This window comes from Vibrio sp. TAP-3B (assembly GCF_057784735.1).
Window position 1 is genome coordinate 2,422,028 of sequence record NZ_CM173495.1, and the last position, 57,671, is coordinate 2,479,698.

Annotated in this window: 46 protein-coding genes, 11 tRNA genes, 3 rRNA genes and 2 pseudogenes (2 of these 62 running past the window's edge); 33 read left to right on the forward strand and 29 right to left on the reverse strand. The window is 47.4% G+C overall.

Going from position 1 to position 57,671, the window contains the following annotated elements:
• From atpD to glmU, 3 genes are all read left to right on the forward strand, one after another.
• A protein-coding gene (atpD, locus tag AC3D28_RS11425; protein WP_488534806.1) for a F0F1 ATP synthase subunit beta crosses the window boundary here: on the forward strand, window positions 1–1,055 show its 3' portion. Its footprint begins 349 nt before the window's first position; the window shows 1,055 of its 1,404 coding nt (coding positions 350–1,404); its start codon lies beyond the left edge, outside the window; the stop codon is at window positions 1,053–1,055.
• 18 nt (window positions 1,056–1,073) lie between these two features.
• Window positions 1,074–1,496 carry a F0F1 ATP synthase subunit epsilon gene (locus tag AC3D28_RS11430; RefSeq protein WP_098417001.1) on the forward strand — a complete coding sequence of 141 codons (423 nt, stop codon included), beginning with the start codon at window positions 1,074–1,076 and terminating at the stop codon, window positions 1,494–1,496.
• Between the two features lie 148 nt (window positions 1,497–1,644).
• Window positions 1,645–3,006, forward strand: a complete 1,362-nt coding sequence (gene glmU, locus AC3D28_RS11435; protein WP_098416999.1) for a bifunctional UDP-N-acetylglucosamine diphosphorylase/glucosamine-1-phosphate N-acetyltransferase GlmU — start codon at window positions 1,645–1,647, stop codon at window positions 3,004–3,006.
• An 89-nt stretch (window positions 3,007–3,095) separates the two neighbouring features.
• On the opposite strand, the pseudogene AC3D28_RS11440 reads toward glmU, so the two are convergent.
• Both AC3D28_RS11440 and punC read right to left on the reverse strand, forming a co-directional pair.
• Window positions 3,096–3,427 (reverse strand): annotated as a pseudogene (locus AC3D28_RS11440) (amino acid ABC transporter permease); the annotation flags it as partial.
• A gap of 51 nt (window positions 3,428–3,478) precedes the next feature.
• A complete protein-coding gene (gene punC / locus AC3D28_RS11445; protein WP_098416997.1) occupies window positions 3,479–4,684 on the reverse strand; it encodes a purine nucleoside transporter PunC in 1,206 nt (401 codons plus the stop codon).
• Between the two features lie 153 nt (window positions 4,685–4,837).
• Here punC and punR point away from each other — a divergent pair, with 153 nt between their 5' ends.
• A complete protein-coding gene (gene punR / locus AC3D28_RS11450) occupies window positions 4,838–5,740 on the forward strand; it encodes a DNA-binding transcriptional activator PunR (protein WP_488534807.1) in 903 nt (300 codons plus the stop codon).
• A 31-nt stretch (window positions 5,741–5,771) separates the two neighbouring features.
• On the opposite strand, the gene ilvA is transcribed toward punR, so the two are convergent.
• Genes ilvA through ilvG form a run of 5 tightly spaced genes read right to left on the reverse strand, consistent with a single transcriptional unit; the run spans window position 5,772 to window position 12,071 of the window.
• Window positions 5,772–7,316 (reverse strand): threonine ammonia-lyase, biosynthetic, encoded by a 1,545-nt coding sequence (ilvA, locus tag AC3D28_RS11455; protein WP_098416994.1) that lies wholly within the window; start codon window positions 7,314–7,316, stop codon window positions 5,772–5,774.
• 5 nt (window positions 7,317–7,321) lie between these two features.
• On the reverse strand, window positions 7,322–9,163 hold the full coding sequence (gene ilvD / locus AC3D28_RS11460; protein WP_488534808.1) for a dihydroxy-acid dehydratase: 1,842 nt from the start codon (window positions 9,161–9,163) through the stop codon (window positions 7,322–7,324).
• Between the two features lie 14 nt (window positions 9,164–9,177).
• Window positions 9,178–10,116 carry a branched-chain-amino-acid transaminase gene (gene ilvE / locus AC3D28_RS11465; protein ID WP_488534809.1) on the reverse strand — a complete coding sequence of 313 codons (939 nt, stop codon included), beginning with the start codon at window positions 10,114–10,116 and terminating at the stop codon, window positions 9,178–9,180.
• A 12-nt stretch (window positions 10,117–10,128) separates the two neighbouring features.
• The gene (gene ilvM / locus AC3D28_RS11470; RefSeq protein ID WP_098416990.1) at window positions 10,129–10,413 is read right to left on the reverse strand and encodes an acetolactate synthase 2 small subunit; all 285 of its coding nucleotides are present in this window, start codon (window positions 10,411–10,413) and stop codon (window positions 10,129–10,131) included.
• Window positions 10,414–10,424: 11 nt separating this feature from the next.
• A complete protein-coding gene (gene ilvG / locus AC3D28_RS11475) occupies window positions 10,425–12,071 on the reverse strand; it encodes an acetolactate synthase 2 catalytic subunit (RefSeq protein WP_488534810.1) in 1,647 nt (548 codons plus the stop codon).
• 464 nt (window positions 12,072–12,535) lie between these two features.
• On the opposite strand from ilvG, the gene AC3D28_RS11480 reads away from it, so the two are divergent.
• On the forward strand, window positions 12,536–14,059 hold the full coding sequence (locus AC3D28_RS11480; protein ID WP_488534811.1) for a YifB family Mg chelatase-like AAA ATPase: 1,524 nt from the start codon (window positions 12,536–12,538) through the stop codon (window positions 14,057–14,059).
• 58 nt (window positions 14,060–14,117) lie between these two features.
• Here AC3D28_RS11480 and AC3D28_RS11485 read toward each other — a convergent pair whose 3' ends face one another.
• The 6 genes from AC3D28_RS11485 to AC3D28_RS11510 form a co-directional block, all read right to left on the reverse strand.
• Window positions 14,118–15,074: a DUF2860 domain-containing protein gene (locus tag AC3D28_RS11485; protein ID WP_488534812.1), complete on the reverse strand. Its 957-nt coding sequence runs from the start codon at window positions 15,072–15,074 to the stop codon at window positions 14,118–14,120.
• Window positions 15,075–15,440: 366 nt separating this feature from the next.
• Window positions 15,441–16,043 carry a thiol:disulfide interchange protein DsbA/DsbL gene (locus AC3D28_RS11490; RefSeq protein ID WP_098416983.1) on the reverse strand — a complete coding sequence of 201 codons (603 nt, stop codon included), beginning with the start codon at window positions 16,041–16,043 and terminating at the stop codon, window positions 15,441–15,443.
• Window positions 16,044–16,093: 50 nt separating this feature from the next.
• Window positions 16,094–17,080: a serine/threonine protein kinase gene (locus AC3D28_RS11495; protein WP_488536083.1), complete on the reverse strand. Its 987-nt coding sequence runs from the start codon at window positions 17,078–17,080 to the stop codon at window positions 16,094–16,096.
• Window positions 17,081–17,135: 55 nt separating this feature from the next.
• On the reverse strand, window positions 17,136–18,557 hold the full coding sequence (gene ccoG, locus AC3D28_RS11500) for a cytochrome c oxidase accessory protein CcoG (RefSeq protein ID WP_488534813.1): 1,422 nt from the start codon (window positions 18,555–18,557) through the stop codon (window positions 17,136–17,138).
• Window positions 18,558–18,821: 264 nt separating this feature from the next.
• Window positions 18,822–19,088 carry a YihD family protein gene (locus AC3D28_RS11505; protein WP_098416980.1) on the reverse strand — a complete coding sequence of 89 codons (267 nt, stop codon included), beginning with the start codon at window positions 19,086–19,088 and terminating at the stop codon, window positions 18,822–18,824.
• Window positions 19,089–19,230: 142 nt separating this feature from the next.
• Window positions 19,231–19,398: a hypothetical protein gene (locus AC3D28_RS11510; RefSeq protein ID WP_098416978.1), complete on the reverse strand. Its 168-nt coding sequence runs from the start codon at window positions 19,396–19,398 to the stop codon at window positions 19,231–19,233.
• A gap of 296 nt (window positions 19,399–19,694) precedes the next feature.
• Here AC3D28_RS11510 and AC3D28_RS11515 point away from each other — a divergent pair, with 296 nt between their 5' ends.
• Together AC3D28_RS11515 and trhA are read left to right on the forward strand one after the other, a co-directional pair.
• Window positions 19,695–20,501, forward strand: a complete 807-nt coding sequence (locus tag AC3D28_RS11515) for a sporulation protein (protein ID WP_488534814.1) — start codon at window positions 19,695–19,697, stop codon at window positions 20,499–20,501.
• 72 nt (window positions 20,502–20,573) lie between these two features.
• On the forward strand, window positions 20,574–21,227 hold the full coding sequence (trhA, locus tag AC3D28_RS11520; RefSeq protein WP_488534815.1) for a PAQR family membrane homeostasis protein TrhA: 654 nt from the start codon (window positions 20,574–20,576) through the stop codon (window positions 21,225–21,227).
• A gap of 74 nt (window positions 21,228–21,301) precedes the next feature.
• On the opposite strand, the gene AC3D28_RS11525 is transcribed toward trhA, so the two are convergent.
• From AC3D28_RS11525 to def, 6 genes are all read right to left on the reverse strand, one after another.
• Window positions 21,302–21,886, reverse strand: coding sequence for a DUF3157 family protein (locus AC3D28_RS11525; protein WP_488534816.1), 585 nt, complete (start codon window positions 21,884–21,886; stop codon window positions 21,302–21,304).
• 26 nt (window positions 21,887–21,912) lie between these two features.
• Complete coding sequence (locus AC3D28_RS11530; RefSeq protein ID WP_488534817.1) at window positions 21,913–23,358, reverse strand: TrkH family potassium uptake protein; 1,446 nt, start codon at window positions 23,356–23,358, stop codon at window positions 21,913–21,915.
• Between the two features lie 9 nt (window positions 23,359–23,367).
• Complete coding sequence (trkA, locus tag AC3D28_RS11535) at window positions 23,368–24,747, reverse strand: Trk system potassium transporter TrkA (protein ID WP_488534818.1); 1,380 nt, start codon at window positions 24,745–24,747, stop codon at window positions 23,368–23,370.
• A 64-nt stretch (window positions 24,748–24,811) separates the two neighbouring features.
• A complete protein-coding gene (gene rsmB, locus AC3D28_RS11540) occupies window positions 24,812–26,095 on the reverse strand; it encodes a 16S rRNA (cytosine(967)-C(5))-methyltransferase RsmB (RefSeq protein ID WP_488534819.1) in 1,284 nt (427 codons plus the stop codon).
• Between the two features lie 80 nt (window positions 26,096–26,175).
• Complete coding sequence (gene fmt / locus AC3D28_RS11545) at window positions 26,176–27,123, reverse strand: methionyl-tRNA formyltransferase (protein ID WP_488534820.1); 948 nt, start codon at window positions 27,121–27,123, stop codon at window positions 26,176–26,178.
• Window positions 27,124–27,159: 36 nt separating this feature from the next.
• Window positions 27,160–27,678: a peptide deformylase gene (def, locus tag AC3D28_RS11550; RefSeq protein WP_098416965.1), complete on the reverse strand. Its 519-nt coding sequence runs from the start codon at window positions 27,676–27,678 to the stop codon at window positions 27,160–27,162.
• Between the two features lie 137 nt (window positions 27,679–27,815).
• Between def and AC3D28_RS11555 the strand changes: the two genes are divergently transcribed.
• The 4 genes from AC3D28_RS11555 to AC3D28_RS11570 all read left to right on the forward strand — a co-directional run bounded on the left by AC3D28_RS11555 (window position 27,816) and on the right by AC3D28_RS11570 (window position 31,136).
• Window positions 27,816–28,910 (forward strand): LysM peptidoglycan-binding domain-containing protein, encoded by a 1,095-nt coding sequence (locus tag AC3D28_RS11555; RefSeq protein WP_488534821.1) that lies wholly within the window; start codon window positions 27,816–27,818, stop codon window positions 28,908–28,910.
• Window positions 28,894–30,003 carry a DNA-processing protein DprA gene (gene dprA / locus AC3D28_RS11560; protein ID WP_488534822.1) on the forward strand — a complete coding sequence of 370 codons (1,110 nt, stop codon included), beginning with the start codon at window positions 28,894–28,896 and terminating at the stop codon, window positions 30,001–30,003. The genes AC3D28_RS11555 and dprA overlap by 17 nt, the downstream gene beginning before the upstream one ends.
• Window positions 30,004–30,005: 2 nt before the next feature.
• Window positions 30,006–30,485: a DUF494 family protein gene (locus AC3D28_RS11565; RefSeq protein WP_098416960.1), complete on the forward strand. Its 480-nt coding sequence runs from the start codon at window positions 30,006–30,008 to the stop codon at window positions 30,483–30,485.
• Between the two features lie 81 nt (window positions 30,486–30,566).
• Window positions 30,567–31,136 (forward strand): DNA topoisomerase family protein, encoded by a 570-nt coding sequence (locus AC3D28_RS11570; protein ID WP_488534823.1) that lies wholly within the window; start codon window positions 30,567–30,569, stop codon window positions 31,134–31,136.
• A 72-nt stretch (window positions 31,137–31,208) separates the two neighbouring features.
• Here the strand turns inward: AC3D28_RS11570 and AC3D28_RS11575 are convergent, their stop codons facing one another.
• Together AC3D28_RS11575 and purE are read right to left on the reverse strand one after the other, a co-directional pair.
• The gene (locus AC3D28_RS11575; RefSeq protein WP_488534824.1) at window positions 31,209–32,330 is read right to left on the reverse strand and encodes a 5-(carboxyamino)imidazole ribonucleotide synthase; all 1,122 of its coding nucleotides are present in this window, start codon (window positions 32,328–32,330) and stop codon (window positions 31,209–31,211) included.
• A gap of 4 nt (window positions 32,331–32,334) precedes the next feature.
• Complete coding sequence (purE, locus tag AC3D28_RS11580) at window positions 32,335–32,820, reverse strand: 5-(carboxyamino)imidazole ribonucleotide mutase (RefSeq protein ID WP_488534825.1); 486 nt, start codon at window positions 32,818–32,820, stop codon at window positions 32,335–32,337.
• Window positions 32,821–33,019: 199 nt separating this feature from the next.
• Between purE and tsaC the strand changes: the two genes are divergently transcribed.
• From tsaC to AC3D28_RS11600, 4 genes are all read left to right on the forward strand, one after another.
• Window positions 33,020–33,577 carry an L-threonylcarbamoyladenylate synthase type 1 TsaC gene (gene tsaC, locus AC3D28_RS11585; protein ID WP_488534826.1) on the forward strand — a complete coding sequence of 186 codons (558 nt, stop codon included), beginning with the start codon at window positions 33,020–33,022 and terminating at the stop codon, window positions 33,575–33,577.
• Window positions 33,578–33,624: 47 nt separating this feature from the next.
• A complete protein-coding gene (gene hemF / locus AC3D28_RS11590; protein WP_488534827.1) occupies window positions 33,625–34,542 on the forward strand; it encodes an oxygen-dependent coproporphyrinogen oxidase in 918 nt (305 codons plus the stop codon).
• A gap of 87 nt (window positions 34,543–34,629) precedes the next feature.
• Window positions 34,630–35,463 (forward strand): shikimate dehydrogenase, encoded by an 834-nt coding sequence (aroE, locus tag AC3D28_RS11595; protein ID WP_488534828.1) that lies wholly within the window; start codon window positions 34,630–34,632, stop codon window positions 35,461–35,463.
• Between the two features lie 3 nt (window positions 35,464–35,466).
• On the forward strand, window positions 35,467–35,730 hold the full coding sequence (locus tag AC3D28_RS11600) for a DUF1488 family protein (protein ID WP_098416949.1): 264 nt from the start codon (window positions 35,467–35,469) through the stop codon (window positions 35,728–35,730).
• A gap of 16 nt (window positions 35,731–35,746) precedes the next feature.
• Here AC3D28_RS11600 and AC3D28_RS11605 read toward each other — a convergent pair whose 3' ends face one another.
• Entirely contained in the window at window positions 35,747–36,295 is a 549-nt protein-coding gene (locus AC3D28_RS11605) for a gamma carbonic anhydrase family protein (RefSeq protein ID WP_488534829.1), read from the reverse strand.
• Window positions 36,296–36,831: 536 nt separating this feature from the next.
• On the opposite strand from AC3D28_RS11605, the gene AC3D28_RS11610 reads away from it, so the two are divergent.
• The 9 genes from AC3D28_RS11610 (at window position 36,832) to AC3D28_RS11650 (ending at window position 42,506) form a co-directional block, all read left to right on the forward strand.
• Window positions 36,832–38,384: ribosomal RNA gene (locus AC3D28_RS11610) — 16S ribosomal RNA — on the forward strand.
• A gap of 88 nt (window positions 38,385–38,472) precedes the next feature.
• Window positions 38,473–38,548, forward strand: a tRNA-Glu gene (locus AC3D28_RS11615).
• A 2-nt stretch (window positions 38,549–38,550) separates the two neighbouring features.
• Window positions 38,551–38,626, forward strand: a tRNA-Lys gene (locus AC3D28_RS11620).
• 13 nt (window positions 38,627–38,639) lie between these two features.
• Window positions 38,640–38,715, forward strand: a tRNA-Ala gene (locus tag AC3D28_RS11625).
• A 35-nt stretch (window positions 38,716–38,750) separates the two neighbouring features.
• A tRNA-Val gene (locus AC3D28_RS11630) sits at window positions 38,751–38,826 on the forward strand.
• 293 nt (window positions 38,827–39,119) lie between these two features.
• A 23S ribosomal RNA gene (locus AC3D28_RS11635) occupies window positions 39,120–42,009 on the forward strand.
• Between the two features lie 114 nt (window positions 42,010–42,123).
• Window positions 42,124–42,240 (forward strand): 5S ribosomal RNA (gene rrf, locus AC3D28_RS11640).
• Together the 16S, 23S and 5S rRNA genes with 6 tRNA genes alongside form the textbook arrangement of a ribosomal RNA operon.
• A 44-nt stretch (window positions 42,241–42,284) precedes the next feature.
• A tRNA-Asp gene (locus AC3D28_RS11645) sits at window positions 42,285–42,361 on the forward strand.
• Between the two features lie 68 nt (window positions 42,362–42,429).
• A tRNA-Trp gene (locus tag AC3D28_RS11650) sits at window positions 42,430–42,506 on the forward strand.
• Between the two features lie 757 nt (window positions 42,507–43,263).
• Here the strand turns inward: AC3D28_RS11650 and ilvY are convergent.
• Window positions 43,264–44,154: an HTH-type transcriptional activator IlvY gene (gene ilvY / locus AC3D28_RS11655; RefSeq protein WP_098416946.1), complete on the reverse strand. Its 891-nt coding sequence runs from the start codon at window positions 44,152–44,154 to the stop codon at window positions 43,264–43,266.
• Between the two features lie 143 nt (window positions 44,155–44,297).
• Between ilvY and ilvC the strand changes: the two genes are divergently transcribed.
• Complete coding sequence (gene ilvC / locus AC3D28_RS11660) at window positions 44,298–45,782, forward strand: ketol-acid reductoisomerase (RefSeq protein WP_488534830.1); 1,485 nt, start codon at window positions 44,298–44,300, stop codon at window positions 45,780–45,782.
• 203 nt (window positions 45,783–45,985) lie between these two features.
• Here ilvC and ubiK read toward each other — a convergent pair whose 3' ends face one another.
• The 4 genes from ubiK to AC3D28_RS11680 all read right to left on the reverse strand — a co-directional run bounded on the left by ubiK (window position 45,986) and on the right by AC3D28_RS11680 (window position 51,209).
• Entirely contained in the window at window positions 45,986–46,237 is a 252-nt protein-coding gene (ubiK, locus tag AC3D28_RS11665) for a ubiquinone biosynthesis accessory factor UbiK (RefSeq protein ID WP_098416942.1), read from the reverse strand.
• A gap of 131 nt (window positions 46,238–46,368) precedes the next feature.
• Window positions 46,369–49,491 carry a multidrug efflux RND transporter permease subunit VmeD gene (gene vmeD, locus AC3D28_RS11670; RefSeq protein ID WP_488534831.1) on the reverse strand — a complete coding sequence of 1,041 codons (3,123 nt, stop codon included), beginning with the start codon at window positions 49,489–49,491 and terminating at the stop codon, window positions 46,369–46,371.
• A gap of 11 nt (window positions 49,492–49,502) precedes the next feature.
• Window positions 49,503–50,609, reverse strand: a complete 1,107-nt coding sequence (gene vmeC / locus AC3D28_RS11675; protein ID WP_098416938.1) for a multidrug efflux RND transporter periplasmic adaptor subunit VmeC — start codon at window positions 50,607–50,609, stop codon at window positions 49,503–49,505.
• Window positions 50,610–50,627: 18 nt separating this feature from the next.
• Window positions 50,628–51,209, reverse strand: a complete 582-nt coding sequence (locus tag AC3D28_RS11680; protein ID WP_488536084.1) for a TetR/AcrR family transcriptional regulator — start codon at window positions 51,207–51,209, stop codon at window positions 50,628–50,630.
• A 169-nt stretch (window positions 51,210–51,378) separates the two neighbouring features.
• Between AC3D28_RS11680 and rep the strand changes: the two genes are divergently transcribed.
• Window positions 51,379–53,394 carry a DNA helicase Rep gene (rep, locus tag AC3D28_RS11685; protein ID WP_488534832.1) on the forward strand — a complete coding sequence of 672 codons (2,016 nt, stop codon included), beginning with the start codon at window positions 51,379–51,381 and terminating at the stop codon, window positions 53,392–53,394.
• A gap of 93 nt (window positions 53,395–53,487) precedes the next feature.
• On the opposite strand, the gene AC3D28_RS11690 is transcribed toward rep, so the two are convergent.
• A complete protein-coding gene (locus tag AC3D28_RS11690; RefSeq protein WP_098416932.1) occupies window positions 53,488–53,901 on the reverse strand; it encodes a c-type cytochrome in 414 nt (137 codons plus the stop codon).
• Window positions 53,902–54,238: 337 nt separating this feature from the next.
• Here AC3D28_RS11690 and AC3D28_RS11695 point away from each other — a divergent pair.
• From AC3D28_RS11695 to AC3D28_RS11715, 5 genes are all read left to right on the forward strand, one after another.
• Window positions 54,239–54,315 (forward strand) — tRNA-Arg (locus AC3D28_RS11695).
• Window positions 54,316–54,347: 32 nt separating this feature from the next.
• A tRNA-His gene (locus AC3D28_RS11700) sits at window positions 54,348–54,423 on the forward strand.
• Window positions 54,424–54,493: 70 nt separating this feature from the next.
• A tRNA-Pro gene (locus AC3D28_RS11705) sits at window positions 54,494–54,570 on the forward strand.
• Between the two features lie 50 nt (window positions 54,571–54,620).
• Window positions 54,621–54,696, forward strand: a tRNA-His gene (locus tag AC3D28_RS11710).
• A 23-nt stretch (window positions 54,697–54,719) separates the two neighbouring features.
• Window positions 54,720–54,796 (forward strand) — tRNA-Pro (locus tag AC3D28_RS11715).
• A 183-nt stretch (window positions 54,797–54,979) separates the two neighbouring features.
• On the opposite strand, the gene AC3D28_RS11720 is transcribed toward AC3D28_RS11715, so the two are convergent.
• On the reverse strand, window positions 54,980–55,705 hold the full coding sequence (locus AC3D28_RS11720; RefSeq protein WP_488534833.1) for an HAD family hydrolase: 726 nt from the start codon (window positions 55,703–55,705) through the stop codon (window positions 54,980–54,982).
• Window positions 55,706–56,140: 435 nt separating this feature from the next.
• Here AC3D28_RS11720 and AC3D28_RS11725 point away from each other — a divergent pair.
• Together AC3D28_RS11725 and AC3D28_RS11730 are read left to right on the forward strand one after the other, a co-directional pair.
• Window positions 56,141–56,383: pseudogene (locus AC3D28_RS11725) on the forward strand (hypothetical protein).
• Window positions 56,371–57,671, forward strand: partial view of a dipeptide ABC transporter ATP-binding protein gene (locus AC3D28_RS11730; RefSeq protein ID WP_488534834.1) — the 5' portion only. 415 nt of this gene lie beyond the right edge of the window; only the first 1,301 of its 1,716 coding nucleotides appear in the window; its start codon is at window positions 56,371–56,373; its stop codon lies off the right edge, out of view. The pseudogene AC3D28_RS11725 and the gene AC3D28_RS11730 overlap by 13 nt, the downstream one beginning before the upstream one ends.

A 57,671-nucleotide genomic window follows, 5' to 3' on the forward strand; every position in this document is an offset into this window, starting at 1 on the left:
ACGAAGAACAGTCAAACGAAACAACGCTTCTAGAAACGGGTGTTAAAGTAATCGACCTAATTTGTCCATTCGCTAAGGGTGGTAAAATCGGTCTATTCGGTGGTGCAGGTGTAGGTAAGACCGTTAACATGATGGAACTTATCAACAACATCGCACTTCAGCACTCAGGTCTATCAGTATTTGCTGGTGTTGGTGAACGTACTCGTGAAGGTAACGATTTCTACTACGAGATGCAGGAAGCGGGCGTTGTAAACGTTGAGAAGCCTGAAGAATCGAAAGTAGCAATGGTTTACGGTCAGATGAACGAGCCACCAGGCAACCGTCTACGTGTTGCACTGACTGGTCTAACAATGGCAGAGCGTTTCCGTGACGAAGGTCGTGACGTACTACTGTTCATTGATAACATCTACCGTTACACGCTAGCAGGTACAGAGGTTTCAGCACTACTAGGGCGTATGCCTTCAGCGGTAGGTTACCAGCCAACTCTTGCAGAAGAGATGGGTGTACTTCAGGAACGTATCACGTCAACGAAAACGGGTTCTATCACGTCTGTACAGGCGGTATACGTACCTGCGGATGACTTGACTGACCCGTCTCCGGCTACGACGTTCGCGCACTTGGATGCAACGGTTGTACTTAACCGTAATATCGCGGCGATGGGCTTATATCCGGCGATCGACCCACTAGATTCAACATCTCGTATGCTTGATCCCCTAGTTGTTGGTCAAGATCACTACGATGTGGCTCGTGGCGTTCAGCAAACTCTTCAGCGCTATAAAGAGCTGAAAGATATCATTGCGATTCTAGGTATGGACGAGCTATCTGAAGAAGATAAGCAAGTTGTATCTCGTGCACGTAAGATTGAGCGTTTCCTAACTCAGCCTTACCACGTAGCGGAAGTATTTACAGGCGACCCTGGTGTTTACGTATCTCTGAAAGAGACTCTACGTGGCTTTAAAGGTCTATTAGCTGGTGAATACGACGACATTCCTGAGCAGGCATTTATGTACTGCGGTAGCATCGACGATGCTATTGAGAATGCGAAGAAGCTATAAGGCTAACTAGGAGGCGATATGGCAGCAATAACCTTTCACCTAGACGTAGTAAGCGCCGAGAGGAAAATCTTTTCTGGACGTGTTGAAACGTTTCAGGTGACCGGTAGCGAAGGTGAACTTGGTATTTTCCATGGTCACACACCGCTGCTGACCGCTATCAAGCCTGGTATGGTGCGTATTGTGAAACAGCACGGCCACGAAGAAATTATTTATGTTTCTGGTGGTATGGTTGAGATCCAGCCTGGTACAGCGACTGTACTAGCGGATACAGCTATCCGTGGTGAAGAGCTAGACGCAGCGAAGGCAGAAGAAGCCAAACGTCGCGCTGAGGAGGAAATCCAAAATCAGCATGGTGACATGGACTTCGCACAAGCGGCCAGTGAACTGGCTAAAGCCATGGCTCAGCTACGAGTTATCGAGCTGACAAAAAAGCGTCGCTAAGCTCAATTAGCAACGTTGCATGAAAAAAGGCGGCCAATTGGTCGCCTTTTTGATTAATTTTAGTTGGAAATTTACCTTACTCCATTAACTATTTAAAAAGAGCTGTTTAAAATAACGGCCAATTAACATAAACGTCCATAGGTTCTCAATGAAATTCAGTGCTGTGATTCTTGCTGCGGGTAAAGGCACCCGTATGCATTCGAATATGCCTAAAGTGCTACACCCTTTAGCCGGGAAGCCAATGGCAAAACATGTGATTGATACATGTATCTGCCTTGGCGCACAAAATATTCACTTAGTGTTTGGTCATGGTGGCGACCAAATGCAAACCACTCTTATTAATGAGCCTGTTAATTGGGTGCTTCAGGCAGATCAGCTAGGTACCGGTCATGCGGTTGATCAAGCGTCACCGCGCTTTGAAGACGATGAAAAAATCTTAGTACTGTATGGCGATGTTCCACTCATTTCCGCTGAAACAATAGAAAACTTACTTGATGCTCAACCAACTGGTGGTATTGCGCTGTTAACCGTGATGTTGGATAACCCAGCGGGTTATGGACGTATTATTCGTAAAAATGGCCCTGTGGTCGCGATCGTTGAGCAAAAAGATGCGACGGAAGAGCAAAAGCAGATTAAAGAGATTAATACGGGCGTTATGGTGGCGACGGGGGGCGATCTTAAACGTTGGTTGTCTGGTTTAAACAACAATAATTCGCAAGGCGAATACTACCTGACCGACGTTATTGCGGCGGCGCACGATGAAGGCCGCGCCGTGGAAGCGGTACACCCTGTCAATGCGATTGAAGTTGAAGGGGTTAACGACCGTGCTCAATTGGCACGTCTAGAGCGTGCGTTCCAAGCCATGCAAGCTCAGAAGCTATTAGAACAAGGCGTAATGCTACGCGACCCAGCACGCTTTGACCTACGCGGGGAACTGCAGTGCGGCATGGATTGTGAAATCGATGTAAACGTGGTCATTGAAGGTAACGTATCACTAGGCGATAACGTCATTATCGGTGCCGGCTGTGTGTTGAAAGACTGTGAAATCGATGACAATACCATTGTTCGCCCTTACAGCGTGATCGAAGGTGCGACAGTCGGTGAAGAGTGTACGGTGGGACCATTTACTCGTCTTCGTCCTGGAGCAGAGATGCGCAACGATTCTCACGTCGGCAACTTTGTTGAAGTGAAAAACACGCGTCTTGGTGAAGGGTCGAAAGCGAATCACCTTACTTATCTAGGTGATGCCGAAATTGGCCAGCGCACTAACATTGGTGCGGGCACGATCACTTGCAACTATGACGGCGCAAACAAGTTTAAAACCGTGATCGGCGATGACGTATTTATTGGTTCTGACAGCCAGTTAGTGGCACCCGTCACTATTGCTGATGGTGCGACTATCGGCGCGGGTACAACGTTGACCAAAGATGTTGAAAAAGGTGAGTTAGTGATTACTCGCGTTAAAGAGCGCAAAATTACTGGCTGGAAACGTCCAGTGAAACAGAAATAACGCTTCTTACACAGCATTCCTAAATAGGTGAAATCAAGCCGCTTACAATGAGCGGCTTGATTGTTTTTAGCGTGTGCTGAACAATTAGTGGCTGGGTATGACGATGCATTTTTTAGCCACCGAACCGTTTGAGAAACGAATAGGATGAGTAACAAGTACTCCAGAACGAGAAAGGTATAAATCTCCAAGAGTAAGTACTCATTCACCACCAGCTTATTCGCTCGCCGCGTGAGAACGCTTAAACCGAGTGTCATGGCAAAGAGCATACTACTTGGATTGTATCGCTGAACCCTGCCATGAGAAATTTAAAGTTTATCAAGCCTTGTTCAGTAGACGGATCGAGCACATACCAACCCCACTGATCATTAGAGCACCCCGTTAGCAACAATAAAGAAATCAGCCATAGATATCGATAGGTCACATTTGATCATACAGAGCCGCATCAGCATGCGGCTCTGTATGGTCAGAACGATTAAAGCTCGTCTTCACTCACCACACGTGAGTTATCAGGCGTGGTGAAGTGCTTGGACAGATCGCGATTGGATAAAACATACCCCATCCACAAACCACCCATACAAATCATGATGGCGACGCCGGTTACGGTTTGAGCTTGACTCGCCATGGCTGCAACGAGCGCACTTGCAAGGCTGCTCACACAAATTTGTAAACTGTTTTGTAACCCAGCTGCAGTGGCAGGGCTCTGTTTTGCACTGGCTAAGGCGCGGTTGACCACGATAGGGTACAGCGCCCCGTTTGCCACGGCAATCAAACAAAATGGTGCGAGAATTGGCCAGATAGACGACAACGCCCATTGCGATGCGATAAAAATCATCAGTGATGCCACACTGAATAAGCCAATCAACTGACGCAGCACTTTTTCGTCCCCAAATTTACGCACACCCACTTTACCGAGGTAGCCGCCGACCATAAACGCAATTGTTTGTGGGATAAAGCTGAGGCCGATGTCTTTTGCTTCGTAGCCGAGCTGAGCCATGATTTCTGGCATACCGGTTAGGTAAGCGAAGAATGCCGCTGAAGCCGTAGCAAACATAAATACGTTTCCGAGGTACTTCTTAGACCCAAGAAGTGCTTTGATGTCGGCAGACACACTGGTTTGTTTGACTTCTGCTTTTTCATCTTTCTGAAGCATGGTAGCGATGATAAGCAACACTCCGACCAGTGTTAGCGCGAAAAAAATACTGTGCCAACCAAAATTGTCAGCCAGTAAAACACCGAACTGAGGAGCCAACGCCGGCGATAACGCAACCAGTGGCATAATCGTTGCGAATATTTGCTGACTACTGCTGGAGTGACGCTGGATGACCATCGCTTGCCAGATAACCGCTGGAGCGCATACACCAATCGCTTGAATAAAGCGCAGGGTTAACAATTGCCACACTTGGTCACAGAAAGCTAAACCAAATGATGCAATGGTAAACAGCACCAAGCCTACGGCCAGTGTATTACGATGACCAAACTTATCGGATGCCAGTCCCCACATAAGTTGACCAATCGCCATCCCTCCCAAAAAGACAGTTAAAGAGAGTGCGATTTGTTCTGGTCCAGTGGCAAAGTCAATTTCCATCGCTTTGAAGGCTGGAAGGTACATATCGGTGGCCACAAAGCCGAGCATCGAAAGAGCTATGAGATATACGAGTTGTAGTTTTGATATTTTCATTTTCAACCAATCAAATTATTTAATTAATTATTAGTGAAAATCAGTCGGAAATAGCCCTGATTTACTTACTTAACCATTCTATTTTTAGATTTTAAGAAAATAAAACGTTAAAATTTTTAGTTATCAATCAAATTTTTTGAAAGGTAGAATGACATGTTCTCCAAATCATCATTGGAAATGCTGGATACTGTGGCTCGATTAGGCAGTTTTACCGCAGCAGCCGAGGTCTTGCACAAAGTCCCTTCGGCGATTAGCTATGGTGTTCGCCAAGTGGAGCAAGATCTGGATGTGGTGCTGTTTCGTCGTCTTCCGCGTAAAGTGGAATTGACCGCAGCTGGTGAACTGTTTATTACCGAAGCACGCATGTTGCTCCGGCAAATGGCCGAGATTAAGGCGCAAACACGCCGCGCAGCACACGGTTGGAAATCAACGTTAAAACTGACGTTAGATAACGTAGTGAAACTCGATAAACTTAAACCTCTGATTGAAGATTTTTATCGAGAGTTTGAGTTTGCAGAGCTGCAGATCAATATGGAAGTCTTTAATGGCTCTTGGGAGGCGATCGCCCAAGAGCGTGCGGATATTGTCATTGGTGCCACTTCGGCGGTTCCGGTTGGAGGTGATTTTGAAGTTCGAGACATGGGATCGTTAGATTGGGCATTGGTGATGTCACCCGCCCATCCTTGTGTGAGGCTGCAAACGTTGACGGAAGCGGCAGTCAGCCAATTTCCGGCCATCTGTTTGGATGATACATCAAATGTATTGCCTAAACGTCATACAGGCCACTATCCACAGCAACGCCGCTTGTTATTACCGAACTGGTACGCGGCGATTGAGTGTCTAAAAAATGGAATAGGGGTAGGGTATATGCCCCGCCATATTGCGATGCCGTTGATCAATGATGGTACGCTGGTGGAGAAAATATTGCCAGATGATAAACCGCTCAGCCACTGTTGTCTGGTATGGCGTAAAGATGATAATCATAAGTTAATCCAATGGATGGTGGACTATTTAGGATCGTCCACGCAATTGCATCAAGATTGGCTACAGTCTTAAAAAAACCTCGCTAAGGCGAGGTTTTTTTCGGTTACGATAAGAAGAATTTATAGGATGGATTCTCCGTTTCGTCCTTGCATTGGTAACCTAGTTCACGCAAATGCGCGGAAAACTGAGCCAAATCGCTTTCATCTAATTCGAAACCACACAAAACGCGTCCGTAGTCTGCACCGTGGTTACGGTAGTTGAATAAGCTGATGTTCCAATGCGTACCAAGCGTGCTTAAGAACTTCAACAGTGCACCGGGGTATTCAGGAAATTCAAAGCTATACAGACGCTCTTTCAGCGGTTTCGAGGGTTTACCACCGATCATGTAGCGAACGTGCAGCTTGGCCATTTCATCGTCAGATAAGTCCACCACTGGGTAGCCACCTGCTCGTAGGTCGTGAATGATCTGTTTAAGCTCTTCTTGGCCACCTAGCAGGCGTACACCCACAAAGATATTGGCCAGTTCGTCGTCGTTGTAGCGGTAATTAAACTCCGTCACCGCACGACCACCAATCAAATGACAGAATTCAAAGAAAGCGCCTTGGCGCTCAGGAATCGTAACTGCGAGTAAGCCTTCTCGTTTTTCACCCAACTCACAACGTTCTGATACATACCGTAATCCATGGAAGTTGGTGTTAGCCCCAGAGAGTACGGTGCCAAGGCTCTTGTTCTTGAGTTTGTTTTGCTCGGCAAATTTCTTCAAACCTGCCAGCGCCAATGCTCCAGAAGGCTCCGCAATCGCACGAGTGTCTTCAAAAATGTCTTTTACTGCCGCGCAGATTTCATCACTTGAGACGGCGACATGACCATCAATGTATTTCTGACATAAACGGAAGGTTTCTTCCCCAATGCGTTTAACCGCTACACCATCAGCAAACATGCTGACCTGATCCAAGACAACGGGTTCGCCAGCATCGAGAGCCGCTTTTAAACAGGAAGAGTCTTCTGGTTCAACCGCGATGACTTTGATTTCTGGCATCAGCTGTTTGACCAGTACCGCGACGCCCGCCGCTAAGCCCCCGCCGCCAACTGGAACAAAAATGTAATCAAGGTGGCCATTTTGCTGCAGCATTTCCATGCCAATCGTACCTTGGCCCGCAATCACTAATGGGTGGTCGAAAGGGGGAACAAACGTGTAGCCATGTTCCGCTGACAAACGCTCTGCCTCGGCTTTGGCTTCATCAAAGTTGTTGCCATGCAGAACCACATTGCCGCCAAAACTGCGTACGGCGTCGACTTTGATATCTGGAGTCGTCTTTGGCATCACAATGGTGGTTTTAATGCCCAGTTTTGTGCCAGAGAGCGCCATTCCCTGAGCGTGGTTACCTGCTGAAGCGGCAATCACCCCTGACGATTTTTGCTCTTCGGTTAAGCTTGCCACCATGTTGTAAGCACCGCGCAACTTAAATGAATGCACGGGTTGGCGGTCTTCACGTTTGATTTGGACATGATTACCAATTCGCGCCGACAAGCGAGGCATATCTTGCAGAGGTGTGACGGTTGCTACCTCATAAATCGGTGCACGGAGGATTTGGCGCAGATAGTCTGCGCCTGTTTGAGCCACTTTCTTTTCGGGTTGAGAATCCATCAGTGCTAACCCTCTAGCTTTGATTTGTCTCGCACAGCCCCTTTATCTGCACTGGTTGCCATACTGGCGTACGCTTTGAGTGCAAAAGAAACTTCACGTTGACGGGCGGCTGGCTTCCAGCCCTGTTTATCTTGCTTTGCTCGGCGCTCAGCGATCTCATCTTCTCTCACATCAAGGGTGATAGCACGGCTAGGGATATCAATAGTGATGATATCGCCATCTTGAACCAAACCGATAGTACCGCCACTGGCGGCCTCTGGAGACACATGACCAATCGACAGGCCCGAGGTACCACCGGAAAAGCGACCATCAGTGAGTAAGGCACAAGACTTACCCAGTCCCATCGATTTTAAGTAAGTGGTAGGGTAGAGCATTTCCTGCATGCCAGGGCCGCCTTTCGGACCTTCGTAACGGATCACGACCACTTCTCCCGCTTTCACCTTACCACCTAAGATGCCATCAACCGCAGAATCTTGGCTTTCGAAGACAATCGCAGGGCCTTGGAAGGTAAGATTTTCCTCATCCACACCTGCGGTTTTTACAATACAACCATCGACGGCAATATTCCCAGACAGCACCGCTAGGCCACCTTCTTGGCTGAATGCGTTTTCTTTTGAGCGAATACAGCCATCAACGCGATCATCATCAAGACGATCCCAGCGGCAGTCTTGTGAGAAGGCTTGGGTCGTACGGATGCCTGCTGGGCCTGCGCGGAAGAATGTTAGAATCTCTTGGTTTTCTGTTTGCATGATGTCGTACTCAGCAAGCTGCTGCTGCATGGTCATGCCGAGTACCGTGTGCGTACTGCCGTTTAACAACCCCGCACGGTCGAGCTCACCCAAGATAGCCATGACGCCACCAGCACGGTGCACATCTTCCATGTGATACTTTTGAGTCGAGGGGGCCACTTTACAAAGATGTGGAACACGGCGAGACATCTCATCAATATCGTTCATATCGAAATCTACTTCACCTTCTTGTGCGGCAGCTAAAAGGTGCAGAACGGTATTGCTCGATCCGCCCATTGCGATGTCCAGCGCCATGGCGTTTTCAAAGGCGGCGCGGTTAGCGATGTTGCGAGGTAGCGCGGACTCATCATCTTGCTCGTAGTAACGTCGCGTTAGCTCAACGACACGTTTACCGGCGTTAATGAATAACTGTTCACGGTCGGCGTGTGTCGCCAGCATCGAACCATTACCCGGCTGAGAGAGTCCTAGCGCTTCGGTTAAACAGTTCATTGAGTTGGCGGTAAACATGCCTGAGCACGATCCGCAGGTTGGACACGCACTGCGTTCGATCTGCTCGCTTTGTTGATCCGAGACGGTAGGATCCGCGCCTTGGATCATGGCGTCAACCAGATCGAGCTTAATGATCTGATCAGAGAGTTTGGTTTTCCCGGCTTCCATTGGGCCACCTGAAACAAAAATAACCGGAATATTGAGGCGCATCGCGGCCATCATCATTCCCGGTGTGATTTTGTCACAGTTAGAGATGCATACCATGGCATCGACACAGTGCGCATTGACCATGTATTCTACAGAGTCGGCAATTAATTCACGTGATGGTAGCGAATACAGCATGCCGCCGTGGCCCATGGCGATGCCATCATCGACTGCGATAGTATTGAATTCTTTGGCGATACCGCCTGCTTTTTCGATTTCACCCGCAACTAACTGACCCATGTCTTTCAAGTGCACGTGACCTGGAACAAATTGAGTAAAGGAGTTCACCACTGCAATAATGGGCTTGCCGAAGTCTTCATCTTTTACCCCTGTTGCACGCCAGAGCGCACGAGCACCGGCCATGTTACGTCCATGTGTGGTGGTTGCTGATCTATATTTTGGCATTTCCTAATTCCTTCTTACTTCTGCTCTGGGTACACATAGTCTAACCAGCCCCATTTATCTTCCGTGGTGCCGTTAAAGAGGCCAAAGTAGGCGTGTTGCAACTCTTTGGTGATTGGACCGCGCTTACCGCTGCCCACCTCAATTTTGTCGATGGTTGCCACAGGCACGACTTCCGCTGCGGTACCGGTCATAAATACTTCGTCAGCAAGGTAAAGCGCTTCACGAGCAATGGTCGTTTCGCGGACGTCGTAACCTTGGTCACGTGCAATGGTCATGATTGAGTCACGCGTGATACCTGGCAGGATTGCACTGGTTGCTGGTGGCGTTGTGATCACGCCGTCTTTAACCACAAAAATATTTTCACCGGCGCCTTCCGATAGGTAACCATCCACGCTAAGTGCGATGCCTTCGTCATACCCATTACGACGCGCTTCACCACCCACCAGTAGTGAGGACAGGTAGTTACCACCTGCTTTTGCGGCGGTTGGGATGGTATTAGGTGCCGCGCGGTTCCAACTAGAAATCATCGCATCTACCCCTTTTTCTAGCGCTTCTTCACCCAGATAAGAACCCCAAGGGAAGGCCGCAATGATCAGGTCCATTTCTGTGCCCACTGGTGGGCAAACGCCCAGACCCACGTTGCCGACAAAGCCTAGTGGGCGGATGTAAGCACTATCCAACTTGTTTTGGCGCAGTGTTTCGCGGGTGGCTTCCATGATTTCTTCTACAGAAAAAGGGATCGGGAAGCGGTAAATCTTGGCGGAATCTTTTAAACGTTTTGCGTGCTCATGGTGGCGGAAGACAATGGGTCCTTTTGGCGTGTTGTAACAACGTACCCCTTCAAATACCGAGGTACCGTAGTGCATGGCGTGCGTCAATACGTGGACGTTTGCTTCTGCCCATGGAACCATCTTGCCATTAAACCAAATGAAATCTGCAGTTTTTGTTGCCATTTATTGCCTTCCTTATGCACTGACATGTTGTTGTAAGTTGTGATTTGGCAGTTCATCGTTGCGGATTTTCAGTACCTCAACGTTACGAACGTCCCACAACTTCTCTATTTGATTGATCAAAAACGAGATTGGCCGATCGCTGTCGACGATGATCTCAACGCTGGCGACTTTACTTGCGTGGTTTTGTGTGGCGGCGACTTGTTTGATCACGAAACCTCGGTGACGAATCACACGGAGAACGCGCTCCAACAATACCGGTTTGTCATCGGCTTTGATGTCGAGTAAATATCTGTCCATGCGATGGTCTCCTATGTATTTTCCAACATATCACTGTTTGATGCGCCTGGTGGCACCAATGGCCACACGTTTTCTTCTTCATCAATCAAAACGTGAAGCATGTAAGAAGTTTCGCTTGCCAGCATCGCTTTCAGCGCTGGCTCCACTTCTTCTTTTTTGGTGATGGTTTTGCCCGGAATATCGAAGGCTTTTGCCAACATCACGAAATCTGGGTTGTCATCAAGAATGGTTTCACTATGGCGACCGTCGAAAAACAGCGATTGCCACTGGCGCACCATGCCAAGACGTTGGTTGTTGAGGAGAACAATCTTCACTGGAATTTGGCGGCGTTTCAGCGTGCCCAATTCCTGAACATTCATCATGAATGACCCGTCACCTGTAATCAGGATAGACTGATCATCCGGCCGTGCAACGGCGGCGCCCATCGCGGCAGGTAAGCCAAACCCCATGGTGCCAAGCCCCGCTGAAGTGATGAAGTTTTGTGGATCGCGTGGTTGGATATGTTGCGCGGCCCACATTTGGTGCTGACCGACATCAGTCGACACAATTGAGCTATCCGGCATCATGTCTGAAAGCTGCTTAAGCAGAAGCGGTGCGTAGATTAACTCTCCCGGGTGATCGTAACGCCACTTAAAACCGCTGCGCAGGCTCTCACTGTGATGCACCCACGGTGAGATATCTTGAGACAGCTCTAGCTGAGGAAGAATGGTGTTGATGTCGCCACGCAGTGGGGCGTTGGCGTGGCGAAGCTTATGGATTTCAGCGGCATCAATGTCGATATGGATGACTTTGGCATGCGGCGCAAAGGTATCCAGTTTACCTGTTACTCGGTCATCAAAACGTGCACCGACCACAATCAATAAATCCGCTTCTTGAACCACCAAGTTGGCGGCTTTGGTGCCATGCATACCAAGCATGCCTAAATAGTGAGGATCATGACGTTCTATGCTGCCTAGGCCTTTTAGTGTACTGACTGTTGGCATTGGATTTAGGCGTAAAAACTCACGCACGGCATCGGTTGCTTTTGCGATCTGCACGCCGCCGCCAACATACAATACCGGACGAGTTGAGGCTGCCAGTACGTCTTGCGCGCGTTTGATGTCTTCAGCGCTGACATCTTCAATGGCAGGCGCTACGTAGGGAGGTAACAAATCTGTTGGGGCTTGAGCAAGCTGAACGTCTTTGGCGATATCCACAAGCACTGGACCCGGACGACCCGTTTTAGCGACCTCAAAGGCTTCGGCGAGTGTTGGAGCAAGGTCGTCGATGTCAGTGACTAAGTAGCTGTGTTTCGTACAGGCGAGAGACATACCAATCACATCCATCTCTTGGAATGCATCGGTACCGATATGAGAGCTAGCGACCTGGCCTGTGATGGCGACAAGAGGAACGGAATCAAGAAAAGCGTCAGCAAGGCCAGTCACGAGGTTGGTGGCGCCGGGTCCGGAAGTGGCCATACAAACGGCAACATCTTGCGTTGCTCTTGCCATTCCGATGGCGGCCATGGCGGCCCCTTGTTCGTGTCGACATAAAATGTGTTCGACACCTCCGTCGTACAAGGCATCATAAATTGGCATGATGGCTCCACCAGGGTAACCAAAAATGGTTTCGATGCCTTGCTGTCTTAAAGCGGCTACGACAAGTTGTGCACCAGTCATCGTAAACCTCCTTTGCTACGTTGTGGCTCGTAGCGATTGCCATATTGTGTGCACTTCATGTGCGCTCCCATTCTTCCCGTTAAACTGTCCAAGGGTTAGACAGATGACAACTCGTAGTTGTAAAAAAACCCCCGGACCTTTCAGTGCGGGGGTTTTTTCTAATTTGTGGTTACCTATCGCCCACAATCCCCCGCGCGGTGCCAATAATGACCACGATAATCAGGGCTAGCAGAGTGTTGATATGAGCGAGTAGGTTCATCTGTCTGTCTTTTTGTTGTCGTTAAATTTTATTGTGTCATGTTCTACGAAATTGTTTGCGTTATTAGTGGTATCACACAAATCCGCTGCATGACAAGCAAAAAGTCATTCTTTTTTCACATTAACTCTCAATTTGGACGCGGTATATAACATAACCACATAGATAAAACATTTGCTTATAGAGTGTTCAATAATTTGGGGAGCGTATGGGCCTAGCAATCATTTACAGTCGAGCAAGTGTCGGGGTGCAAGCACCATCGGTGAGTGTAGAAGTTCATATCAGTAACGGCATGCCGGGTTTTACGTTGGTTGGCCTGCCAGAAACTACCGTAAAAGAAGCCAAAGACCGTGTGCGTAGTGCGATCATCAATTCTAATTTTCAATTTCCAGCGAAGCGGATCACCGTCAACTTAGCCCCGGCAGATTTGCCGAAAGAGGGGGGGCGTTTTGATTTGCCTATTGCATTAGGCATTTTGGCTGCTTCAGATCAAATCGCGACAGATAGGCTAAAAAATTACGAATTTATTGGTGAATTGGCATTATCTGGAGGTTTAAGACCGGTGAAAGGTGTGCTGCCTGCAGCATTAGAAGCGAGCAAGATCCCGCGCCATTTGGTCGTTCCTCATGTTAATGGTGATCAGGCGGCGTTGGTGGGCAAAGAGCAACATAAATCGGCGCAGTCGTTACTGGAAGTATGTGCCGAGTTGTGTGGTCAACATCGACTGAATCTTTTTCAAACGCCGAAGCGAAAAACGGTCGAAAAGCATGGTCGAGATTTGCAAGATATTATTGGCCAGCAACAGGGTAAGCGTGCATTGGAGATAGCGGCAGCGGGAAACCATAATTTATTGTTTTTAGGCCCTCCCGGTACCGGTAAGACGATGCTGGCGTCGCGGCTGTGTGATTTATTACCGGAGATGAGTGACGAAGAAGCGATGGAAACTGCTTCGGTTGCATCGCTGACCCAGAGCGAAATTAACGAACACAATTGGAAGTCACGACCGTTTCGTTCTCCGCATCATTCCAGTTCAATGGCGGCGTTAGTTGGTGGAGGCTCGATACCTCGACCTGGGGAGATTTCACTCGCTCATAATGGGTTACTGTTTTTAGATGAGATGGCAGAGTTTGATCGCAAGGTACTGGATTCTTTGCGAGAACCACTCGAATCTGGCCAAATCATCATCTCACGTGCGCAAGGTAAAACCCGTTTTCCCGCACGTTTTCAGCTGGTAGGGGCGCTCAACCCCAGTCCGACAGGGTTTTACGAGGGCAACCAAACCCGCACCAATCCGCAAGCGATCTTGCGCTACCTTGGTCGTTTATCGGGCCCGTTGCTTGATCGCTTTGATATGTCATTAGAAATTCCAGCGTTGCCCAAAGGAACGTTGGCTGAAGGTGGTGAGCGAGGAGAGTCGACCTTTGTGGTCAAAGAGCGTGTGAATCATGCACGCAACCATATGCTTAACCGCAGTGGCAAAGTGAATGCGCTGTTGGGCAGTCGAGAAATAGAGGCGTTTTGCCCTTTGCACAAAAGTGATGCGGAATTTCTTGAGACTGCGTTGCATCGACTGGGGCTGTCGATCCGTGCTTATCATCGAATCATTAAAGTGGCGCGCACTATCGCTGATCTTGAAGGTGCTGAGCAAATAGGTCGAGCTCATTTAGCGGAAGCGCTTGGGTATCGTGCGATGGATAGATTATTGAAACAACTCACGGCACAAGCGGTTTAGAGAAAGAGACCAATCCCATCGCAACAAGTCAGTAAGCGACTTGTTGCGATGAAGGGCGCTAGAAGGTGTAGTTTAAACCGAGTGACACTAGATACTCTTTTTCATCATAGAACATGATATTCGAGTCTGTGTGGCTGTAACCGGCTAAAGAGATGAATGACCAGTTTTGCCAGTCAAATACGTTTTGATATTCATAGGCCGCAAATAGGCTGATGGTGTCGTCATTTCGTGTTTTAGCAAAAGTTTGGCTAGCGGCTTGATAGTCTTTCCATGCATAACCTGCAGTGAGGGCCAACCGATGGCGATGGATAAATTTAAACCAGCTGATGTCAAATCCGTACGAATTAAATGATTCCGCCTTACCGTCGGCATTTTGATTAATATAGGTAAACGCCGGTTGCAACATGGATGTTTGATTAAGTGAAATCCGATAGTCACCTTTAACGTAGTAAAGGCTCGCATCGCGAGCGAGTGAACGGTCGGTTACTTCTTCTTGCTCAATGTCTTTATCAGCATAAGCGAGATCAAGGTTAAAGTTTTTATCAATCAAACCTTTGATTTGAAACCGATAGGCATTGCCGTCCACATCCGTTTCTTGACGGGCGGTTCCGATTTGATAGGGGTTGCGCCAGGTTTCGCCCTTGAGCACGGTCGGTAGATAAGAAATATCGAGTACGGTGCCGGACGGCAACTCGTGTTGATAGCCCAACTGAAAAGCGAGTGTACCGACCGCGACATCCGAACGTGTGGTACCCGCGTAAAGTTGGTGGTTGAGTCGGTTACCAAAGGTGTATGTCACGCTTCCTAGCGGCGCAGCGATAACAGAGCTGTCACTATCGGCCCGCTTATTGGGAGAGTCGATGGTGTTACTATTTTCTGTATTGAAGTTGGATTCTGATGAGACAAATCCGGCATTCAGCGAAATTTCACCGCCAAAACCTGCGGTTTCAGCGAGTTGAGCCTGAGCAGCACTGACGATAAAGGCCAAAGACAAAAGAGTTAGCCTTGGTTTCATTCGTTATCTCCTTATTGTGACATGAATGGTGCGAGGGGTGAGGTAACAAATCTGACCATTCTCATACACAGTCTAGTGGCGCAGTATAATTACACGCAGTTTTATTGTTCATGTATTACCACGGTTTTAAAGTGTTGTTTCTAAGCGTGAAAGCGATCACAACAACAGCCAATAAGATGATGTGGCTGCGGGCAACGACTCATGCTGGTATTTCAGCGATTTCCAACCGAGTAGAGTCGGGTGCTTAAGGTGATGAGGGGCTTTTTAGCAAGATAGCTGGGAGGAGCAAGATAAAGTACAGCGATTAAATAAGAGAGATAAATAAAAAGGGAGCGATGCGCTCCCTTTTTGATGAAGTTGTTTGGCTTATTTTAGTGCTAGCAAGTGATTCACTAGAGAAAAGTACTCATCCATCGTTTTAATACTTTGTGCTTGAATCAAATATTTATTGTTGACGATAACCGCAGGTACGCCAGTTAGGCCGCTGTTTTCAAACTGCTTATCCATGCGACGAACCATAGAGTCGACGGCAAAGCCTTTGAAAGCCGCGTCGAATTTTTTCGCTTCTACTCCTTCGTCGAGGAAGATCTGGCGAAGTTCTGCATCATCACGTGGTGCTTTACTCATATTGTGAATGCGGTTAAACATCACTGGCACCATTTTATCTTCAATCTTCAGTGCAACCATCGTCGCGTATGCCTTACTCATTGAAGGACCCATGTTACCCCCCATGAACGAGACATGGTTCTTTTGTAGCTTGGTGCCTTCAGGTAGTTGCTTCTTCAGTTGCTGAATCACTGGCTCAAAACTACTACAGTGTGGGCAGTAAAAAGAGAAAAACTCAGTAACCAGAGGTCTTTTTGATGCCTCAAGATCCAATACTTTGTAATGTTCACCTGCTTGGAATTGTGCTGCATGTGCTGACAGGCTAAGCATCAGCATAGAAAATAGTACAAACAGCTTTTTCATTTTAATATCTCCATTTTCGAATTGTTCGGCCTGACTTATTTAGGTTGTTATTACCAGTGAGGCATTAAAGATAGTGGGGCTTCTTCTAGAGTGGCAATTTGCTCTTTAAATGCGAGAACCTGACCTTCCCAGTATTTTGGCTCATTAAACCATGGAAAAGCGAGTGGAAACGCAGGGTCATGCCAACGTTTTGCTAGCCATGCCATATAGTGCACCATTCGTAGACCGCGAAGAGGTTCGATTAGTTTCAATTCTGCCGAGTTAAAATCGCAAAACTCTTGATAAGCTTCCAAAACAATATCCAGTTGCATCAATTTTTCTTGGCGTTCGCCACTCAGCAGCATCCACAAATCTTGCACCGCAGGGCCGTTACGTGAGTCATCTAAATCGACGAACATTGGTCCATCACGCCACAAAATATTGCCTGGATGACAATCCCCATGCAGGCGAATGGTGTTAAAACCTTGTTGCCAACGGTTTTCGATGGATTTGATCAGCATGTCCAGATCATTGAAGAAGCTGTTCTCTAAATGCATAGGAATCATGTTTGAGCGCTGCAGCGTTTCACGCGGTTGGTAAAGGTACTCTTGCAAACCAATGGTTGGGCGATGTCGGAATACTTGTCGACTGCCGACGTTATGGATACGACCAAGGAAGCGACCAACCCCTTCCAATTGGTTTAAGTTATCCACTTCAAATTGACGCCCACCGACACTATCAAATAACGCAAAGCTGTAACCTTGATAGTGGTGAAGAGTGTGGCCGTTAATGCGTACTGGTGGCGCAACCGGGATTTCGTTCTCGATCAGTTCCAAGGTGAAGTTGTGCTCTTCTTGGATTTGTTCGTTGCTCCAACGTTCTGGACGGTAGAATTTGACGACGTAGCGACGGCGCTCTTCGTCGATGAATTGATAAACACGATTTTCATAACTGTTCAGAGGAAGAAAACCAGATTCCGCGCGAACACCAATACTTTCTAACGCGTACCACATGAGATCTGGGGTAAGGGCGTTAAAGTTAAACATACTGTGGGACATATAAACAAAAAGGCTCATTACTGAGCCTTTTTCCATTAGTCATCGAAGTTTGCCGTTATAACTTCTTAATAAAGCGGCTTTCTACTTCGATGGTGAATTCGTTGCTCTTATCGGTGAGTATAAACTGAATTGTCGTGATCGCAGAGTTTAGCGTGTCAGGATCAACGGCAAGACTCATGGGCAAGTTCAATACCTCACCCGGTTGAACCTGGATAGTTTGCTTACCGTACCAGTTTACATCCGGCAATCCCTCAACATCTAGCGAGTATTGTTGTACTTGTTGTGTTTTGTTGATCACTTTCAGTGTGTAGGTATTTTCTATTTCACCCGAGCTATTGACGCGGAACAGTTGGTTACGGTCGCGAATTACGCTCATGCCGGCTGGATCTACCGCAGCGACCTGAGCGAAGAATAAGCCTAGCATTACCAATAGTACTGCGCCATAGCCGAGTAGTTTAGGGCGCATCACTTTCGTCGTTTTCCCTGATAAGCGATGTTCAGTGGTGTAGCTGATCAGCCCTTTTTCATAGCCCATACGTTCCATGGTATGGTCACATGCATCAATACACGCACCGCAGTTGATGCATTCATACTGTAAGCCATCACGAATGTCGATGCCCGTAGGGCACACCTGGACACATAAATTACAATCAATACAATCACCCAAGCCGAGCTGTTTTGGGTCTGCTTTACGCGGGCGAGGACCACGCTTTTCACCGCGTTTTACATCGTACCCGACGATAAAGGTGTCTTTATCAAACATGGCAGATTGGAATCGTGCATAAGGACACATGTGAATACACATAATCGAGCGCATCCACCCAGCATTGCCATAGGTACAGAGCGCAAAGAACATCACCCAAAACACAGGCCAGAAGCTGGCGTTAATCGTGAAGAAATCAATGACTAATTGCTGCATCGGCACGAAGTAACCAACGAAGGTGAAGCCGGTAGCGAGTGCAATAGCAAACCACGCGATGTGTTTCAGTGTTTTGCGCATGGCTAAGTTTGCCGTCATCTTGTTGGAGTCTTGCTTGCGGCGTTTATTGGCACTGCCCTCGAGCTTTTCTTCAAACCAGATGTACATGAACGTCCACACGGTTTGCGGGCACAAATAGCCACACCAAACTCGACCCAAAAAGGTGGTGATAAAAAACAACGCGAAGGCGGCGATCACAAACAGTAGCGCGAGTAGGGTGAGGTCTTGTGGGTAAAGGGTCGTGCCGAAAAAGTTGAATTGTTGATTACCGATATCGAGCAATATCGCTTGGCGTTCACCGTAAGGGATCCACGGTACCAGTGCAAACAGTAACAATAAAAACCACCCACCGTAGCGACGCAGTTTTTGGTAAGTCCCTTTACTCTCGCGTACGTAGATGCGGTTGCTTGGGTTGAACCGATCTCCGTTTCCTTTGTGAGTTTTGGGGTTAAAGGTTTTAGGAGTCACATCTTTGATATCGATCTTATCTTGACTCATGCACTCATCCTTCTTAGGCTTTTTATAATGTACGGCGTCATTTCTATTGATGTCGCTCGATGACATTGCTGTTTTTATATTTTAGTAAATACTGATGGACGGCGATTATACAATCAATAACAATTTCTTTTCTTTAACGCAGTCAACCTTTAACAACAAAAGTCAGTACAGTTAACCCAATAATTGGCTGATCAGTTACAACCGTCGTGGTGCTGAAAGTGTTTGGTTCTAAAAAATCGCCGCAAAAAGTCGTTATTGGCCGGTTTATTTGATGATGCCGCGAGCGCGTAAGATGGCGGTTTTGAAATCTTCTTCTTGGTCTTTCTTTAGACCTGGGATCATGTCATCTTTGTGGCTGTTACGCATTTTAAGATGGTAGATCAGCACGTCGTCAGTGAGATCTTCCAACCTTCCTTCGTAACCTGCTTCTTGGGTTAATTTCACGATGAACGCTAATAGGTTCATGTCTTGATCTTTGTGCCACTCGGGTTCTAGCAGCTCAAGCAACTCTTCAATACGATGACACTTCATTTCTTTCTCCACAGAGTGTATTGGTGTAATTGAGCCTAAAGGTATCAAATTGCTTGGTGAAGACCAAACAAGAATAGGATTCATACCCAGTCATTCTCGTAGCGGATAGACAAAAAAAGCGCAGCTTGCGCTGCGCTTTTGATTAAGCTGCTTTGATAACTTTGGTCGGAACACTCGACATCATTGCCGTCTTCTCAACCAATGTCATTGCTGGCGCAACTTGCTTTGCCTTTGGTGCAGTAGTAAAGCCACTGCGGCGGCGCATTGCACTAGTATTAGTGTGTGCGAACCTGACTGTTGTTGGGCGCATTAAATTACCTAACTGTCAGGCATCTCCATTGCCGATGTTATGGCCTGAATCATTATGAGCTAGGCTCCAACAAGATTGAAGAATCACTCTTTTGGCTCTCGCCAATCCAGTTAATGAGTCAGGAATACTGATATGCATGCATATCAATTGTAAGGTTAGCATTCTTGTAATAATTGGTCGATAGTTGAACAGTTGAATTGTTTGGTTTTTGTCATTTTATGACAAATAACGAGGTGAATTTTGTTTGATCCCATGATCAGCAGGAGTAGTATGAAATCTGGACAAAGGAGGTGGCTATGTCATTTTTAAAGAAGACACTGGCAAGCTTTGGGATTGGGAGCGCGAAGGTTGACTCAATTCTAAACCAAGACGTGCTATACCCTGGTCAAAGTGTGAATGTGTCTATCCATGTTTATGGTGGTGCAACCGAACAGGCGATCGATAACATTGATTTAAAGCTTTGTTGTCGTTACATCGCGGAAGCGCCAGATGACCGAGGGGCGCAAGAAGGACACAGCATGCGCCGAGTCCCACAAACTCATGTGCTTGCGAAGTGGAGCCTCCCTTATGCGTTTACTATCCATTCCGGTGAAGAGCGTACCTTCGATGTGACGCTCGAGGTGCCTTGGAATACACCGGTCACGATTGGAGATGCCAAAGTGTGGCTTGAAACCGGTTTAGACGTCGCCGCAGCTCTGGATCCGACCGATAAAGATACCCTCACCGTTCGACCTGACCCACTGATGGATGCGGTATTATCGGCATTTGAAGCGCATGGTTTGCGCCTTCGCCAAGTGGAGTGTGAGGAAGTAAAAGGGTTCGACCTACCATTTGTGCAAGAATTTGAGATGGTGCCGACTGATGGGCCATACCATGGTGTGTGGCGTGAGTTAGAATTTGTCGCTCACCGTAACGAGCAAGAACTCAAGTTATGGTTTGAAGTCGATCGTACACGCAAGGGCGAGGGTGGCATGCTCGCAAGTTTACTTGGGAGAGGAAAACTCAAGCGAGAATTGAGCATTCCCGTGAGCACGAACCTAGATGAGGTTGGTGAGCTTGTTCTCACTTATCTCGACCAAACGACAGTTACGCACGAGTCTTAATTTAAGCTTACACGTGTAAGCTTTTAATGTGCGATACTAGGACGAATTTAAAACTCTCGAACAGGCACATTGATGTCCTTACCGCAGAAGTCTCAATACAGTCAAAGTGAAGAACTGGCCAATACCCTCACTCACGGGATTGGAATGATTTTTGGCATTGTTGGTCTGATTCTATTGTTAAGCAAAGCCATAGATCAGCAAGCCGATACACTGACCTTGACCAGCATGGCCGTGTACGGCGCCAGTATTATTGTGCTGTTTTTGGCGTCTACGCTGTATCATGCGATCCCTCATCCTCGGACCAAACGTTGGCTGAAAACCTTCGATCACTGTGCTATTTATCTGCTCATTGCTGGCAGCTATACGCCCTTTTTACTGGTGAGTTTGCGTACCCCCTTAGCCATCGGGCTGATGATTTTCATTTGGAGTGTTGCGCTGATTGGCATCATGATGAAAGTGGCGTTTGTTTATCGCTTTAAAAAGCTATCACTGATGACCTATTTGCTGATGGGTTGGTCGTCGTTGATTGTCATTTACCAACTCGCGATTAATCTTGATATCGGTGGACTGACATTGTTGGCGGCTGGTGGGATCATATATTCGCTCGGGGTGGTTTTCTATGTCGCTAAGCGTATTCCGTTTAATCATGCGATCTGGCATGGTTTTGTCTTAGCGGGATGCGTGTGTCACTTCTTCGCGATTTATTACTTTGTCGAGCCTATCTAAGCCAGCGAGACAGAGATTGGTCCGACAAAGCATGTTCTGTTCGCGAGGTGCTATGTCTATCAAAGTTTAATAGATTAACGCGTTTTGATGTCTAACACTTTCGCGGAAAATTGGTATTGCTGAGCTTTCGGCACAGCCAGTTTGATGGCTTTCCCTTGCTTCGCTTGCTGTGGACGCAGGTAAGTATCCGCCATTCGCTTGATGGATTGCCAAACCGTCACGTTTTCCTTGGTTAGTTGCTTGCCAGACATATCAAATACCTGCACTTCCACATCAATTTGAATCACCGACTGTGAGCTTTGGTTGGTAATGGACGTTGGCAGTACGAGCTCACCACCTTCATAGCTCGCGGAGCCAATCAGTACGTCGACACCAGAGTCAGACAGTTGCATGGTTGTTTTTTTTGCGTTTACCATCACGGTAGTACCGATAGTTTTCGTTACGACTGGAATCGTCGCAATCGCAGAAGTTGCGACCGTTTCAACCGCGCTGGTTGTCGCTTGAGTCTCTGCCGCTTGTGGCGCAGGACTGTTCATCACGTATTCCCAAGTAAAGTCATCGTTCAACTTCACTTCTCGTCCATCCGCTAAAGTGACAACCTCAGCGGCGTAAGTGGATGAGGTGGCGAGGAGGGTCGCCAGAGTGATCCATGTTTTCATTATTATACCTTTGGAGTGAAGAGAGGTTAACGGCGCCAAAACGCCGGGAAGAACAGGACAAGAATGGTCAGAATTTCCAAGCGTCCCATTAACATGCCAAAACTTAATAGCCATTTCGCAGTATCGGGCAATGGGGCAAAGTTACCTGTTGGACCAATAACCGCGCCTATACCTGGGCCGACGTTTGCCACGGCGGTAATTGCGCCAGAAATGCTAGTGATAGGACCTAACCCCAGAATACTTAAACAGCCTGCGATAAAAATGATGGTGATCAAGAACATCAAACCAAACGCGACCAGTGAACGAACAATATCGTCATTCACTGGGCGTTGGTTGTAACGTTGAACAAACACACCGGAAGGGTGAACCAGTTTCATCATTTGTTTATTCAGCAATGTCATCGCAATTTGAAAGCGGAAGACTTTGATCCCGCCAGACGTTGAGCCTGAACATGCGCCTGCCATCATCAAGAAGACGAATAGCGTTGTGGGCAATGTGCCCCATGCCGTAAAGTCCTCTAAGCCAAAACCTGTTGTTGTGACGACAGAAACGATATTAAACATCGATACTCGTAGCGCATCCCAAATAGTGTACCCATCTCGAATCACTAACCAGGCAGAAATCACTAAGCTTGAGAAAAGGCACAGGTAAGCAAACCCTCGTACTTGAGCGTCTTTGACCAATGCATTGAGGCGGCGTTTGCGTAAAGCCGCGATGAAGAGCAAGAACGGCAAGCCACCCAAGAACATAAAGCCCGTCGCGACCCAATGTGCGCCGTTGGAGAAGGTGTTCATTGAATTATCAGACGTTGAGTATCCGCCCGTAGACAGTGTGGTCAGTGCGTGGTTGGTGGCTTCAAACAGGTTCATTCCGGTGAGTAGGTATCCGATAATGCACAAACCCGTCAGCATCAGGTAGACAATCACGATGTTTTTGGCGACCGTTTTGGCCCTCGGGCTGCTTTTATCTGACCAATCGGACGATTCGGTTTGGAACAGTCTCATACCGCCGACATTGAGCATAGGGAGTACAGCAACCGCCATCACAATAAAGCCGATACCGCCTAACCATTGCAAAATCGAACGCCAGAGCAAGATACTCGGCGCCATGTTGTCTAAGTCAGTCAGTACGGTAGAGCCTGTCGTGGTGATGCCTGACATGGTTTCAAAGTAGGCGTCAGTAAAGCTGATATGGTTGATAAACACAAATGGCAGCGCAGCGAAGGCGCTGGCGATGGTCCACACCAAGCTGGTAATGAGGAACATGTCGCGCACACTGAGTTTGAATTTGGCGGTTCGGCCAATCGTCAAACAGATAAAGGCAACGAGGTGCGTGATCACAACGGCTTGAGCGAAATCGAGGAATCCACCCGTACCAGTGAAGAAAGCGACCAAAGTCGGCACGTACATAAACAGGGCCAGTTTGGATAAAACCAGCCCAATGACCAAGAGTACGGGACGTAAGTTGACCATAGGGAAATCCTAAAGGAAGAATGGACTCGGTTGGAATAGCGCTTCGACGTCTGATACGTATTTTTTGTTGACCAAGAACATCACCACATGGTCATCTTGCTCAATGACGGTACGGTCGTGGGCGATGAGTACTTCTTCACCACGAACGATAGCACCAATGGTGGTCCCGGGCGGGAGTTTGATATCGCCAATTGCACGGCCAACCACTTTCGATGTGCTCTCATCACCGTGGGCGACGGCTTCAATGGCTTCTGCCGCCCCACGGCGTAGAGAAGAGACGTTCACAATGTCGGCACGACGAACGTGCGTCAGGAGGGCAGAGATGGTGGCTTGTTGTGGTGAGATCGCCACATCAATCACGCCGCCTTGTACTAAGTCTACGTACGCGCCACGCTGGATCAATACCATGACTTTTTTCGCACCCATGCGTTTTGCCAGCATGGCTGACATGATGTTGGTTTCATCTTCGTTGGTCAGTGCGATAAAAACGTCTACTTGGTCGATGTTTTCTTCAGACAGGAGCTCTTGATCGGCCGCATCGCCACAGAATACGATGGTGTTTTCTAACTGTTCAGAAAGCTGCTCTGCGCGTTGATAGTTACGCTCGATCAGCTTTACACTTTTGTAGTTTTGTTCGAGGCGTTTCGCTAAGCTCGCCCCAATGTTACCGCCACCGACAATCATGATGCGGCGATAAGGCTTCTCAAGGCGTTGCAGTTCACTCATCACCGACCGAATGTGGTTACTTGCCGCGACAAAAAATACTTCATCATCGGCTTCGATAATGGTGGTGCCTTGTGGACGAATTGGACGACCTTGACGGAATATGGCCGCCACGCGGGTATCGATATGTGGCATGTGCTCGCGTAGGGCAGACAGCGCATTGCCGACCAGCGGGCCGCCATAGTAGGCTTTTACCGCCACGAGGCTGACTTTCTGCTCGGCAAAGCTCACGACTTGCAGTGCGCCTGGGTATTGGATCAGACGCTCGATGTAGCTCGTGACCAGCTCTTCGGGGGCGATAAGGTGATCGACAGGAATGGCCCCCGATTTAAATAGGGCTTCTTTTTCTGCCAGATATTCGGGCGAACGAATACGAGCAACGCGATTTGGCGTATTGAACAGAGTAAATGCCACCTGACAGGCCGCCATGTTGGTTTCGTCGGTATTGGTTACCGCGACGAGCATGTCAGCATCTTGCGCGCCGGCCTCATGCAGCACGTCTGGGTGACTCGCATGGCCGTTCACAACCCGCAGGTCGTACTTGTCCTGCAGTTCACGCAGTCGGTCGGTGTTATTGTCAACGACGGTGATATCATTGTTCTCACCGACTAAGTTTTCCGCCAATGTGCCGCCAACCTGACCTGCACCAAGAATAATGATCTTCATACTCTTTTCTCGTTATCTGAAAAAGGCGATTGAATTCATCCCAATCGCCCTATTTAGTATGCTATTACGCGTGTGTTTTGGTGAGCACCGCGTAGTAGAAACCGTCCATATTTTCCTCGCCTGGTAGAATTTGATGGCCAGGCTGAGTGGGATCAGAATCCATCAATTGTGCATCCGTGGTGCGTGCTAAAAACGCTTTCACTTGCTCGACGTTTTCTTGCGGTGTGATAGAACACGTCGCGTAAACCATGGTACCGCCCGGTTTCAGCTGCGTCCACATCGCGTCAAAAATCTCACGTTGCAGTTCGGCTAAAGCTGCAATATCGTCTGCACGACGTAACCATTTGATGTCTGGATGGCGACGAATCACGCCCGTCGCAGAACATGGTGCATCGAGTAAAATGCGATCAAATTGCTCACCTTGCCACCATTGTTGTGGATTACGCGCATCACCGCAAACCACTTTTGCCTGAAGGTTGAGACGCTTCAGGTTTTCATGCACGCGTTTTAAGCGTGTTTCGTCGCAGTCGATCGCGATCACTTCACTGCCCGACGTGCGCTCTAGAATGTGCGCCGTCTTGCCACCTGGCGCTGCACAGCAATCTAAAATCAGTTCGCCGTCTTGTGGTTTTAGGTAGTTGATAGCCAGCTGAGCCGCCGCATCTTGTACCGATACCCACCCTTTATCAAAGCCAGGTAAATGAGTCACATCACAGGGCGCGGCCAATTGTAGGGCGTCCATTGCTTGGGAGTGTGGTGTGCTATCAATGTTTTCATTTTTGAGTAGCGCAAGGTATTCATCACGAGTGTGGTGTTGGTGGTTCACCCGCAACCACATTGGTGCTTTTTGGTTGTTTGCTGCAACAATACCTTCCCATTGTTCTGGGTACGCTTCTTGTAACAGCTTGAGCAACCAGCTTGGATGAGCGTATTTACCAGCGTTGTGGCTGACGGCAATTTGGTCGAGTTCTTCTTGGCTGCGTTGATAGTTACGCAATACGGCGTTGATCAGACCACGTAGGCGAGGGCCTTTTAGTTCTTTCGTGCCTTCCACCGTTTCACCAACCGCCGCGTGCGCGGGAATGCGCATAAAGCTTAATTGGTAAATGCCCACCAGAATGAGGTGATGGAACACTCGCTGCTTGCCTTTCAGAGGCTTGTCCATCAGTTGGCTAGCGATCGTTTCTAAGCGAGGTAGGTAACGCAGCGTACCGTAACAGATCTCTTGTAAAAGCGCATGATCACGAGGTCTTACATTTTGTTGCGCCGCTGGAAGAGCGCTTGAAAGTGAGTGGCCCTTGTCAACGACAAGATACAAGACGTTAGCAGCTGCAGCGCGAACATTCATGATGAGTACCTTAAAGTAAAGGAGGGCATCTCTGCCCTCTAAAAGTTCGTATTATTGGGGATGATAACCCCTAGTATGGTTTAAACCAGCAGAGTGCCGACTTCAAACCAAGCCGCTCGTGAGTTCAGAATATCCTGAACTGACATGGCTTTTTTGCCAGGAACTTGCAGTTGTTCCAATATCAGTACGCCGTTGCCTGTGGCCACGTAAATGCCGGTTTTATCTGCCTGAATGATAGTACCGGCAGGCTTATCGCTAGTTTGCTCTGCCACACGGCTTTGCCACACTTTAATGCTGTTTTCAGCCGCGATAAAGTGGCTCATTGGCCATGGGTTAAATGCACGAACGCAGCGCTCGATGTGCGCCGCATCGTCGTTCCAGTTGATGCGTGCTTCTTCTTTGCTGAGTTTCTTTGCGTAGTTCGCTAGCTCATCGTCTTGCTTCACTGGCACTGCTTTACCCGCCGCAATGTCGTCTAGGCAATCAATCAATGCTTCTGGGCCAAGCTCTGCCAGCTTTTCGTACATTGAAGCGCTGGTATCCGTCGCTTCGATTGGCAAGGTCGCAATCTTCAGCATATCACCGGTATCGAGACCGATGTCCATCTGCATGATGGTCACGCCTGTTTCGGTATCGCCCGCCCAAATAGAGCGTTGGATAGGCGCGGCACCACGCCAACGAGGTAAGATGGAGCCATGTACGTTGATACAACCCAGTTTAGGGGTATCAAGAACCGCTTGTGGCAGTAGCATACCGTACGCCACGACAACCATTAGATCGGCGTTCAGATCGGCAAGTTCTTGCTTCGCTTCGTCGGACTTAAAGCTTTCAGGTTGGTAAACCGGGATGTTGTGTTCCAGCGCCAGTTGTTTTACCGGTGGCGCAGCCAATTTCTTGCCACGACCCGCTGGACGATCTGGGTTTGTGTAAACCGCGATGACTTCGTGCTCCGAAGACAACAACGCCGCCAAGTGACGGGCGGCGAAATCTGGAGTACCTGCAAAGACAATACGTAAAGACTGACTCAAGGTAGGCTTCCTTCTGATTAATTTGTAGTAACTAGATTAAGCGCTGTGCTGTTTCTCGTTAAAGCGTTTGATTTTTGCTAGCTTGTCTTGAATACGCTTACGCTTGAGTGGCGATAAGTAGTCAACGAACAGTTTACCTTGTAGGTGGTCCAGTTCGTGTTGAATACAAATTGCGAGCAGATCGTCCGCGTCAAAGGTGAGCTCTTTGCCTTCGCGATCGAGAGCTTTAACCGTCACTTCCGCAGCGCGAGGCACAAGTGCGCGTGCGCCGGGTACCGACAGACAGCCTTCTTCAATGCCATCTTCGCCACGCTTTTCCAGAATCTCAGGGTTGATCAGCACCATCGGCTCATCACGAGTTTCTGAAATATCAATCACTACGATACGTTGGTGGATATCAACCTGTGTTGCTGCTAGGCCAATACCTTCTTCGTCGTACATGGTTTCGATCATGTCATCGACGATTTTTTGGATCTCAGGAGTCACCGCTTCCACAGGCTTCGCGACTGTGCGCAGGCGATCATCTGGAAATGTTAATACTTGTAATACAGACATATTCACTCGAAATATTGAACTGTGCCGAAACAGCACAAACCTTGTTGGCTCAATTCTAGACATTTTATAGCCTAAATGACAGCATCCTTGCACCAATTTCCATTCCGATTACTGCTAATAGACCAAGGACGAAGGTCATGAATCGAATTTTCCGTAACGTAGCGAGTGTTACGTTGCCGTTACTTTTCTCTTTCAATACCGTAGCAAATACAGCCGCGAAACCACTGACCGTAAAAGATGATGCCCCCCAGACGTATGTTGTGGTTAAGGGCGATACGTTATGGGACATTTCGGCGATGTACCTCGACAGCCCTTGGTTGTGGCCTCGTTTGTGGCAAGTGAATCCCGAGATTGATAATCCGCACTTAATATACCCTGGAGATAAGCTGTCTTTAGTGTGGATTAACGGTCAACCGGTATTGAGCTTAAAGCCAGTCAAAAAATTGAGCCCTAAAGCGCGCATCACGGAAAAGAAAGCCGTGCCAACGGTATCAGAAGGGTTAGTTACCCCTTACTTAAAATCGGACCGGTTGGTCGATGATGCTACTTTAGAAAATGCGGCTAAAGTAATGGGCAGTAATAAGGGCAGTAAATACCTGACGGCAGAAGATACGTTGTACATCAGTGGTGAGCAAACAGCGACAGGCTGGGCTATTTATCGTCCTGTCGAAACCTTTTCTCGTGATGATGTGTCGCATCAGATCACCGCACTGCGTTTGATTGCGAAAGGTGAGTTGGTAGAAGCTACGAGGGATTATTCTGGGTTACAAATTACGTCACAGCTGCAAGAGATCTTACGTAACGACATCGCTTTGCCAAATCAAATGTTAGAGAGCGGGAAATTTACCACTACATTTTACCCATTACCTTCCCCTCATGGCAGTTCGGCGAAGTTACTCGGCAATATCGAAGGCATCCGCTTTAGTTCGACTAATCAGGTGGTGGTGATTGACAAAGGGACGGCAGATAAGCTGCAACAAGGAAGCATTTTTGACCTAAAAGAAGATGCGCATCCGGTTTATCAAGATGGCGACCACTTCAAAAAAGATTTCGGTGTGCTTGATAAGGAAATTACGTTACCACAGAGTAAAGTGGGCGAGTTAGTAGTGATTCGCCCTTATGAGTATTTCAGTTTAGCTTTGATCACCAATAGTACTAAGCCTATCAATAACAAGGTCTCTGTGGTTTCGCCTCTCACTCAAGAGCCAACCACTGATGACGACACGCAATGATAGCGACCTTGCTGCTTGGCTTAAGCTGAGTTGCTTGCCAGGCATTGGCGGGGTCAAAATGAATAAGCTGCTTGCCAGAGATACGCCGCGTAACATCGTCAACTTCTCTCCTGAAGAGCTGCAACAACTAGGATTAACGACAAAGCAAATCCAAGCATGGGCTTCAACGGACAAGGAAGTTGAAGCCTGCTTAACTTGGCTTGATACTTCTCCAAATCATCATATCCTGACACTGAATGACCCACTTTATCCTCCACAACTCAAACAAATTGTAGCACCGCCCCCATTACTGTTTGTCCAAGGAAGTCTTGCGTATTTGTCTCAACCGCAGATTGCGATAGTGGGCAGTCGCAATGCGAGTATTGATGGTCTGCAACATGCGCGCACATTTGCAGCGGAGTTTGTTCAGCATGATTTGATTGTCACCAGTGGCTTAGCCTTAGGCATTGATGGTCATGCCCACGACGGGGCATTGCAAGCGAAAGGCAAGACAATTGCCGTGCTTGGTTCTGGATTGCAGCATATTTACCCGGCTCGTCATCATGGCCTCGCCAAGCGAGTGGTCGACAATGGCGCACTTGTGTCTGAATTTCGTCCCAACGCTAAACCTCGAGCTGAAAACTTTCCGCGCCGAAATCGCATTATTAGTGGATTATCGCTGGGTGTGCTCGTGGTGGAGGCGGCGGGGAAAAGTGGCTCTCTCATTACGGCTCGGTATGCACTTGAACAAGGACGTGAAGTCTTTGCTTTACCTGCTTCGATTCACGCGCCGAATGCCAGTGGTGGTAACCAATTGATTCGTCATGGCGCTTGCCTCGTAGAAAAGACTCAAGATGTCTTGGATGAAATACAATCCTTGCTTGCTTGGTCTATTAATCAGGGTATTGATTTATTTTCTACGTTAAATGATGAAGAAGAATTGCCATTTCCTCAGCTGTTAGCTAACGTAGGAACTGAAGCTACACCGGTTGATATTCTTGCAAACAGGACCCATATACCTGTCCAAGAAGTCATGATGCAGCTCTTAGAGCTAGAACTCTCTGGGCATGTTGTTGCGGTTTCAGGTGGCTATATTCGAAAGGGGAGGGGCTAGCTATGATGATGGATATACTGATGTATCTATTCGAAACCTACATCCATAGCGATGCAGAGTTACAGGTCGAACAAGACGAGTTGGAAGAGGAGTTGCTTCGTGCCGGCTTTCAGCAAAAAGATATCTATAAAGCCCTTGTCTGGTTAGAAGAGCTAGCTGCGCTGCAACAAAGTGATACCTCTTCGGCTATCTCGACTTGCATGGCATCGTCATCGACTCGTATCTACACCGCGAAAGAGATGCAACGTTTGGATTTAGAATGCCGAGGTTTTCTGTTATTCCTCGAGCAAGTGAATGTACTGACGACAGAAACGCGTGAAATGGTGGTTGACCGTGTGATGGGGCTTGAAACCAACGAGTTTGAGCTAGAAGATCTCAAGTGGATCATTTTGATGGTGCTGTTTAATGTGCCGGGCAATGAAAACGCTTATACGCTGATGGAAGAGCTGTTGTATACCAAAGAGCAAGGAATTCTTCACTAAACCTAATCTAGATAAGTTCGAGTTCAATGACATAAGAACGCGAGCTTGTCTATTTGGTGTGCCTTTCATTAAACGGTGACTATGAGTAGTAAAATCGACAACAATCTGTTCCCTGCCCATGAACATGCCTTGGAGCATCAACTGTGCCCTAAATGCGGTGCAGAGTTGATGGTCAAACACGGTAAACACGGTCCATTTCTCGGCTGTAGCCATTACCCCAGCTGTGATTACATTAAAGCATTGCACAACAACGATGGTCACATCGTCAAAGAACTGGGTGTTCCGTGCCCAGATTGTGGTAACGAGTTAGTGTTACGCCAAGGTCGATATGGAATGTTTGTCGGCTGTAGTCATTATCCTGCTTGTCATCACATCGAGTCGATTAATCAGCCTGAACCAGAAAAGCAACCCGAGCCTCAGCATGCTTGCCCAGAATGTGGTCAAGGACAGCTCGTTGAGCGTAAAACGCGTTTCGGTAAAACATTTTATGCTTGTGATAACTACCCTAAATGCAAGTTTGCAGTGAACCTACCGCCGGTCAAAGGCCGCTGCCCAGAGTGTGATTTTGCTTTGCTGGTTAAGAAGAAGCTTGGGAGAGGTGTGAAGTTACAATGCGCCAATCGCAAGTGTCAGCATGCGCAAGTTCAGTAAACGTACGTACGAATTAAAAAGGGTCGCATCATGCGGCCCTTTGTTGTTTGTGTGGCTAGGTTTTAAGTGTGATTACTTGGCGAACTCATGCACAGCAGGAAAGGTGTTCTGATCCAGAACGTCCGCTAGCGCGCATAGTCTACGATGCAGCTCGCCAGGGTAGTCACCACACACGTTGATATGACCCATCTTACGCCCAGCCCGTTTCTCTTTGCCATACCAGTGGATATGGCAACCGTGCATGGCTAAAAGTGCTTTTGGCAACGTATCTTCGCCCAAAATATTAATCATTGAGGTTTCGCGAACCAACTTAGTGCTACCAAGTGGCATGCCACATACCGCGCGCAGGTGGTTTTCAAACTGACAGGTTTCCGCACCTTGCTGTGTCCAGTGAGCGGAGTTGTGCACACGTGGAGCAATCTCATTCACTAACAGCGTGCCATCGACATCAAAGAACTCGAGCGCCAATACGCCAACGTAGTTTAGATTATCTGCGATGGCCGTGAACATCTGCTTGGCTTGAGCTTGAAGCTCTGGTGCATCAATAGCGGTAGATAAGCTCAACACGCCATTGGTGTGGATGTTTTCTGCCAGTGGGTAAACCTCAATACTACCATCTTTACCGCGTGCGCCGACTAACGATACTTCACGCGTAAAGGGCACAAACACTTCCGCGACGATGACTTGATTTGGTGTGGCTGCGATGCACTCGGCCATTTCTGTCCAGATAGCATCCACTTGAGCAGTTTGTTTCAAACGCCATTGGCCTTTGCCATCGTAACCGCCTAATGCACTTTTCAGTACCATTGGCATGCCGACATGTTCAATGGCGCGCTCAAAATCTTCACGTTTTTCAATCACGTAGTATTTTGCGTTACGTACGCCAGCCTTATCGAGTAGGGCTTTTTCAAGGCGGCGGTCACCGCCTGCTTTGATCGCTTCGGCACTAGGAAGGAATTTTCCACTTGCTTCACTGGTGTCGAGTACATCGTGGGGGATGTGTTCGAATTCTGCGGTGATCATATCCACTTGTTCAATCGCATTGTCCAAGCCATGGCCAAGTACGTGTTGAGTAAGAGGGTGGACGATATTCCCGCTGCCCACATCGTAAGCGGAGATTTGGATATTTAGTGGCGCACCAGCCAGAGACATCATACGGGCCAATTGACCCGCACCAAGAACCAATACATGCATCTGATTAATCCTCTGCTGGGTTTGGGTTCGCCAGTACGGTTTCCGTTTGTTTGTTACGGAACGCTTCGACTTTCTCCATGATGTTTTCATCATGCGTACCTAGAATTTGTGCGGCTAGAATACCTGCATTTGCGGCGCCGGCTTCGCCAATCGCTAGCGTACCAACCGCGATGCCTTTTGGCATTTGTACGATAGAAAGTAGCGAATCTAGCCCTTTTAACGCGCGAGACTGAACGGGCACCCCAAGCACTGGAACACTCGTAAACGCTGCGGCCATCCCTGGTAGATGAGCCGCGCCGCCCGCGCCCGCGATGATTACTTTAATACCACGCTCTTTTGCACTGCTGGCATAGTCTGCCAATAATTGAGGAGTTCGGTGAGCTGACACCACTTTTGTTTCGTACGACACGCCAAACTGATCCAACATGTCTGCTGCTAGTTTCATGGTTGGCCAATCTGACTTAGAACCCATGATGATACCGACTTTCATCTCACACTCCTTTAAGCTGCAAAAATTAGATGAGCTATAAAATTGTGCGCATTATACGGGGATTTTTATCTCAAGCAAACGTTTGCCTTTGTCGTGGACGCTATTGATACATTTTATAAACAAATTGCTTTAGTCTCTGAGAATGAATGTTTGTACACTAACGTGTAAATGTAAAAGTCAGATAATCAGGAAATCATTGGTGGATAACTTTGAACAGGTGCTGAGTGCGCTACAACAAGGCGAAGTGATAGCCTATCCAACAGAAGGGGTTTTTGGTGTCGGATGCGATCCAGATAACCCAGAAGCAATCCAAAAACTGCTGGAGCTGAAGCAGCGTCCGGTCGAAAAGGGACTGATTCTTATCGCTGCGAGTTATGAGCAGTTATTACCTTACATTGATGAATCTCAATTGACACAAGAGCAGCTAGATAACGTTCATGCAACTTGGCCGGGTCCGTACACGTGGATTATGCCAGCAAGTGATAAAGTATCGAGTTGGGTTTCAGGGCAGTTTGATTCGATTGCTGTGCGTGTGACCGACCATTCTTTAGTACAAAATATGTGTAATGCATTCGGAAAGCCGTTAACCTCTACCAGCGCGAATCTTTCCGGCTTGCCACCGTGTATGACCACGGAAGAAGTCAAAGAGCAATTGGGTGACAAGCTGGTGGCCATTCTTCGTGGTGAAACCAGCGGCCGTGATAAACCCAGCGAGATTCGTGACGCCAAAACTTCACAAATATTAAGACAGGGCTAACCCTGCTTGCCAGCAATCAATAGGTATCACGTAATAGGTAATAACGTATGTCAGCAATCGATAAGTACGCCGTAAAGCAGTTCCTGATGTCGCTTCAGGATTCCATTTGTCAGCAGTTAGAACAAGAAGATGGAAAGGCCGTCTTTGTCGAAGATGCATGGCAGCGTGAACCGGGCGAGCGCCTTGGTGGCGGTGGGCGTTCACGTGTTCTGCGTGATGGTCACATTTTTGAACAGGGTGGAGTGAACTTTTCTCACGTTGAAGGGAAAGAAATGCCAGCGTCAGCAACGGCTCACCGTCCCGAGCTTGCAGGACGACGCTTTGAAGCGATGGGGGTCTCTTTAGTGATTCACCCTAAAAATCCTTATGTACCGACTTCTCATGCCAATGTGCGCTTCTTTATTGCTGAGAAAGAGGGCGAAGCACCAATATGGTGGTTTGGTGGTGGTTTTGACCTGACACCTTTCTACCCTTTCGAAGAAGACTGCCAGTCTTGGCACAATACGGCGAAAGCCATCTGTGCTCCATTTGGTGATGACGTGTATGCCGAACACAAAGCATGGTGTGATAAGTACTTCTTCTTGCCACATCGCAACGAAACACGCGGTGTGGGTGGTTTGTTCTTCGATGATTTGAATCATTGGGAATTCGATAAGTGTTTTGATTACATCAAAGCGGTGGGCGAAGGTTTCTGCCTCGCTTATCTGCCCATCGTCGCTCGTCGCAAAGATATTGAATATGGCGAACGTGAGCGTGACTTCCAGCTGTATCGTCGTGGCCGCTATGTTGAGTTTAACTTAGTGTACGATCGTGGCACCTTATTTGGTTTGCAAAGTGGCGGGCGCACGGAGTCGATTCTGATGTCGATGCCGCCATTAGCACGCTGGGAATATAGTTACCAACCTGCACTGGGCACTCCTGAAGCCGAGCTTTACGAGCAATACCTAAAACCACGTGAGTGGTAAGTGTGGAATCTCCTTTTCTATATAGATAGATAGTGATAGGGTCATTTGTAATCAGATGGCTCTGTTTTTCTCTATAAAGGTAAAGAAATGACCCGGCAAATCGATCGCTATGCTGTGTTTGGTAATCCGATTGGGCACAGTAAGTCGCCATTCATCCAGACACTCTTTGCTCGGCAAACCAATCAATCACTGATCTATACCGCAGAAACGGCACCTATTGATGGCTTTATTGAAGCCGCAAAGACGTTTTTTGCTGACGGCGGCAAAGGATGTAACGTGACCTTGCCTTTTAAAGAAGACGCCTATCTATTTGCCAATCGTTTGACCGAACGTGCTCAACTGGCCGGGGCTGTGAATACACTTAAAAAGCTGGATGATGGTGAAATAATCGGTGATAACACAGATGGTGCTGGCTTAGTACAAGATTTAGTGCAGCACCAAGTGGTTTTAGAAGGTGCCCGTATTCTGATCATCGGGGCTGGTGGTGCCGCTCGTGGCGTGGTCAAGCCATTGCTCGATCAAACACCAACATCATTAACCATCACCAATCGCACTTTTGCTAAAGCGGAAGGACTAGCAGAGTTGTTTTCAGCTTATGGTCCTGTCAAAGCAAAAGAGATGAGTGCCATTACTGAAGCGTACGATCTCATTATCAATTCAACGTCTGCTTCATTAAGTGGTGAGCTTCCTGATATCTCATCTACTATTTTCGCAGCAAACAGCACCGGCTATGACATGATGTATGGCAAAGGTGAAACAGCATTCAATCAATGGGCGAAAGAACATGGCGCTGCTCATGTGTATGATGGATTAGGGATGTTGGTCGGCCAAGCGGCTGAGAGTTTTATGCTATGGCGAGGCTTACGTCCGGGGGCCAAACAGATTTTACGTGAATTAAGAAAGAACCTTGAAGGTCAATAATCAATGAACCAAGCCATTTTGTTCCCAGATCTGCAGTCGTGGGATGAATCTTCCCAATCGGTAAACTTTCCAGCACAGCAGGCGGGCGCACTTATCGAATGCTATGTAACAAAACAGAAACTGGCAACAATGAATCGGTCGGACGTTGAAGGTGAGCGACAAGCAATGGAGGCATTTTTAGCCTGCCGATTTGATCTGGAAGAAATCGCCGAAGAATTGATAGAAGATGAAGCCTTCGATGAAGAAGGCCACATTGTGATTGTATAATGGGGTCATTGAAGAACTAACTAATGACTTCGACTTCATTCAAGTAGTCATTTTTATTCTTAACATAATTATCAGAAGACGTTTGTAAAAAGGCTTGTTCTTTTTCTGATAAAGGACGAGCTTGTTTCACTGGCCTGCCGACATAGAGATAACCGCTTTCTAATACTTTGCCTGGTGGTACCAAACTGCCGGCGCCAATCATCACTTCAGATTGAATGACCGCACCATCAAGAACAATAGTCCCCATCCCAATCAACACTCGATCATGAATCTCACAACCGTGGAGCATCACCTTGTGGCCAATAGTGACATCACTACCAATAATCAATGGATAGCCATTTGGGTTTTCAACATTCTTATGGGTGACATGTAAAACACTGCCATCTTGGATGTTCGTCCGCTCGCCAATGTTAATATGATTTACATCTCCACGTGCGGCTACTAATGGCCAAATGCTAGAATCGTCCCCAATACGGATATCTCCAACTAACACTGAGGTAGAGTCGACGTAAACACGCTCACCAAGTTGAGGTTTTATCCCTTTGTAGTTTCTTATTGAATTCATCTTTTCTCCTTAACTAGGGTGATTAATTGGGGATATAAAGTTAGAAGAGTCGTAAAAACTCTCCTTTAGAATAAAAAACACTCAAACAGCGGAAAAATCAAAGAAAATGACAAAAATGGCTTGCCAATGTGATCGCAATCCCTATAATGCCACCTCGCTGACAGGGCAACGTCTTCGAATGAGACGGAGTCTGAGTTAGCAAGCCAAATTAGCCAAGCGGAAACGCTTAAAGAAAGTTTAAAAAAAAGTGATTGACACTAAACTTTAACTCGCTAAAATGGCCGTCCGATTTGAGCAGGGCTCAATCGGCAAGCTCTTTAACAATATAGACCTATCAATCTGTGTGGGCACTCGTTGATGATAATCGAATTAGAAGCTTTTGCTTCAAATACGGTTTCAATGAACTGAGTGACCAATCGAGATTAACTTGTTTAATCTTGGCACAGTCAATTCATTATCGTTCTGTTGGAACGATAATAGCTTTAAAATTACGTTTGTAGTTTTGAAGTCAGTATTCGTTGAGCCGACAAAATCTTAAATTGAAGAGTTTGATCATGGCTCAGATTGAACGCTGGCGGCAGGCCTAACACATGCAAGTCGAGCGGAAACGACAACATTGAGCCTTCGGGTGATTTGTTGGGCGTCGAGCGGCGGACGGGTGAGTAATGCCTAGGAAATTGCCCTGATGTGGGGGATAACCATTGGAAACGATGGCTAATACCGCATAATGCCTACGGGCCAAAGAGGGGGACCTTCGGGCCTCTCGCGTCGGGATATGCCTAGGTGGGATTAGCTAGTTGGTGAGGTAAGAGCTCACCAAGGCGACGATCCCTAGCTGGTCTGAGAGGATGATCAGCCACACTGGAACTGAGACACGGTCCAGACTCCTACGGGAGGCAGCAGTGGGGAATATTGCACAATGGGCGCAAGCCTGATGCAGCCATGCCGCGTGTATGAAGAAGGCCTTCGGGTTGTAAAGTACTTTCAGTCGTGAGGAAGGGGATATCGTTAATAGCGGTATTCTTTGACGTTAGCGACAGAAGAAGCACCGGCTAACTCCGTGCCAGCAGCCGCGGTAATACGGAGGGTGCGAGCGTTAATCGGAATTACTGGGCGTAAAGCGCATGCAGGTGGTTTGTTAAGTCAGATGTGAAAGCCCGGGGCTCAACCTCGGAATAGCATTTGAAACTGGCAGGCTAGAGTACTGTAGAGGGGGGTAGAATTTCAGGTGTAGCGGTGAAATGCGTAGAGATCTGAAGGAATACCAGTGGCGAAGGCGGCCCCCTGGACAGATACTGACACTCAGATGCGAAAGCGTGGGGAGCAAACAGGATTAGATACCCTGGTAGTCCACGCCGTAAACGATGTCTACTTGGAGGTTGTGGCCTTGAGCCGTGGCTTTCGGAGCTAACGCGTTAAGTAGACCGCCTGGGGAGTACGGTCGCAAGATTAAAACTCAAATGAATTGACGGGGGCCCGCACAAGCGGTGGAGCATGTGGTTTAATTCGATGCAACGCGAAGAACCTTACCTACTCTTGACATCCAGAGAAGCCGGAAGAGATTCTGGTGTGCCTTCGGGAGCTCTGAGACAGGTGCTGCATGGCTGTCGTCAGCTCGTGTTGTGAAATGTTGGGTTAAGTCCCGCAACGAGCGCAACCCTTATCCTTGTTTGCCAGCGAGTAATGTCGGGAACTCCAGGGAGACTGCCGGTGATAAACCGGAGGAAGGTGGGGACGACGTCAAGTCATCATGGCCCTTACGAGTAGGGCTACACACGTGCTACAATGGCGCATACAGAGGGCGGCGAGCCAGCGATGGTGAGCGAATCCCAAAAAGTGCGTCGTAGTCCGGATTGGAGTCTGCAACTCGACTCCATGAAGTCGGAATCGCTAGTAATCGTGGATCAGAATGCCACGGTGAATACGTTCCCGGGCCTTGTACACACCGCCCGTCACACCATGGGAGTGGGCTGCAAAAGAAGTAGGTAGTTTAACCTTCGGGGGGACGCTTACCACTTTGTGGTTCATGACTGGGGTGAAGTCGTAACAAGGTAGCGCTAGGGGAACCTGGCGCTGGATCACCTCCTTATACGAAAGATTATTGCGATGAGTGTTCACACAGATTGATACGGTTTATAAAGTTTAAGAGAAAGTAAGTGCCCAACACTTACACTAGTGTCCCGTTCGTCTAGAGGCCTAGGACACCGCCCTTTCACGGCGGTAACAGGGGTTCGACTCCCCTACGGGATACCATTGGGTCGTTAGCTCAGTTGGTAGAGCAGTTGACTTTTAATCAATTGGTCGCAGGTTCGAATCCTGCACGACCCACCATTCTTCAAGATATGGGGCTATAGCTCAGCTGGGAGAGCGCCTGCCTTGCACGCAGGAGGTCTGCGGTTCGATCCCGCATAGCTCCACCATTATTGACGTCTACTACGAGACGAAAAACTTATGTGGGCGATTAGCTCAGTTGGGAGAGCACCTGCCTTACAAGCAGGGGGTCACTGGTTCGAGCCCGGTATCGCCCACCATCTTTAAGCGCATTCAATGAGTGCGTTTAAACATGGTTTTCATTAGAAAACTTTGCTCTTTAACAATTTGGAAAGCTGACTGATAACAACAACGTTGTTATCAAATAAAGTTCTCAATGTTTATCTTTAAGATAAACACCAAAACAACACATTCAAGTGTTCTTGGGAATATCACTATTGCAGTGATTATTCGAAATTGAGTCCGGCAAAATCGAAATGTCTCTCGCTCATTCAAATAATGAGAGACAACTTTGGTGATTTGAACATCAACTCGAAACTCCTTCGGGTTGTATGGTTAAGTGACTAAGCGTACACGGTGGATGCCTTGGCAGTCAGAGGCGATGAAGGACGTATTAACTTGCGATAAGCCCAGATTAGGCAGTAAAAGCCACTTGAGTCTGGGATTTCCGAATGGGGAAACCCACTTACATAAGTAAGTATCGCTGCGTGAATACATAGCGTAGCGAGGCGAACCGGGGGAACTGAAACATCTAAGTACCTCGAGGAAAAGAAATCAACCGAGATTCCGAAAGTAGCGGCGAGCGAAATTGGACTAGCCCTTAAGCTTTATAGGCGTCAGGTGAACAAGCTGGAAAGCTTGGCGATACAGGGTGATAGCCCCGTAACTGACGACGCATATGCAGTGAAATCGAGTAGGGCGGGACACGTGATATCCTGTCTGAATATGGGGGGACCATCCTCCAAGGCTAAATACTACTGACTGACCGATAGTGAACCAGTACCGTGAGGGAAAGGCGAAAAGAACCCCTGTGAGGGGAGTGAAATAGAACCTGAAACCGTGTACGTACAAGCAGTAGGAGCACCTTCGTGGTGTGACTGCGTACCTTTTGTATAATGGGTCAGCGACTTATATTCAGTGGCAAGGTTAACCATCTAGGGGAGCCGTAGCGAAAGCGAGTGTTAACTGCGCGACTTAGTCTCTGGATATAGACCCGAAACCAGGTGATCTAGCCATGGGCAGGTTGAAGATTGAGTAACATCAATTGGAGGACCGAACCGACTAATGTTGAAAAATTAGCGGATGACTTGTGGCTAGGGGTGAAAGGCCAATCAAACCTGGAGATAGCTGGTTCTCCCCGAAAGCTATTTAGGTAGCGCCTCGGACGAATACTACTGGGGGTAGAGCACTGTTAAGGCTAGGGGGTCATCCCGACTTACCAACCCTTTGCAAACTCCGAATACCAGTAAGTACTATCCGGGAGACACACGGCGGGTGCTAACGTCCGTCGTGGAGAGGGAAACAACCCAGACCGCCAGCTAAGGTCCCAAATTACTACTAAGTGGGAAACGATGTGGGAAGGCTCAGACAGCCAGGATGTTGGCTTAGAAGCAGCCATCATTTAAAGAAAGCGTAATAGCTCACTGGTCGAGTCGGCCTGCGCGGAAGATGTAACGGGGCTAAGTAGTAAACCGAAGCTGCGGCAATGCTCTTTGAGTATTGGGTAGGGGAGCGTTCTGTAAGCGGTTGAAGGTGTGTCGTAAGGCACGCTGGACGTATCAGAAGTGCGAATGCTGACATGAGTAACGATAATGGGGGTGAAAAACCTCCACGCCGGAAGACCAAGGGTTCCTGTCCAACGTTAATCGGGGCAGGGTGAGTCGACCCCTAAGGCGAGGCCGAAAGGCGTAGTCGATGGGAAACGGGTTAATATTCCCGTACTCAATCAAATTGCGATGGGGGGACGGAGAAGGCTAGGTGGGCCTGGCGACGGTTGTCCAGGTTCAAGTGCGTAGGCTGAAGAGTTAGGTAAATCCGGCTCTTTTTAAGGCTGAGACACGACGTCGAGCATCTACGGATGTGAAGTCATTGATGCCATGCTTCCAGGAAAAGCCTCTAAGCTTCAGATTTGATGGAATCGTACCCCAAACCGACACAGGTGGTCGGGTAGAGAATACCAAGGCGCTTGAGAGAACTCGGGTGAAGGAACTAGGCAAAATGGTACCGTAACTTCGGGAGAAGGTACGCTCTTGGCGGTGAAGTCCCTTGCGGATGGAGCTACTAGGAGTCGCAGATACCAGGTGGCTGCAACTGTTTATTAAAAACACAGCACTGTGCAAAATCGTAAGATGACGTATACGGTGTGACGCCTGCCCGGTGCCGGAAGGTTAATTGATGGGGTTAGACTTCGGTCGACGCTCTTGATCGAAGCCCCGGTAAACGGCGGCCGTAACTATAACGGTCCTAAGGTAGCGAAATTCCTTGTCGGGTAAGTTCCGACCTGCACGAATGGCGTAATGATGGCCACGCTGTCTCCACCCGAGACTCAGTGAAATTGAAATCGCTGTGAAGATGCAGTGTACCCGCGGCTAGACGGAAAGACCCCGTGAACCTTTACTACAGCTTGGCACTGAACATTGACCCTACATGTGTAGGATAGGTGGGAGCCTTTGAAGCACGTACGCCAGTATGTGTGGAGGCAACCTTGAAATACCACCCTTGTAGTGTCGATGTTCTAACTTAGCCCCCTCATCGGGGGTGAGGACAGTGCCTGGTGGGTAGTTTGACTGGGGCGGTCTCCTCCCAAAGCGTAACGGAGGAGCACGAAGGTGGGCTAAACACGGTTGGACATCGTGTGGTTAGTGCAATGGCATAAGCCCGCTTGACTGCGAGAATGACAATTCGAGCAGGTGCGAAAGCAGGTCATAGTGATCCGGTGGTTCTGAATGGAAGGGCCATCGCTCAACGGATAAAAGGTACTCCGGGGATAACAGGCTGATACCGCCCAAGAGTTCATATCGACGGCGGTGTTTGGCACCTCGATGTCGGCTCATCACATCCTGGGGCTGAAGTCGGTCCCAAGGGTATGGCTGTTCGCCATTTAAAGTGGTACGCGAGCTGGGTTTAGAACGTCGTGAGACAGTTCGGTCCCTATCTGCCGTGGGCGTTGGAGAATTGAAAGGGGCTGCTCCTAGTACGAGAGGACCGGAGTGGACGAACCTCTGGTGTTCGGGTTGTGTCGCCAGACGCATTGCCCGGTAGCTAAGTTCGGGATCGATAACCGCTGAAAGCATCTAAGCGGGAAGCGAGCCTTGAGATGAGTTCTCCCTGATACTTTAAGTATCCTAAAGGGTTGTCGTAGACTACGACGTTGATAGGCAGGGTGTGTAAGTGCTGCGAGGCATTGAGCTAACCTGTACTAATTGCCCGTGAGGCTTAACCATACAACACCCAAGGGGTTTTGATGGACTCAATACAAGAAAACTTGATTGTGTTAAGAACTGAAACAGCTTTCCAGATTATTAATTACTGCGTTGGCGGTAGTTAAAAAGAATTTGCTTGGCGACCATAGCGTTTTGGCCCCACCTGACTTCCATGCCGAACTCAGAAGTGAAACGAAATAGCGCCGATGGTAGTGTGGGGTTTCCCCATGTGAGAGTAGGACATCGCCAGGCTTTACATTATGGACATCCGTTTTTACAACGGGTGATACCACTGCGGAGTGGTAGTTCAGTTGGTTAGAATACCGGCCTGTCACGCCGGGGGTCGCGGGTTCGAGTCCCGTCCACTCCGCCATTTATTGAGAAGCCTCGCTTAGCGAGGTTTTTTTGAATCTATACTGTGATAAACTCTGGTTCAAATTTAGGGGTGTAGCTCCAATTGGCAGAGCAGCGGATTCCAAATCCGCGTGTTGGGAGTTCGAATCTCTCCACCCCTGCCAAATTTCCCTTAGGGGGATACTAAAAAGCCTCAACTTCGGTTGAGGCTTTTTAGTATCTAGCGTTATGAACTATTAACATGCTCCGGATTTATATCGTGCTGAGAAATTGACTCTTCAGAACTATCTATTGTCTCGAACACGCATTGGCAATGCGAGTAGAATATATCACTTAGAAAACAATCCTATACCACATCACGTAAACCTTTGAAACAATATCGTTATCATCAGTGAATTTTTGGTTCGCGCGATAGTGTTGTCGTCGCCAACTCTAAACCTGCCTATCCATTGTCGCAACAGCTGATGGCCTTCTCTGTCACGTCTGACGCTGACTCATGATTTCTTGGTTACCTAAGGCATAACTATACTGCCCCATGATACCTCTAGCAGGGTTGATTAAACCAAATAAATGAGTGTGTATTTGAATTTTTGCAGCTTCACCGTTCTAGTTCGAGTTCTTGTTCAGCTCAAAGGTAGAATCTGCTGTTTCCTGTGTCTTGCTTTGTCTGAAACCATATATCAACCACTCAACCACTCAACCTCTTATAGCCAAAGATCTTGAGAATTGTTTTTATTTTGATTTTTTAACATCGTCTTAAATTTAATATATGGGGCTGTTACGTTCGGATGGAAAGTAAGGGCGGCCGAGTACGTGCAGTCTGTCTAACCCTTCTTTAAGCCAAGTCTGAACCTACTTGTTAATACTGGTTCGATAGACTTTTAGGCATTTGAGTTAGAGCTTCCCCTTCCCTAGAGTGAATTAGGGAGTAATGAACTTATTCTCCGCCACTTTCCAAAAAGCTTTTACTAATGGGTTTTCCAGCTGGCTTTTAGTACAACAAACACCAAGTGCAAATGGTTTAATCGGTAATACTTTTAAGCGATTAATTTTCTCTTTCACAGGGCTGTTGTTGATCACGACGTCAGGTGCGATGCCAACGCCACATCCTAAGGCAACCATACTGACAATCGCTTCATGGCCTGAGGTCTGAGCATAGATTTTGGGCTTAATTTTCATTTTCTTGAGCCAAGTATTAGCCCTGTCCCTTGCTGTTCCAGCTTCAGGTAATATAAATGGAATCGCCGACCAGTTCGGTCGCTCTTTTTGCAGTTCTTTTGCAAAGGCGCTGACGCCCACAGGGGCAATTACTGACAGTGGAATTTCGCTGATTGTTTCAAATGCTATCTTATTTGGCATTTGTTCGGATTGGGCTGAAATAGCGATGTCGGCCTCATCGGCTAAGATTTTGTCGATCGCTTGCGCAGGATCACCAGTAGAAAGTTTAAACTCAATAAACGGATGCTGTAGACGAAAATCAGAAATCAATTCTGGGAGATGACTATAGCTTGCGGTTACCGAACAAAACAGGCGAATCTCCCCTTTGAGTTCTCCCACGGTTCCTTTTATATGGCTTTGATAGTGCTGCCACTCTCCGAGAATTTTTAATGCGACAGGGACAAGTTTCTTACCTTGAGTTGTCAGTTCGACGCTGCGATTGTCGCGCAGAAACAGTTGTTGATTGGTTTCTTCTTCTAACTTTTGTACCTGTCGGCTCAATGCTGAGGGGCTGATGTGCATCGCTGTGGCTGTTTTCGCAAAGCTCTTACTCTCACAGAGATGAATGAAAATTTGTAGGCTTTTGATGTTCATTAACTGCTCACTTCCATGTTGCATAAATTGCAATAACTAATTGTGAATATATCACTTTAAGCAATCAGGTGTCTGTTTTAGTATGAACTCATTCGGTAAAATGGTTACCGACCTCAATGGAAGAATCCAAAAGGAGCACCAAGATGGCGAATTATTTCAATACCTTAAATTTACGCGAGCAGTTAGACCAATTGGGTCGTTGTCGTTTTATGGACCGCAGTGAATTTGCATCAGAAGCGGATTATCTAAAAGGTAAGAAGGTGGTCATCGTCGGTTGTGGTGCTCAAGGCTTAAACCAAGGTCTTAATATGCGCGACTCTGGTCTCGATGTCGCCTATGCACTTCGCCAGACTGCGATCGACGAACAGCGTCAGTCGTTTAAAAACGCCAAAGACAACGGTTTTGAAGTCGCTAACTATGAGATTCTTGTTCCGCAAGCAGATCTTGTGGTCAACCTCACTCCAGATAAGCAGCATACAAACGTCGTTGAGACGATAATGCCGCTAATGAAAGAAGGTGCGGCACTCGGTTATTCCCACGGCTTTAACGTCGTTGAAGAAGGCATGCAGATCCGTAAAGACCTGACGGTAGTCATGGTTGCACCTAAGTGTCCTGGTACTGAGGTTCGTGAAGAATATAAACGTGGCTTTGGTGTGCCGACTCTGATTGCGGTTCACCCAGAGAACGATCCAAAAGGTGAAGGTTGGGATATTGCAAAAGCTTGGGCGGCCGCTACAGGCGGTCACCGCGCTGGTTGTTTAGAGTCTTCTTTTGTTGCTGAAGTTAAATCTGACTTAATGGGTGAACAAACTATTTTGTGTGGCATGCTACAAGCGGGGTCTATTGTATGTTACGAGAAGATGATTGAAGAAGGTATTGATCCAGGCTATGCAGGGAAATTACTGCAATTTGGCTGGGAAACTATCACAGAAGCACTGAAGTTTGGTGGTATCACACACATGATGGATCGCCTATCTAACCCGGCTAAAATCAAAGCGTTTGAGCTGTCAGAAGAGCTAAAAGATCTAATGCGTCCACTATATAACAAACATATGGATGATATTATCGCCGGTCATTTCTCTCGTACCATGATGGCCGACTGGGCGAATGATGATGCAAACCTGCTTGGCTGGCGTGCAGAAACGGGTGAAAGCGCATTTGAAAATTACCCAGAGTCTGATATCGAGATCGCTGAACAGGAATACTTCGACAACGGTATTTTGATGATTGCTATGGTTCGAGCGGGTGTTGAATTGGCGTTTGAAGCAATGACGGCATCGGGAATTATTGACGAGTCGGCGTACTACGAATCTTTACACGAGCTCCCACTGATTGCGAACACGGTTGCCCGTAAGCGTCTATACGAAATGAACGTGGTAATCTCAGACACAGCTGAGTATGGCAACTACCTATTTGCTAATGTAGCCACCCCGTTACTGCGTGAGAAGTTCATGCCTTCTGTCAGCACTGATGTGATCGGTAAAGGGCTCGGTGACACTTCAAACCAAGTCGATAACGCAACATTAATTGCGGTAAATGAAGCTCTCCGTCATCACCCAGTGGAATATATCGGTGAAGAACTACGTGGTTATATGACGGATATGAAGCGCATCGCGGTGGGCGACTAATTTTCTTCGGTTATTTAAGTATTACCCATTGAATGTTGACAATGAGGCCCTGATGCTTCGGCGTTGATAAATACCACAAACACAGCATCTAATTAATAATGAAAAGGCTTGGTCGCCGTTGACCAAGCCTTTTTGTTTTGAATTGTTTGTAACATAAGCCAGTGTAGATCTAATAAGAAAAACGCACCTGTCAGAGGAGGGACTTATTTGTCAGCCAGCTTTTGTTCAAGCTCGGCTAATTTCTTTTCCATTTCCGTAAGCTTTTGGCGTGTACGAAGCAGAACTTGAGTTTGTACATCAAACTCCTCACGGCTAACGACGTCCAGTTTGTTAAGTTGGCCTTGGATAACTTGGCGAACTTTCTGATCAACATCTGCGCCTAGCTCTTTAACTGGCTGAGGCATTGATTCGTGAATTTGTTTAGCAATTTGCTCTAATTTTTTCGGGTCAAACATAGTGGCTAAAACTCCTTTGTATTTGCTCTCATTCTAAGTAAATGATACGTGAAAGTCGCCATTTAGATGGCAAAAAAGAGAACGGCAATAAAAAAGGTCACCGAAGTGACCTTTTTCTCTACTTTGAGTGTTTATCTATTATCCGCTAAATCACGATGCGCGGCTTTGGCTTCATCTACTCGCGCGAGCTTTTCTAGGTCTTTGTCTTCGACAAAAACGGGCAGTGGTTTGTGTTTTTCTGCTAAGTAGCTATAAATCACTGGCAACACGAACAATGTGAACAGAGTACCAATTGCTAGACCAGCCACAATGACGATACCGATACTGAAACGTTGCGCTGCACCAGCCCCTGTTGCGTACATCAGAGGGATCAGGCCTGCAATCATCGCGGCTGTCGTCATTAGGATTGGACGAAGACGAACTTTCGCCGCTTCCATAACCGCATCGATACGCGACAGCTTGTTGTGTAGCTGCTCTTCCTTCGCGACCTCACAGATCAAGATACCGTGTTTGGTGATTAAGCCAACCAGCGTGATCAGACCAACCTGTGAGTAGATGTTCATCGACGCTGTCCCCCACGCTAATGCGATTAAGGCACCACAAATAGCCAATGGCACCGATACCATGATGACGATCGGATCGCGAATGGACTCAAACTGAATCGCCAATACTAAGAAAATAATGGCTAGCGCCAAACCGAATGTCGCATAGAGCGCACTCCCTTCAGTCACAAACTGACGCGCTTCACCCATATAATCATGGTTATAACCCGCAGGGAGTTTGTTTTGCGCGATGTCTTCAAACCAGTTAACAGCATCGCCCATCGCAACATTCGGCGATGGAACGGCACCGACAGTCGCTGAATTGAGCTGGTTAAAGTGTGGTAGAGAGCGCGGCTCTGCCACCACATCAATGGTGATTAAGCTCCCAAGTGGTACGACTTTTCCATCTACAGAACGCACGTAGTAGTTCTTCATCGACTCTGGGTTTAAGCGCCATTTACGTTCAACTTGTGGAATCACTTCGTATGAACGCCCATTAAGGTCGATACGGTTAACGTAACCATCGGCCATCATGGTGCTAAGCGTGATACCGATGTCTTGCATGGTTACGCCGTATGCGCCAGCTTTGTCCTTATCAATCTTGATCTTCATCGTCGCTGAATCGTAGTTCAGATCCAAATCCGAATAGACAAACATGGGACTGCTTGCCACGTCGGTTAGAACATCACTGGCGATAGTGAACAAGCTTTCAAAGCTATTTGGTGTCGTGATAACAAACTGGATCGGTAGACCAGAACCTGCACCAGGGAGCTCTGGCATCTGGAATGCGGTAACTGACATGCCCGGTACGCTTGATACGAGACCGCCCACGCGTTTGGTAATATCAGACTGGCTCGCTTCTCGTTCACTCCAAGGTTTCAGTGTGGCTAGACCAAATGCTTGGTTTGAATTTGGTACGCCGTTAAAGACCTGAGCGTATTCCACTTCAGGTTGAGCTGACAGAATTTCATTCACATCATCCATGGTGTTTTGGATGTAATCCAAGTTCGAGTTCGATGGTGCTGTACCCAGTAATACCACTACCCCTTTATCTTCCGATGGTGCGAGTTCGCTTGGAATAAATTTGAACAAAACCGGTAAGCTTGCAAATACAATCACCGCGAATGCAAGCACAACAGGACGGTGCGCCATCACAGCGGTTAGTACTTTTTCGTAGCGGTTAGTCAGACCGTTTAACAGATGATGTACTTTCAGTTCAAACTTGCTCGGTTTTTCATTTGCCTTAAGCATTTTTGAACACATCATTGGAGACAGTGTCAGCGCGATGATGCCTGACACAAATACCGAACCTGCTAGTGTGAGAGCGAACTCTTTAAATAGCGAGCCTGTAATCCCCCCCATCAGTGCGATCGGGGCATATACTGCACCGAGTGTTAGCGTCATTGCGATAACCGGTACGGCAATTTCACGCGTCCCAATGATGGCAGCACGGAACGGGGATTCTCCCGCCTTGATATGACGGTCGACGTTCTCTAATACGACAATCGCGTCATCCACCACCAAGCCGATGGCGAGTACCATGGCGAGCAGTGTCATCAAGTTCCAAGAGAAGCCCATGACCTGCATCACCATCGCGACACCAATCAGTGATAGCGGGATGGTTACAATCGGAATAATGACCGCTCGGAGCGAACCTAAGAACAGAGTGATAACCACAAGAACGATCAGCGCCGCTTCTAGAATCGTTTTCACTACTTCATTAATCGATTCGTTGATGGCAATCGTCGAGTCGTACATCACATTCATGTTGATGTTGCTTGGCAGGTTGCGTTCAAGTTGAGGCAATAGCTCAAGCACATCCGCTGCGATGTTGATTGGGTTAGCACTTGGCGCAGCGTTGATTGCGGCCACCACCGCTTCTTGGCCATTAGCACTGGCTCGATAAACATCGTGGCTCTTTTCGAGGGTGACTTTTGCGATATCACCTAAACGAATCACATCACCTTGGCCTGTTTTGACAACTAAGGCTTCGAGCTCTGCAACGTTAGAGACCTGTGTGTTGGCACTCCCATTGTACAGTACGAACTCACCGGTCGCCTGACCCGTTGCTGACTGGTAGTTGTTGGCGTTCAAAACGCTCATAACGTCAGTGGCGGTAAGCTTCAAAGCGCCCATTTTTGCAGGGTCTAGCCATACGCGCAGTGCGTACTTCATACCACCGTATAGGTCCACTTTTGAAACGCCGTTTACGGTAAACAGCTGCGGGTTGATTACACGTTCAAGGTAGTCAGTGATTTGACTTGAAGACAGTTCGTCACTGGTGAAACCGATGTACAGTACCGCCGTAGTCGAACCTGTCGACATGGTTACGGTCGGATCTTCCGCTTCTTTTGGAAGCTGAGAGCGTACCGAGTTGGTCTTGGCCAGGATGTCGGACAACGCCGCATTCGGATCGGTATTTAACTTCATGTTGACGGTAATGGTTGATTTACCCAGCACCGACTGTGAGGTCATGTAATCAATGTTATCGGCTTGTGCGACCGCTTGTTCCAAGGGCTGAGTAATAAAGCCTTGGATCAAGTTAGCACTTGCACCGTAGTAACTGGTGGTAACAGTAACCACCGTATTTGTCATTTCAGGGTATTCGCGAACTTGCATTTTGAACACGGCTTGAAAACCAAGCAATGCAATCAAAAAACTGATCGATACCGCCAAAACTGGACGTTTTATAAAAACATCAGTAAAGCGCATGATGCCTCCAATTAAAGCATTGGTGTTTCAGCAGGTGGGGTAGTTGCATCGCTTTCAACAATGCTGACTTTGGCGTGGTTACTCAAACGGACTTGGCCCGATGTCACCACGACATCACCTGGCTTCACGCCTTCTAAAATATGTGCGATATCTTTGGTACGTTCGCCCACTTGCACTACTTGCTGTGTTACGCGTTTTTCGCCATCTTTTTCCGTCACGATATACACATTGTCGCCGTATAACGTAAAGGTGATCGCGGTTTGAGGGAGAGTCACTTGATTCTCTAGCTTAGGCAAAATGATGTTTGCCCGTGCAAACATACCGCTGCGTAATTTGCCGTCGCTGTTGGGTATATCAGCTTGAACTTGGATAAGGCCACTTTGTACATTAACCGCGGGTTCAATTGCTGAAATAGAGCCTTTGAAAGGTTGATCCGGATAAGCGTCAACAAAGATATCTATCTCTTGCTTGAGGTTGATACGAGAAATATCCGTTTGTGGCACCGTAAAGCGTAAGCGCATTACACTGCTGTCTTCTAAGCGCACGATATCGCTACCGGCTTGAATATATTGGCCAAGATACACATTTCGGATCCCAACCACACCAGCAAAGGGCGCTTTGATTTCACGACGGTCAATGGTCGCTTTTAGGCTTTCAATATCGGCTTGTAATGAAAAGTAATTTGCTTCAGCTTCGTCGTACGCTTCTTTAGATATTGACCCCTTTTTGAATAGGCCTTGGTAGCGCTTATACTTCGCTTCTGCGGCGGGGAGCCTCGCTTGTGAACTCTTTAGGTTGGCTTTTTCTACATCTGAGTCTAGCAGCACCAAAGGCTGGCCCACCTCGACTTGAGTGCCAGACTCAAAGGCAATTTTATCAATGACGCCGCTGGTTTCATTGGCAACAGTTACGCCTTGGTTTGGTTCGATGAAGCCAATCGCCTCGATCACTGGTACCCAATCTACCGCTTTTACTTCTGTCACGGTGACAGGGAATTCAGGTTCAGGCCGGTTCGCCATATACTCAGCAATTTTTTGTTGCTTGAACATGTTGAAACCTATCACGCTGCCAAACAAGAGAATGGCGATAAGTAACATAAAGAAAGTCCACTTTTTCATTCTATTAAGAACTCCAAGTTAGTGTTTAATAATTGCATCCCAACTGGCTTCAATGGTGGCTTTTAATGCCTTGTTGTCCAGTTGATAAAATCCTAAAGCGTGTTTTCTGGCAAGTGTGACACTTGCTTCAAAACTCAACCCAGAAAGAACTTCATTATCGAGAGGCTTGAACACCCCTTCTGCTTTCCCTTGATTGAAAAGAAGCTCTACTTGAGCAAACATTTGTCTTTCAAGTTCCCGAGTATTGCTTCTATTTGAAGTGGGTAAAGATTCATATTGAACTCGGTTGCAGAGCGCGTTTAAGTCAGAGCTTGCCAAGCTCCAGATATTGAGCCACATGGCCTGATAACGTTCTTTCAACGGCATCTCTTCACTGACGCCTGTTTGCACAGCAGTAGCAACTCGCTTTGCAACGTTGAGGCGTAACTCTTCCAGAAGATGTTCTTTATCTGAGAAATAACGATAAATCGTTCCGGCTGCCACACCTGCTTCGTTAGCGAGTTTTTGCATCGAAAGTCCTTGAAAACCAGACTCTGCGATGAGCTGTTCCGCCGCGGTCAGAATTTGTTCTCGTTTCTCTGCAGCAGGATTATCCTTCATCATCCCTCCCAGCAATGAATGAACGTTCATTCATTATAGCGTGAAATCAGGTTCATTATGCAACAGAAATCTGCATTTTTACGTGTAAAAATTACGAGAAATCAGCGTAGCTTTCATGTGTACACCCCTTTATCATAGGCGGCATATTTATCATCTGCAGAGAATTTGTATGAAGCTGAACCCTAGTCAAGATGAAGCCGTAAAATGCGTGTCTGCCCCATGCTTAGTGCTAGCCGGTGCTGGCTCAGGAAAAACTCGCGTTATTACCAACAAGATTGCTTATTTGGTTCAGCAGTGCGGTTATAAAGCCCGGAATATTGCTGCGGTAACCTTTACCAATAAAGCCGCGCGTGAAATGAAAGAGCGTCTTGGTCAAACGTTGGGTAAGGCAGAATCTAAAGGGTTAATGGTGTCCACCTTTCATACCTTGGGGTTGAACATCATTAAGCGTGAATACAAACAGTTAGGCCTAAAGGCGGGCTTCTCACTGTTTGATGATCAAGACCAGCTGGCTTTATTAAAAGAGCTGACAGAAAAGCAGCTTGATGGTGATAAAGATCTGTTGCGTCAGTTGCTCAGCTGTATTTCCAATTGGAAGAACGACATGCTGACGCCCGAACAAGCCAAAGCGTATGCGCAAGGTGAGCAACAGCAGTTGTTTGCGTTCTGCTTTGATATGTACCAGAAGCAAATGAAAGCCTACAACGCGCTCGACTTTGACGATCTTATCCTCATGCCCGTGTTGCTGCTGCGTAATAATCAAGACGTACGTCAGCGTTGGCAGGCCCGAATTCGTTACTTGTTGGTGGATGAATATCAAGACACTAACACCAGCCAATATGAGTTGGTAAAATTGATTGTGGGTGAACGTGGGCGTTTGACCGTTGTGGGGGATGACGATCAGTCGATTTATTCATGGCGTGGTGCCAAACCTCAGAACTTGGTGTTACTGGGTGAAGACTACCCTAACTTGCGTCTGATCAAACTGGAACAGAATTATCGTTCAACCAGTCGAATTCTACGCGCGGCAAACATCCTGATCGCCAATAACCCACACGTATATGAAAAGTCACTGTTCTCTGAAATTCCTGATGGTGAGAAGCTCAAAGTCCTATTGGCAAAAAATGAAGAGCATGAAGCCGAACGTGTGACCGGTGAGCTGATCGCCCATAAGTTTTTAAATCGAACCGAATACCGTGGCTACGCGATCTTGTACCGCGGCAACCATCAATCACGCTTAATTGAAAAATCTCTGATGCAAAACCGAGTACCGTATAAAATCTCTGGTGGTACCTCGTTTTTTGCGCGCTCAGAAATTAAAGACATCATGGCGTATTTACGAGTACTCGTGAACCCTGATGATGACAACGCATTCTTACGTATCGTGAATACACCGCGACGTGAAATAGGGCCCGTGACACTGGAGAAGCTAGGCAGTTACGCGAATATGCGTGGCAAAAGTTTGTTCGAAGCGAGTTTTGAAATGGGGCTTGAGCAGCACTTAACAGGTCGTGGTTTGGAGAATTTACGTCGATTCACTCAATGGCTCGTCGCTATTTCAGACCAAGCTGAGCGAGGGGATACCGTCGAAGCGGTGCGTTCTTTGGTGCGTGATATCCACTACGAAGACTGGCTATACGAAACTTCAGCCAGCCCGAAAGCCGCCGAAATGCGGATGAAAAACGTGTCGGATCTTTATTCTTGGATAGTGGCTGACCTTGAAGGTGATAACTACGACCAAGAGGAGAAAACGCTCAAAGAGGTGGTTCAGCGTTTAACGTTGCGCGACATGATGGAGCGTGGCGAAGACGACGAAGACAACGATGCGGTTCAGTTGATGACCCTGCATGCCTCTAAAGGCCTGGAGTTCCCCTATGTTTATCTGATTGGTTCGGAAGAGGGAATTTTGCCACACCAATCCAGTATTGATGAAGAGAATGTCGAAGAAGAACGTCGCTTAATGTACGTAGGTATTACGCGTGCGCAACGTGAGCTAACCTTTACGATGTGTAAAGAACGCCGTCAGTTTGGTGAGCTCATTAAGCCGACGCAAAGCCGCTTTTTGGATGAATTACCGTTTGACGATGTCGAGTGGGAAGTCAATAAAAAGCCAGTGTCACAAGAAGAGCGAATGGCAAAAGGGCAAGCACACATCGCGAACCTACGTTCAATGTTTAAGAAGTGATTTCGATATAAAGATATACAAGAGAACACGCTAAACTAAAAGGCTTGCCAATCGGCAAGCCTTTCTTAATTTTTAAGCATGAATGGGTGCGAATTACAAGCCTTCAATCATGTGGTCGATGGCTGCAATGATTTCATCATCAGAACAATCCATACACGTGCCTTTTGCAGGCATTGCATTGAAACCCTCAAGCGCATGCTTGACGAGAACATCTTGACCTTGCGCAATGCGCGGAGCCCAGTCATCGGCATTACCTGTTTTTGGTGCTCCATTGACCCCCGATGCGTGACAAGCAATACAAAAAGTCCCATAAACGGTGGCGCCATCACGTGGACCGGTTGGTTCTTCTTTTACAGGCTCAGAACCTGCTAGATAAACATCACCGACAGGTTGGATGCGTTCTGCAATCGCATCGTATTCAGTTTGGCTGATGTCAGAAGCTAAGGCTGCCGTAGAAAACGTTAAGGCAGCGAACAAAACGCTAATCATTTGTCGAGACATATCCATTAAACCCACTTTACATTCCCGAGGTAAGTGACTTACCTATTTATATAGTTAGAGTATTAATGCCGATCATAGAAAACATCGAAATTTCCTGCAAATGGCATAGAATGATTAGACAACTCGGTTGCGGCTGTTAAATCAATGTAAATAACGGGTGATTATATCCCGATAACTTGTTGCAATAAACAACAAGTTATCCATGACAGGGCGTGAATCACATCAAAAATTCACTTTAAAGAAAGAGAACTGTCGAAAAAGAGACCAAACGATAAAAAAAGTAAAAAAAGTACTAGACGGCATAGTGTGATATCCGTATTATTCCACTCCGCCGATAGGGCATGCGCCCGTAGCTCAGTTGGATAGAGCGTTGGCCTCCGGAGCCAAAGGTCGAAGGTTCGAATCCTTTCGGGCGTACCATTATCCCGGAGGATAATCGGTAAAAATCAGTGGTGGCTATAGCTCAGTTGGTAGAGCCCCGGATTGTGATTCCGGTTGTCGCGAGTTCAAGTCTCGTTAGCCACCCCATTCTTTCTTTTTTAGATTGAATGCGGTAGCATTGCTTCCAATCTTGATTTGAGTCAAGATAAAACATTGTCGGTGAATAGCGCAGTTTGGTAGCGCATCTGGTTTGGGACCAGAGGGTCGGGGGTTCGAATCCCTCTTCACCGACCACTATTTTTGTTTATGGCTAACATTAAGCGGTAAACGTAACAATTTTGATGGTGGCTATAGCTCAGTTGGTAGAGCCCCGGATTGTGATTCCGGTTGTCGCGAGTTCAAGTCTCGTTAGCCACCCCATTCTTATTTAAAGAATATATGCTCGGTGAATAGCGCAGTTTGGTAGCGCATCTGGTTTGGGACCAGAGGGTCGGGGGTTCGAATCCCTCTTCACCGACCACCATTCGAAAGCCTCGATAGAAATATCGAGGCTTTTTTGCATTCTGAACGCTCTATTTCTGTTTTTGTTTGTGAGAGATGTAGGGACTAAAGGGAGTGTGACCATCTATGCTCCAAAAGCGGTGCCATCTGACACAATCCCCCCTAGATTGATGCTTGGAGCTGAGTTTCTAAAACCTGATTGTTATTGTGCGAGTGTTTTGAGAATTTCTTTTAGTTCGACGGTCTCTTTCACTTCATAATCTGCCTTGATGCCCGTTGGGTTGTCTGCGCCTGTTGGGTTTACCCAAACACTTAAAATGCCCATCTTGTTGGCCCCTGCGATGTCTGCAGGTAAAGAGTCACCGATATGTAAGGCTTCTTCGGGCTTTGCATCGACTAAGTTGAGGGCTTTTTGAAAAATACTCGCGGCTGGCTTTTCTTCAGGCTCTTCCCCACCCACAATAATATGGTCTACCCAGTCGCTCATTTGTGTTGCTTTGAGTTTTGGATGCTGTGAGAAAATTGGGCCGTTGGTGATCACCACGAGCTTATAGTGCTGGCGCAGTTCGCTGAGCATCTCTTTTACCCCAGGGAAGAAGGTAAAAGCCCCCATACGAGCAGCGTCAAAATAGTCTTGCGCCTGCTGCGCTTGCGCAGCATTAATGCTGATCCCATACTCAGCTAGAATCGTTTGGATCAGGCCGCAACGGAACGCATTTTCATCGGGTAGCAGAGCCACAAGGTGAGGGAACTCCGCATTCAGTTTTTTGTATACTCCTTGTAAGTAGCGCTGTAAAAAAGCTTGGGGTTCGGTGACTTGTGGGTAGGTCTGTTGAACCCAAGTTGTAAACTCTTGTCCTGCCACTTTATCGGCTTGTGATGTTGCACATAAAGTCTCGTCCATATCAAAAAAAATCGCTTTCAGCACAGGGGCTCCTTTTCATTTACAACTGGCTCTGACATTAATTCTCTATTATCTCACTCTCAATCACACCGTAAAGTGCTAAAGCTGGCACTTTTTTACGACAAACAGGCAGTATCCTTGTGTTGGCGTTATTTCATCATTAGGTCATTAAATCGCATAAGGGGCGCATATTTCGCTTAGACAGGGAATTTGAGTGGTTTTGCTGATGTGCTCACGTTTTAATCTCACATAATGAGAGTGAAGTTTGGCTTTTTATATTTGTCGACTATGTTATTAGTAATATTTTATGTCGGAAAATCGTTTTTTATATATGGTATTGTTTGGTAGATGTTAATAAGCACATGTGAATAATATGGTTACTGTTTGGCGGGAGATGATGTTTATTTTTAGAGCATTTTTCTGGTTTTAATGGTGCAAAGCGCACAAAAATAGCGTGATATGAAAAAGGTTAAATACTTTGTAATGCATTTTTATTCGATAATTGTGCGTTATTTTTATGTTTTTACGGCGAAATAGACTTTAATTGTTGCTTTTTTGTGTAATTTTTGCCAAATTGTTTCCGCATTAAAATTTCAGAGTATTATTCTGAACTTGAACGGATTCATTTAGGTGATGAATGGCGCCTTTAGCGCGATTCTATATCACAGACAAGGCAGTAGAGGTCTGAAATGTCACTATTAGAAGTGAAAAACCTTCGTATCGAATACCCCTCCCGACACGGCATTCACGCGGCCGTGAAATCGCTTTCTTTTCATATTGATCGTGGTGAAATTGTGGGGGTGGTTGGCGAATCAGGTGCGGGTAAATCCACCGTTGGTAACGCCGTGATTGATTTGTTAAGCCCTCCAGGTCGCGTTGCCAATGGTGATGTATTCTTGGATGGAGAGAAGATTTCTGGTTTATCACCAGAAGCGATGCGTAAGGTTCGTGGGTCTAAGATTGGTTTTATTTTCCAAGATCCAATGACTTCACTGAACCCGCTCTTTACAGTTGAACAGCAACTCAAAGAGACCATTCATGCCAACATGAAGGTGTCGGATGAAGAGGCGTATCAACGTGCACTTTCTCTGATGCAACAAGTGGGCATTCCTCAGCCGGAAAACCGCCTTAAACAGTACCCTCACCAGTTCTCTGGTGGTATGCGTCAGCGTGTGGTGATCGCGATTGCTTTGGCGGGCGAGCCCGATCTGATCATTGCCGACGAGCCCACCACGGCCCTAGACGTTTCTATCCAAGACCAGATCTTGAATTTGATTCGCGAGCTGTGCATCAAGAACAATGTGGGCTGCATGCTAGTGACACATGATATGGGGGTGGTTTCGAACGTTACCGATCGAGTGGCGGTCATGTACCGTGGCGACTTGGTCGAGTTTGGTCCAACCTCGAAAGTGTTGGGTGATCCAGACCACCCGTACACCCGCAGCCTGATTTCGGCGGTTCCGCGCTCAGACAGAAAGCTTGATCGTTTTCCTTTGGTGAGTTACATCGAAGAAGCCGTAGAAATGGAGCCGCTAGACATTAAGAACCATTGGCTAGGACAAACTCAGGATGAGCGCGAGTACACAGGCCCTCTGCTGGATGTAAAAAACGTCAACCTTCGCTTTGTGACCAAAGATTCATTGTTTGAAAGCCGCCGTGAATACGTGCAGGCATCGAATAACGTGAGTTTTGAAGTGCATGAGGGAGAAACGTTTGGTCTAGTGGGTGAGTCTGGCTCAGGAAAATCCACCATCGCCCGTGTTATTGCGGGGTTGTATCAACCAGACGCCGGGCAGGTGAAATTTGAAGGTATTGATCTGACGGCGTTGAAGTCAGAGAAAGCGCGTCGCCCAATGCGTCGTCAAATGCAGATGGTGTTCCAAAACCCGTACACGTCAATGAATCCTCGAATGAAGGTGTTCGATATTATTGCCGAGCCAATTCGCTTTCATAAATTGACTAAAAATGAATCAGAGACTCGCCAAATTGT

Coding starts and splice junctions, on each gene's coding strand:
- aroE (WP_488534828.1), top strand. CDS start 34,630: ATGACCCGGCAAATCGATCGCTATGCTGTGTTTGGTAATCCGATTGGG.
- def (WP_098416965.1), bottom strand. CDS start 27,678: ATGTCTGTATTACAAGTATTAACATTTCCAGATGATCGCCTGCGCACA.
- AC3D28_RS11490 (WP_098416983.1), bottom strand. CDS start 16,043: ATGAAAAAGCTGTTTGTACTATTTTCTATGCTGATGCTTAGCCTGTCA.
- AC3D28_RS11480 (WP_488534811.1), top strand. CDS start 12,536: ATGGGCCTAGCAATCATTTACAGTCGAGCAAGTGTCGGGGTGCAAGCA.
- AC3D28_RS11605 (WP_488534829.1), bottom strand. CDS start 36,295: ATGAATTCAATAAGAAACTACAAAGGGATAAAACCTCAACTTGGTGAG.
- ilvY (WP_098416946.1), bottom strand. CDS start 44,154: ATGAACATCAAAAGCCTACAAATTTTCATTCATCTCTGTGAGAGTAAG.
- punR (WP_488534807.1), top strand. CDS start 4,838: ATGTTCTCCAAATCATCATTGGAAATGCTGGATACTGTGGCTCGATTA.
- punC (WP_098416997.1), bottom strand. CDS start 4,684: ATGAAAATATCAAAACTACAACTCGTATATCTCATAGCTCTTTCGATG.
- vmeC (WP_098416938.1), bottom strand. CDS start 50,609: ATGAAAAAGTGGACTTTCTTTATGTTACTTATCGCCATTCTCTTGTTT.
- ccoG (WP_488534813.1), bottom strand. CDS start 18,557: ATGAGTCAAGATAAGATCGATATCAAAGATGTGACTCCTAAAACCTTT.
- AC3D28_RS11565 (WP_098416960.1), top strand. CDS start 30,006: ATGATGATGGATATACTGATGTATCTATTCGAAACCTACATCCATAGC.
- ilvD (WP_488534808.1), bottom strand. CDS start 9,163: ATGCCAAAATATAGATCAGCAACCACCACACATGGACGTAACATGGCC.
- AC3D28_RS11485 (WP_488534812.1), bottom strand. CDS start 15,074: ATGAAACCAAGGCTAACTCTTTTGTCTTTGGCCTTTATCGTCAGTGCT.
- AC3D28_RS11600 (WP_098416949.1), top strand. CDS start 35,467: ATGAACCAAGCCATTTTGTTCCCAGATCTGCAGTCGTGGGATGAATCT.
- AC3D28_RS11555 (WP_488534821.1), top strand. CDS start 27,816: ATGAATCGAATTTTCCGTAACGTAGCGAGTGTTACGTTGCCGTTACTT.
- trhA (WP_488534815.1), top strand. CDS start 20,574: ATGTCCTTACCGCAGAAGTCTCAATACAGTCAAAGTGAAGAACTGGCC.
- rep (WP_488534832.1), top strand. CDS start 51,379: ATGAAGCTGAACCCTAGTCAAGATGAAGCCGTAAAATGCGTGTCTGCC.
- hemF (WP_488534827.1), top strand. CDS start 33,625: ATGTCAGCAATCGATAAGTACGCCGTAAAGCAGTTCCTGATGTCGCTT.
- purE (WP_488534825.1), bottom strand. CDS start 32,820: ATGAAAGTCGGTATCATCATGGGTTCTAAGTCAGATTGGCCAACCATG.
- rsmB (WP_488534819.1), bottom strand. CDS start 26,095: ATGAATGTTCGCGCTGCAGCTGCTAACGTCTTGTATCTTGTCGTTGAC.
- glmU (WP_098416999.1), top strand. CDS start 1,645: ATGAAATTCAGTGCTGTGATTCTTGCTGCGGGTAAAGGCACCCGTATG.
- ilvE (WP_488534809.1), bottom strand. CDS start 10,116: ATGGCAACAAAAACTGCAGATTTCATTTGGTTTAATGGCAAGATGGTT.
- trkA (WP_488534818.1), bottom strand. CDS start 24,747: ATGAAGATCATTATTCTTGGTGCAGGTCAGGTTGGCGGCACATTGGCG.
- ubiK (WP_098416942.1), bottom strand. CDS start 46,237: ATGTTTGACCCGAAAAAATTAGAGCAAATTGCTAAACAAATTCACGAA.
- AC3D28_RS11495 (WP_488536083.1), bottom strand. CDS start 17,080: ATGTCCCACAGTATGTTTAACTTTAACGCCCTTACCCCAGATCTCATG.
- AC3D28_RS11680 (WP_488536084.1), bottom strand. CDS start 51,209: ATGAAGGATAATCCTGCTGCAGAGAAACGAGAACAAATTCTGACCGCG.
- AC3D28_RS11575 (WP_488534824.1), bottom strand. CDS start 32,330: ATGCATGTATTGGTTCTTGGTGCGGGTCAATTGGCCCGTATGATGTCT.
- ilvA (WP_098416994.1), bottom strand. CDS start 7,316: ATGGATTCTCAACCCGAAAAGAAAGTGGCTCAAACAGGCGCAGACTAT.
- AC3D28_RS11510 (WP_098416978.1), bottom strand. CDS start 19,398: ATGCGCCCAACAACAGTCAGGTTCGCACACACTAATACTAGTGCAATG.
- AC3D28_RS11525 (WP_488534816.1), bottom strand. CDS start 21,886: ATGAAAACATGGATCACTCTGGCGACCCTCCTCGCCACCTCATCCACT.
- AC3D28_RS11515 (WP_488534814.1), top strand. CDS start 19,695: ATGTCATTTTTAAAGAAGACACTGGCAAGCTTTGGGATTGGGAGCGCG.
- ilvM (WP_098416990.1), bottom strand. CDS start 10,413: ATGGACAGATATTTACTCGACATCAAAGCCGATGACAAACCGGTATTG.
- AC3D28_RS11530 (WP_488534817.1), bottom strand. CDS start 23,358: ATGGTCAACTTACGTCCCGTACTCTTGGTCATTGGGCTGGTTTTATCC.
- AC3D28_RS11690 (WP_098416932.1), bottom strand. CDS start 53,901: ATGGATATGTCTCGACAAATGATTAGCGTTTTGTTCGCTGCCTTAACG.
- AC3D28_RS11570 (WP_488534823.1), top strand. CDS start 30,567: ATGAGTAGTAAAATCGACAACAATCTGTTCCCTGCCCATGAACATGCC.
- ilvC (WP_488534830.1), top strand. CDS start 44,298: ATGGCGAATTATTTCAATACCTTAAATTTACGCGAGCAGTTAGACCAA.
- AC3D28_RS11430 (WP_098417001.1), top strand. CDS start 1,074: ATGGCAGCAATAACCTTTCACCTAGACGTAGTAAGCGCCGAGAGGAAA.
- AC3D28_RS11505 (WP_098416980.1), bottom strand. CDS start 19,088: ATGAAGTGTCATCGTATTGAAGAGTTGCTTGAGCTGCTAGAACCCGAG.
- dprA (WP_488534822.1), top strand. CDS start 28,894: ATGACGACACGCAATGATAGCGACCTTGCTGCTTGGCTTAAGCTGAGT.
- ilvG (WP_488534810.1), bottom strand. CDS start 12,071: ATGACTGGTGCACAACTTGTCGTAGCCGCTTTAAGACAGCAAGGCATC.
- vmeD (WP_488534831.1), bottom strand. CDS start 49,491: ATGCGCTTTACTGATGTTTTTATAAAACGTCCAGTTTTGGCGGTATCG.